The sequence below is a fragment of the Vreelandella nanhaiensis genome, from assembly GCF_003990185.1.
GTDB classification, from domain to species: Bacteria; Pseudomonadota; Gammaproteobacteria; order Pseudomonadales; family Halomonadaceae; genus Vreelandella; species Vreelandella nanhaiensis.
The window spans coordinates 1-56,174 of record NZ_RZHF01000015.1 but is presented as its reverse complement, the minus strand read 5'-3'; the positions used below and the strand labels follow the sequence as shown (position 1 = coordinate 56,174).

The 56,174-nt window shown below is 56.0% G+C and carries 52 protein-coding genes and 1 other RNA gene (1 of these 53 running past the window's edge); 30 read left to right on the top strand and 23 right to left on the bottom strand.

The window, feature by feature from the left end:
• Positions 1 to 163 carry the 3' end of a bifunctional hydroxymethylpyrimidine kinase/phosphomethylpyrimidine kinase gene (gene thiD / locus ELY38_RS10575; RefSeq protein ID WP_127062079.1) on the top strand. 647 nt of this gene lie to the left of the window's left edge, so the window shows 163 of its 810 coding nt (coding positions 648-810); its start codon lies beyond the left edge, outside the window; it ends in the stop codon at positions 161 to 163.
• Positions 164 to 199: 36 nt separating this feature from the next.
• Positions 200 to 1,480 carry a glutamate-1-semialdehyde 2,1-aminomutase gene (hemL, locus tag ELY38_RS10570; RefSeq protein ID WP_127062077.1) on the top strand — a complete coding sequence of 427 codons (1,281 nt, stop codon included), beginning with the start codon at positions 200 to 202 and terminating at the stop codon, positions 1,478 to 1,480.
• 312 nt (positions 1,481 to 1,792) lie between these two features.
• Here the strand turns inward: hemL and ELY38_RS10565 are convergent, their stop codons facing one another.
• Both ELY38_RS10565 and ELY38_RS10560 read right to left on the bottom strand, forming a co-directional pair.
• Positions 1,793 to 2,335 (bottom strand): CsgE family curli-type amyloid fiber assembly protein, encoded by a 543-nt coding sequence (locus tag ELY38_RS10565; protein WP_127062075.1) that lies wholly within the window; start codon positions 2,333 to 2,335, stop codon positions 1,793 to 1,795.
• Between the two features lie 26 nt (positions 2,336 to 2,361).
• Positions 2,362 to 3,048: a LuxR C-terminal-related transcriptional regulator gene (locus tag ELY38_RS10560; RefSeq protein WP_127062073.1), complete on the bottom strand. Its 687-nt coding sequence runs from the start codon at positions 3,046 to 3,048 to the stop codon at positions 2,362 to 2,364.
• 280 nt (positions 3,049 to 3,328) lie between these two features.
• Here ELY38_RS10560 and rdgB point away from each other — a divergent pair, with 280 nt between their 5' ends.
• The 5 genes from rdgB (at position 3,329) to ELY38_RS10535 (ending at position 8,053) form a co-directional block, all read left to right on the top strand.
• Complete coding sequence (gene rdgB, locus ELY38_RS10555; RefSeq protein ID WP_127062071.1) at positions 3,329 to 3,937, top strand: RdgB/HAM1 family non-canonical purine NTP pyrophosphatase; 609 nt, start codon at positions 3,329 to 3,331, stop codon at positions 3,935 to 3,937.
• Positions 3,930 to 5,099, top strand: coding sequence for a radical SAM family heme chaperone HemW (gene hemW / locus ELY38_RS10550; protein WP_127062069.1), 1,170 nt, complete (start codon positions 3,930 to 3,932; stop codon positions 5,097 to 5,099). Before rdgB ends, hemW begins: the two co-directional genes overlap by 8 nt.
• A gap of 31 nt (positions 5,100 to 5,130) precedes the next feature.
• Complete coding sequence (locus tag ELY38_RS10545) at positions 5,131 to 5,805, top strand: YiaD family glycine zipper/OmpA-like lipoprotein (RefSeq protein ID WP_127062067.1); 675 nt, start codon at positions 5,131 to 5,133, stop codon at positions 5,803 to 5,805.
• 84 nt (positions 5,806 to 5,889) lie between these two features.
• Entirely contained in the window at positions 5,890 to 6,735 is an 846-nt protein-coding gene (locus tag ELY38_RS10540; protein WP_127062065.1) for a 23S rRNA (adenine(2030)-N(6))-methyltransferase RlmJ, read from the top strand.
• A gap of 208 nt (positions 6,736 to 6,943) precedes the next feature.
• The gene (locus ELY38_RS10535) at positions 6,944 to 8,053 is read left to right on the top strand and encodes a cobalamin-independent methionine synthase II family protein (RefSeq protein ID WP_127062063.1); all 1,110 of its coding nucleotides are present in this window, start codon (positions 6,944 to 6,946) and stop codon (positions 8,051 to 8,053) included.
• 15 nt (positions 8,054 to 8,068) lie between these two features.
• Here ELY38_RS10535 and mnmE read toward each other — a convergent pair whose 3' ends face one another.
• The 4 genes from mnmE to rpmH form a co-directional block, all read right to left on the bottom strand.
• Positions 8,069 to 9,439: a tRNA uridine-5-carboxymethylaminomethyl(34) synthesis GTPase MnmE gene (gene mnmE / locus ELY38_RS10530; protein ID WP_127062061.1), complete on the bottom strand. Its 1,371-nt coding sequence runs from the start codon at positions 9,437 to 9,439 to the stop codon at positions 8,069 to 8,071.
• A gap of 98 nt (positions 9,440 to 9,537) precedes the next feature.
• On the bottom strand, positions 9,538 to 11,226 hold the full coding sequence (gene yidC, locus ELY38_RS10525) for a membrane protein insertase YidC (protein WP_127062059.1): 1,689 nt from the start codon (positions 11,224 to 11,226) through the stop codon (positions 9,538 to 9,540).
• Positions 11,227 to 11,341: 115 nt separating this feature from the next.
• On the bottom strand, positions 11,342 to 11,743 hold the full coding sequence (gene rnpA / locus ELY38_RS10520; RefSeq protein ID WP_127062057.1) for a ribonuclease P protein component: 402 nt from the start codon (positions 11,741 to 11,743) through the stop codon (positions 11,342 to 11,344).
• A 13-nt stretch (positions 11,744 to 11,756) separates the two neighbouring features.
• Positions 11,757 to 11,891, bottom strand: a complete 135-nt coding sequence (gene rpmH / locus ELY38_RS10515; RefSeq protein ID WP_087106981.1) for a 50S ribosomal protein L34 — start codon at positions 11,889 to 11,891, stop codon at positions 11,757 to 11,759.
• Positions 11,892 to 12,425: 534 nt separating this feature from the next.
• On the opposite strand from rpmH, the gene dnaA reads away from it, so the two are divergent.
• The 4 genes from dnaA to gyrB all read left to right on the top strand — a co-directional run bounded on the left by dnaA (position 12,426) and on the right by gyrB (position 18,711).
• On the top strand, positions 12,426 to 13,889 hold the full coding sequence (dnaA, locus tag ELY38_RS10510) for a chromosomal replication initiator protein DnaA (RefSeq protein ID WP_127062055.1): 1,464 nt from the start codon (positions 12,426 to 12,428) through the stop codon (positions 13,887 to 13,889).
• Between the two features lie 57 nt (positions 13,890 to 13,946).
• Positions 13,947 to 15,050, top strand: coding sequence for a DNA polymerase III subunit beta (gene dnaN / locus ELY38_RS10505; RefSeq protein ID WP_127062053.1), 1,104 nt, complete (start codon positions 13,947 to 13,949; stop codon positions 15,048 to 15,050).
• Positions 15,051 to 15,147: 97 nt separating this feature from the next.
• A complete protein-coding gene (gene recF / locus ELY38_RS10500) occupies positions 15,148 to 16,251 on the top strand; it encodes a DNA replication/repair protein RecF (RefSeq protein WP_127062051.1) in 1,104 nt (367 codons plus the stop codon).
• Between the two features lie 39 nt (positions 16,252 to 16,290).
• Positions 16,291 to 18,711 (top strand): DNA topoisomerase (ATP-hydrolyzing) subunit B, encoded by a 2,421-nt coding sequence (gene gyrB, locus ELY38_RS10495; protein WP_127062049.1) that lies wholly within the window; start codon positions 16,291 to 16,293, stop codon positions 18,709 to 18,711.
• A 109-nt stretch (positions 18,712 to 18,820) separates the two neighbouring features.
• On the opposite strand, the gene gmhB is transcribed toward gyrB, so the two are convergent.
• The 4 genes from gmhB to glyQ form a co-directional block, all read right to left on the bottom strand.
• Complete coding sequence (gmhB, locus tag ELY38_RS10490) at positions 18,821 to 19,384, bottom strand: D-glycero-beta-D-manno-heptose 1,7-bisphosphate 7-phosphatase (RefSeq protein WP_127062047.1); 564 nt, start codon at positions 19,382 to 19,384, stop codon at positions 18,821 to 18,823.
• An 11-nt stretch (positions 19,385 to 19,395) separates the two neighbouring features.
• Complete coding sequence (locus tag ELY38_RS10485; RefSeq protein ID WP_127062045.1) at positions 19,396 to 20,184, bottom strand: BUD32 family EKC/KEOPS complex subunit; 789 nt, start codon at positions 20,182 to 20,184, stop codon at positions 19,396 to 19,398.
• Positions 20,185 to 20,539: 355 nt separating this feature from the next.
• Positions 20,540 to 22,606, bottom strand: a complete 2,067-nt coding sequence (gene glyS / locus ELY38_RS10480) for a glycine--tRNA ligase subunit beta (RefSeq protein WP_127062043.1) — start codon at positions 22,604 to 22,606, stop codon at positions 20,540 to 20,542.
• Positions 22,606 to 23,565 (bottom strand): glycine--tRNA ligase subunit alpha, encoded by a 960-nt coding sequence (gene glyQ / locus ELY38_RS10475; protein WP_127062041.1) that lies wholly within the window; start codon positions 23,563 to 23,565, stop codon positions 22,606 to 22,608. Before glyQ ends, glyS begins: the two co-directional genes overlap by 1 nt.
• A 126-nt stretch (positions 23,566 to 23,691) precedes the next feature.
• Here glyQ and rfaD point away from each other — a divergent pair, with 126 nt between their 5' ends.
• Both rfaD and waaF read left to right on the top strand, forming a co-directional pair.
• Complete coding sequence (rfaD, locus tag ELY38_RS10470; protein WP_127062039.1) at positions 23,692 to 24,648, top strand: ADP-glyceromanno-heptose 6-epimerase; 957 nt, start codon at positions 23,692 to 23,694, stop codon at positions 24,646 to 24,648.
• The gene (gene waaF, locus ELY38_RS10465) at positions 24,641 to 25,687 is read left to right on the top strand and encodes a lipopolysaccharide heptosyltransferase II (RefSeq protein ID WP_127062038.1); all 1,047 of its coding nucleotides are present in this window, start codon (positions 24,641 to 24,643) and stop codon (positions 25,685 to 25,687) included. The genes rfaD and waaF overlap by 8 nt, the downstream gene beginning before the upstream one ends.
• On the opposite strand, the gene ELY38_RS10460 is transcribed toward waaF, so the two are convergent.
• Positions 25,677 to 27,329, bottom strand: a complete 1,653-nt coding sequence (locus ELY38_RS10460; protein ID WP_127062036.1) for a sulfatase-like hydrolase/transferase — start codon at positions 27,327 to 27,329, stop codon at positions 25,677 to 25,679. The two genes, waaF and ELY38_RS10460, sit on opposite strands and share 11 nt — an antisense overlap.
• A gap of 160 nt (positions 27,330 to 27,489) precedes the next feature.
• Here ELY38_RS10460 and ELY38_RS10455 point away from each other — a divergent pair, with 160 nt between their 5' ends.
• Positions 27,490 to 28,254, top strand: a complete 765-nt coding sequence (locus tag ELY38_RS10455; protein ID WP_127062034.1) for a glycosyltransferase family 2 protein — start codon at positions 27,490 to 27,492, stop codon at positions 28,252 to 28,254.
• Here the strand turns inward: ELY38_RS10455 and ELY38_RS10450 are convergent.
• On the bottom strand, positions 28,234 to 29,271 hold the full coding sequence (locus ELY38_RS10450) for a glycosyltransferase family 9 protein (protein WP_127062032.1): 1,038 nt from the start codon (positions 29,269 to 29,271) through the stop codon (positions 28,234 to 28,236). The genes ELY38_RS10455 and ELY38_RS10450 overlap by 21 nt on opposite strands.
• Before the next feature lie 81 nt (positions 29,272 to 29,352).
• On the opposite strand from ELY38_RS10450, the gene ELY38_RS10445 reads away from it, so the two are divergent.
• On the top strand, positions 29,353 to 30,468 hold the full coding sequence (locus ELY38_RS10445; protein ID WP_127062030.1) for a glycosyltransferase family 4 protein: 1,116 nt from the start codon (positions 29,353 to 29,355) through the stop codon (positions 30,466 to 30,468).
• On the opposite strand, the gene ELY38_RS10440 is transcribed toward ELY38_RS10445, so the two are convergent.
• Entirely contained in the window at positions 30,453 to 31,199 is a 747-nt protein-coding gene (locus ELY38_RS10440; RefSeq protein WP_127062029.1) for a 3-deoxy-D-manno-octulosonic acid kinase, read from the bottom strand. The two genes, ELY38_RS10445 and ELY38_RS10440, sit on opposite strands and share 16 nt — an antisense overlap.
• On the opposite strand from ELY38_RS10440, the gene ELY38_RS10435 reads away from it, so the two are divergent.
• The 3 genes from ELY38_RS10435 to waaA are packed head-to-tail and all read left to right on the top strand — an operon-like array spanning position 31,198 to position 34,992.
• A complete protein-coding gene (locus ELY38_RS10435) occupies positions 31,198 to 32,283 on the top strand; it encodes a glycosyltransferase family 9 protein (RefSeq protein ID WP_127062027.1) in 1,086 nt (361 codons plus the stop codon). The two genes, ELY38_RS10440 and ELY38_RS10435, sit on opposite strands and share 2 nt — an antisense overlap.
• Positions 32,273 to 33,703: a bifunctional D-glycero-beta-D-manno-heptose-7-phosphate kinase/D-glycero-beta-D-manno-heptose 1-phosphate adenylyltransferase HldE gene (hldE, locus tag ELY38_RS10430; protein ID WP_127062025.1), complete on the top strand. Its 1,431-nt coding sequence runs from the start codon at positions 32,273 to 32,275 to the stop codon at positions 33,701 to 33,703. Before ELY38_RS10435 ends, hldE begins: the two co-directional genes overlap by 11 nt.
• Entirely contained in the window at positions 33,703 to 34,992 is a 1,290-nt protein-coding gene (waaA, locus tag ELY38_RS10425) for a lipid IV(A) 3-deoxy-D-manno-octulosonic acid transferase (protein ID WP_127062023.1), read from the top strand. Before hldE ends, waaA begins: the two co-directional genes overlap by 1 nt.
• On the opposite strand, the gene rpiA is transcribed toward waaA, so the two are convergent.
• Positions 34,989 to 35,663, bottom strand: a complete 675-nt coding sequence (rpiA, locus tag ELY38_RS10420) for a ribose-5-phosphate isomerase RpiA (protein ID WP_127062021.1) — start codon at positions 35,661 to 35,663, stop codon at positions 34,989 to 34,991. The genes waaA and rpiA overlap by 4 nt on opposite strands.
• Positions 35,664 to 35,815: 152 nt before the next feature.
• On the opposite strand from rpiA, the gene ilvA reads away from it, so the two are divergent.
• Entirely contained in the window at positions 35,816 to 37,330 is a 1,515-nt protein-coding gene (gene ilvA, locus ELY38_RS10415; protein ID WP_127062019.1) for a threonine ammonia-lyase, biosynthetic, read from the top strand.
• A 376-nt stretch (positions 37,331 to 37,706) separates the two neighbouring features.
• Here ilvA and ELY38_RS10410 read toward each other — a convergent pair whose 3' ends face one another.
• The 3 genes from ELY38_RS10410 to ELY38_RS10400 form a co-directional block, all read right to left on the bottom strand.
• Positions 37,707 to 38,339, bottom strand: coding sequence for a 5-formyltetrahydrofolate cyclo-ligase (locus ELY38_RS10410; protein ID WP_127062017.1), 633 nt, complete (start codon positions 38,337 to 38,339; stop codon positions 37,707 to 37,709).
• A 7-nt stretch (positions 38,340 to 38,346) separates the two neighbouring features.
• Positions 38,347 to 38,530, bottom strand: a non-coding RNA gene (ssrS, locus tag ELY38_RS10405) — 6S RNA.
• A 53-nt stretch (positions 38,531 to 38,583) separates the two neighbouring features.
• Positions 38,584 to 38,883, bottom strand: a complete 300-nt coding sequence (locus tag ELY38_RS10400; protein WP_127062015.1) for a cell division protein ZapA — start codon at positions 38,881 to 38,883, stop codon at positions 38,584 to 38,586.
• Positions 38,884 to 39,042: 159 nt separating this feature from the next.
• Between ELY38_RS10400 and ELY38_RS10395 the strand changes: the two genes are divergently transcribed.
• The 4 genes from ELY38_RS10395 (at position 39,043) to ELY38_RS10380 (ending at position 43,575) form a co-directional block, all read left to right on the top strand.
• On the top strand, positions 39,043 to 39,621 hold the full coding sequence (locus ELY38_RS10395; protein ID WP_127062013.1) for a UPF0149 family protein: 579 nt from the start codon (positions 39,043 to 39,045) through the stop codon (positions 39,619 to 39,621).
• 15 nt (positions 39,622 to 39,636) lie between these two features.
• Positions 39,637 to 40,974, top strand: a complete 1,338-nt coding sequence (gene pepP / locus ELY38_RS10390; RefSeq protein ID WP_127062011.1) for a Xaa-Pro aminopeptidase — start codon at positions 39,637 to 39,639, stop codon at positions 40,972 to 40,974.
• An 88-nt stretch (positions 40,975 to 41,062) separates the two neighbouring features.
• Positions 41,063 to 42,292, top strand: a complete 1,230-nt coding sequence (gene ubiH, locus ELY38_RS10385) for a 2-octaprenyl-6-methoxyphenyl hydroxylase (RefSeq protein ID WP_127062009.1) — start codon at positions 41,063 to 41,065, stop codon at positions 42,290 to 42,292.
• Between the two features lie 29 nt (positions 42,293 to 42,321).
• A complete protein-coding gene (locus tag ELY38_RS10380) occupies positions 42,322 to 43,575 on the top strand; it encodes a UbiH/UbiF/VisC/COQ6 family ubiquinone biosynthesis hydroxylase (protein WP_127062007.1) in 1,254 nt (417 codons plus the stop codon).
• Here ELY38_RS10380 and ELY38_RS10375 read toward each other — a convergent pair.
• The 3 genes from ELY38_RS10375 to gpmI all read right to left on the bottom strand — a co-directional run bounded on the left by ELY38_RS10375 (position 43,572) and on the right by gpmI (position 47,656).
• Positions 43,572 to 44,876 (bottom strand): S41 family peptidase, encoded by a 1,305-nt coding sequence (locus tag ELY38_RS10375; RefSeq protein ID WP_127062005.1) that lies wholly within the window; start codon positions 44,874 to 44,876, stop codon positions 43,572 to 43,574. The genes ELY38_RS10380 and ELY38_RS10375 overlap by 4 nt on opposite strands.
• Before the next feature lie 75 nt (positions 44,877 to 44,951).
• Positions 44,952 to 46,094 (bottom strand): murein hydrolase activator EnvC family protein, encoded by a 1,143-nt coding sequence (locus ELY38_RS10370; protein ID WP_127062003.1) that lies wholly within the window; start codon positions 46,092 to 46,094, stop codon positions 44,952 to 44,954.
• Positions 46,094 to 47,656, bottom strand: a complete 1,563-nt coding sequence (gene gpmI / locus ELY38_RS10365) for a 2,3-bisphosphoglycerate-independent phosphoglycerate mutase (RefSeq protein WP_127062001.1) — start codon at positions 47,654 to 47,656, stop codon at positions 46,094 to 46,096. The genes ELY38_RS10370 and gpmI overlap by 1 nt, the downstream gene beginning before the upstream one ends.
• 271 nt (positions 47,657 to 47,927) lie before the next feature.
• On the opposite strand from gpmI, the gene ELY38_RS10360 reads away from it, so the two are divergent.
• Genes ELY38_RS10360 through ELY38_RS10350 form a run of 3 tightly spaced genes read left to right on the top strand, consistent with a single transcriptional unit; the run spans position 47,928 to position 49,661 of the window.
• Positions 47,928 to 48,350: a rhodanese-like domain-containing protein gene (locus tag ELY38_RS10360; protein ID WP_126952603.1), complete on the top strand. Its 423-nt coding sequence runs from the start codon at positions 47,928 to 47,930 to the stop codon at positions 48,348 to 48,350.
• A gap of 46 nt (positions 48,351 to 48,396) precedes the next feature.
• Positions 48,397 to 48,903 (top strand): protein-export chaperone SecB, encoded by a 507-nt coding sequence (gene secB / locus ELY38_RS10355; protein ID WP_127061999.1) that lies wholly within the window; start codon positions 48,397 to 48,399, stop codon positions 48,901 to 48,903.
• A gap of 2 nt (positions 48,904 to 48,905) precedes the next feature.
• Positions 48,906 to 49,661, top strand: coding sequence for a 16S rRNA (uracil(1498)-N(3))-methyltransferase (locus tag ELY38_RS10350; RefSeq protein WP_127061997.1), 756 nt, complete (start codon positions 48,906 to 48,908; stop codon positions 49,659 to 49,661).
• Positions 49,662 to 49,684: 23 nt separating this feature from the next.
• Here the strand turns inward: ELY38_RS10350 and ELY38_RS10345 are convergent, their stop codons facing one another.
• Complete coding sequence (locus tag ELY38_RS10345; protein ID WP_127061995.1) at positions 49,685 to 50,254, bottom strand: hypothetical protein; 570 nt, start codon at positions 50,252 to 50,254, stop codon at positions 49,685 to 49,687.
• Entirely contained in the window at positions 50,247 to 51,875 is a 1,629-nt protein-coding gene (locus ELY38_RS10340) for a sodium:solute symporter family protein (RefSeq protein ID WP_127061993.1), read from the bottom strand. Before ELY38_RS10340 ends, ELY38_RS10345 begins: the two co-directional genes overlap by 8 nt.
• Before the next feature lie 181 nt (positions 51,876 to 52,056).
• Here ELY38_RS10340 and ELY38_RS10335 point away from each other — a divergent pair, with 181 nt between their 5' ends.
• From ELY38_RS10335 to ruvX, 4 genes are all read left to right on the top strand, one after another.
• Entirely contained in the window at positions 52,057 to 52,749 is a 693-nt protein-coding gene (locus ELY38_RS10335) for a CvfB family protein (protein WP_127061991.1), read from the top strand.
• A gap of 75 nt (positions 52,750 to 52,824) precedes the next feature.
• Complete coding sequence (gshB, locus tag ELY38_RS10330; RefSeq protein ID WP_127061989.1) at positions 52,825 to 53,796, top strand: glutathione synthase; 972 nt, start codon at positions 52,825 to 52,827, stop codon at positions 53,794 to 53,796.
• A 54-nt stretch (positions 53,797 to 53,850) separates the two neighbouring features.
• On the top strand, positions 53,851 to 54,408 hold the full coding sequence (locus ELY38_RS10325; RefSeq protein ID WP_127061987.1) for a YqgE/AlgH family protein: 558 nt from the start codon (positions 53,851 to 53,853) through the stop codon (positions 54,406 to 54,408).
• Positions 54,408 to 54,863: a Holliday junction resolvase RuvX gene (ruvX, locus tag ELY38_RS10320; protein WP_127061985.1), complete on the top strand. Its 456-nt coding sequence runs from the start codon at positions 54,408 to 54,410 to the stop codon at positions 54,861 to 54,863. The genes ELY38_RS10325 and ruvX overlap by 1 nt, the downstream gene beginning before the upstream one ends.
• A gap of 3 nt (positions 54,864 to 54,866) precedes the next feature.
• Here the strand turns inward: ruvX and pyrB are convergent, their stop codons facing one another.
• Complete coding sequence (gene pyrB / locus ELY38_RS10315; RefSeq protein WP_127062563.1) at positions 54,867 to 55,892, bottom strand: aspartate carbamoyltransferase; 1,026 nt, start codon at positions 55,890 to 55,892, stop codon at positions 54,867 to 54,869.
• Positions 55,893 to 56,174: the final 282 nt, after the last annotated feature.

Genomic DNA, 56,174 nt, shown 5'->3' with positions numbered 1-56,174 from the left:
CACGTTAGCCTCTGCTATTGCAGCGCGCCTGGCAGTTGGGGAACGCTTACCCACTGCCTGTGAGCAGGCGCAGCACTTTACCTGGGAAAGCCTGTCTCACGGGTACCAACCTCCAAGTGGCCAGTGTTTGCCTAATCGCTTGCCACGACCGGTTCGCTTTTGATCTCATTAGCGCAAGGCCATTGATATTGAGGACGCCATGACCACATCTGCAGAACTGTTTGATCTTGCCAGTCGCCATATTCCGGGTGGCGTAAATTCGCCGGTCCGCGCTTTTAAAGGTCTGCATCGTCCGCCGGTGTTTATGGAGCGCGCTCAGGGAGCCTACCTGTTTGACGTGGAAGGCAACCGCTACGTGGATTATGTGGGTTCCTGGGGACCGATGATTACCGGCCATGCCGACCAGGATGTATTGGCTGCCGTGCGTGCGCGTCTGGATAACGGACTCTCCTTTGGTACCCCCACGGCCGTGGAAACCACCATGGCCGATCTGATCTGCGACATGATCCCTTCCATGGAAATGGTGCGCATGACAAGCTCGGGTACCGAGGCTACGATGTCCGCGATTCGTCTGGCGCGGGGGACTACTGGGCGCGATAAGATCGTCAAGTTTGAGGGCAACTACCACGGCCATTCCGATTCGCTGCTGGTGAAAGCAGGCTCTGGCGCGCTGACTCACGGCGAGCCCAGTTCGCCGGGCGTCCCCGCCTCGCTTGCCGAGCACACTATTACGCTCTCTTATAACGATATTGAGGGCGTTGAGGAGTGCTTCGCGGAAATTGGCGATCAAATTGCCTGCATCATTGTTGAACCTGTGGCAGGTAACATGAACTGTATTCCGCCGCAGCCGGGCTTTCTGGAGACGCTGCGCCGGGTGTGTAACGAACACGGCAGTATCCTAATTTTTGACGAAGTCATGACCGGGTTTCGTGTGGCGCTGGGCGGCGCCCAGGCGCATTACCATATCACTCCGGATTTAACTTGCCTGGGTAAAATTGTGGGTGGCGGCATGCCGGTGGGAGCGTTTGGTGGTAAGCGAGACATCATGCAGAACATTTCTCCCATGGGACCGGTCTATCAGGCGGGCACGCTTTCGGGTAACCCGCTGGCCATGGCTGCAGGTATCGCGCTTTTGACCAAGCTTCAAGTACCGGGCTTTCATGATGCGCTTTCTCAGCGTGTTGAAACGCTGTGTAATGGCTTGCAGGAGCGTGCCAACGCGGCTGGTGTGCCCATGATGACGCAGTCGGCCGGAGGCATGTTCGGTATCTTCTTCACGTCACAAAGTCGAGTAGACAACTTTGCTCAGGCAACGGCCTGTGACCCTGAAGCCTTCCGTCGCTTCTTCGGAGCAATGCTGGACCACGGGGTGTACCTGGCCCCTTCTGCGTTTGAAGCAGGTTTTATGTCGAGTGCCCACACGCCGGAGGATATTCAGTTCACGCTGGACGCGGCGGAAAAAGCCTTTAACGTCATGTAACAGAACATAAATTTTGCTGCACTCAAAAAGCCGTTCATACCGAGCGGCTGTTGTGGTTAGCAAGGGCGCCACCATGCCGATAAAAACCCCCATCCGATGGCTCTGATCGCTGAATTTGCCATCGGTTTCCCTTTTAGTACGGGGCGTTAACCATGGGGAATCGTTGACTGCCTAAATAGCAGGTATAAAAAACCGCCCTAAAAGGTGCGGCTTGGTGAAACCTTAAAGGGCGTATAACTTATTGGCCTTGGCTGACCGTATAGATTTGCCATTAACGTAGGCCAAAATGCTAGGGGTATGCTGGCTACATTATCATTGCTTCTTAGGAGTCATTAAGGTATCTCCTCCCAAGTCTTTATCGGAGTTTGGCGCTGACACTATTTGTTGGCGTAGCAATGCTTCTTCGACTATTTGTACCGCTTCTTCTGCCGCGCGTTCAGCTTCACTAACCCTGGGAGAAAGCTGCGTGCGAAAATATATTTGGCTTTCATCCATCACCCATATCTGGCTACCCCAACGCGCATCAGGCTGCTCTTGTATCGTGATGGCGGCATTGCCAATAATCGTGTTGCCCATGGCGTGCTGGCTAAATGCTCGGTAAAATGTCTTGCCCGCCATGGTACTGGTACGGTCTACCATGATCCCGCTTAGTTCGCTGTTAGCACTGTTAGTACTTTTAGCACTCCCCACTTTAGAATCATCAGAGCTCGATAGTTGATTAATCGAATCGATTTCCTTTTGTTCCTTTAATGGTGTTGCATTGGCCAGCGATTGCGCTTCACTGGCCAGTAATGACGATAATGTAGACAGAAAAAAAATATAGAGTGGAGTTAGACATCGAAGTAATCGCCTCACGATATAACCTCACACCAGTGGTATTATTAGTTCTTTAGGCCACGTGGCTTATCAATAGCGGGTAGAATAGGACCAAGATTTTGATGGATCCAATTCAAAGCTTGTATGCGGTTATGTACGTTTATTTTTCTAAATATATTATAGAGATGTGACTTAACTGTATGCTCGCTGACAAATAACCGCTCAGCAATTTGCTGATTGGAAGAACCTGCTTTCAATAATGAAATAATTTCAATTTCGCGATTTGTTAGCCCGCAGGTGGGTCTAAAGGCGTTGGTTTGTGATTTGCGATAAAAAAGAATCAGCCTAGCCATTAATTCACGCGACATCCACAGTTCCCCGTCTAATAAGGCGTGAATTCCTTTGCAAATAATATCCAAGCTCTGCTCGCGATAAAAAATGCCTTTTAAATGAGCGCAGGAAAGCGCTTCTAACGCATGGTTCATATTGCGAATATTAAACGCAGCAAGCGTTGCATTTGCTAACGCTTCGGGTAATTGATCCTGCCACTCGGGCAGAGCATCAATACTGATATGATCACTATCAATAAGAAGCAAAAGCTTTTCTGATGTATCCGTAGGCAGGGAAGAATGACGTGAGTGGATACTTACTTGAAAGCCGGTATGCTTATTTAAGTATTCAGCAAATAGCTGAGATTGAGGACTCTGCTCAGTAAGAATATACACCGAGTCGGTGGAGTGTTCCTTTTTCATGGTAAGGCCTCTGGTAAGAAGGAGTTAGCTAACAGCGGCACTAGTGTTACCTATAAGATCCATTTCGTAAAGTTTTGTTACCAACTTATTTTTAACATCAGATAGTCCTAATATTTATGCAAATCTAATATTTATTATAAGATACTGTTTTTAAATGATATTTTATTTTTATAATTGATGAAAATTTGACCAAAAAATTTACACATTTAGTAACAATTTGTTAGATATAGAACGATTTTGTTGGGCGTAGACTGACTCACTGACGTTTGGAGAAAATGCGATGACCATAATGAATACCTTGGTTCTAGCGAGCGGTAATGCAGGAAAGTTAAGAGAGTTCAATCAGTTGCTGGCCCCATTGGGGTTTGATGTCCGTCCCCAAGCAGATTTTGGCGTACACGATGTTGAAGAAACAGGGCTGACCTTTGTCGAAAATGCGCTGTTAAAAGCACGTGAGGCGAGCCGTGTTAGCGGGTTGCCCGCACTGGCGGACGATTCCGGGTTGGAAGTAGATGCTTTAGCAGGCCAACCGGGTATTTACTCGGCGCGCTATGCTGGTGAGCCGAAAAGTGATCAGCGCAATAATGAAAAGCTTTTGGCAGCCCTTAGCGACTGCGCGGAAGGCCAGCGCACCGGGCGTTACTGGTGCGTGCTGGTGTACTTACGCCATCCGGCTGATCCGGTACCCATCATTGTCCAGCGCAGCTGGGAAGGCGAGCTGCTTGCTCATCCGCGCGGTGAACAAGGCTTTGGCTATGACCCGCTTTTCTGGCTGCCTGAGCAGGGTATGAGCGTAGCCGAACTGCCCAGTGAAATGAAAAATCGACTAAGCCATCGCGGCCGGGCGCTACAGGGGTTGGTAGACATGCTCAAGGTGGCACATGGCTAAGCCATTGCCACCTTTGTCGCTGTACATCCACACCCCCTGGTGTGTTCGTAAGTGCCCTTATTGCGATTTCAACTCCCACGAGCCTCAATCGCAAACGCTGCCTGAAGCGGCCTATCTCGATGCACTATTGAAAGACCTCGATGGTGATTTTGCGCTTGCCGCCGGGCGCGAAATACACACTATCTTTATTGGTGGCGGTACGCCAAGCCTGCTTTCACCGGCGTTCTATCAGCGCCTCTTTAAAGAAATACAGCGGCGGCTGGCATTTTCCTCCGCGATAGAAATTACTTTGGAAGCGAACCCAGGCACCACCGAGCAGGAGCGTTTCATTGGCTATCGGGAAGCAGGCATCAATCGTTTATCGCTAGGTACACAAAGCTTTCAGCCCGCTCAGCTTGAAGCGCTGGGTCGCATTCATGGTGCCGGCGAGGCGATCAGTGCCGTGGGTCAAGCGCGTGCGGCCGGTTTTGACAATATTAATATTGATTTGATGCATGGCCTGCCTGACCAGACGCCTGAGCTTGCCTTGGCTGATATCGATCAGGCGCTTGCCCTTAAGCCTGATCATCTCTCCTGGTATCAACTGACCCTTGAACCCAATACGGCGTTTCATTCACAGCCGCCGGTGTTGCCGAAAGAAGAAGCGCTTTGGGATATCCAGGAAATGGGCCATCAGCGTCTCGAGCAGGCCGGTTTTACGCGCTATGAGATTTCCGCCTACGCCAAGCCTGGCACGCAGAGCCGCCACAATCTCAACTACTGGCAGTTTGGCGATTATCTGGGCATTGGTGCCGGTGCTCATGGCAAGTTGACGGCGATTGATTCTGACGGGCAGTGGCATATCGAGCGACGCTGGAAAACACGCCAGCCCGAGGCTTATCTACGGCGTGCTGATGATCCGCGAGGCTTTCTAGCCGGTAAGCAGCCCATCAGTATCGATGAACTGCCGCTCGAATTTGCCATGAATGCGCTGCGCTTGACCGAAGGTGTAAAGCTTTCGACCTGGTCTGCACATACCGGACAGGCGGAAGAGGTGCTGTTGGCTCGTTTACAAAGCGCTTTAAAAAAAGGACTTTTGATGGAAATGCCTGAAAAGCTGCGTGCCTCGCCTCAAGGTCTATTATTCTTGAATGAGTTGCTGGCCATGATCAGCGACGAGTAATTCAAGCGCTTTGACAAACAAGGAGTGAGTGATGCGTATTTCTCGACTACTGACCCCGTTAGCCGCCGCCATTTTGGTGGCGGGTTGTGCGACCTCCGATCCTTACGGTGGCCAGACACAACGTTCATCGACCGGTATGGGAACAGGGATTGGCGCTGCGGTAGGTGCTGCGGCGGGTGCGCTTTCTGGTAGCGGAAGCACCAGCCGTCGTGATCGTGCCTTAATTGGCGCCGCCGTTGGTGCTGCCGCCGGTGCGGGGATTGGTGCTTATATGGATCGCCAGGAGCAGGAGCTTCGTCAAAACCTGCAGGGCTCGCGTATTGAAATCGATCGTCGTGGCGATGATATCGTGCTGAATATGCCCAGCAGCGTCACTTTCGGTTTTGACTCGTCTGACCTGACCGGCGATGCGCGCAGTGCACTCAATGAAGTGGCCAGCATCCTTAACCAGTATACCGATACGCGGGTCAATATCGCTGGCCATACTGATAGCACCGGCGATGCCAGCTATAATCAGCGCCTTTCCGAGCGGCGCGCACAAGCGGTCGGCAGCTACTTAAGCCAGAACGGCGTAGCGTCTTCACGCCTTAATACCATGGGTTATGGTGCCAACCAGCCGGTCGCCAGCAATAATACTGACCAAGGCCGTGCGCAGAACCGTCGGGTAGAAATCACCCTGACACCTACCGGTAATGGTCAACGCTAAGTTTTCCACTAGCCGCGCATTGCCGTTCGAAGCCCGCTATGCTCTTATAGCGGGCTTTTTTCGTTTACCTGTTTACGAGCAACCATGCTGTCTTATCAACACGCCTACCATGCCGGTAATTTTGCCGATGTACACAAGCATCTGACACTTTACGCTGTTACGGATTACTTATTACGTAAAAAAACGGCCATTACATATATAGACACGCATGCAGGGAGAGGCCTATATCCATTGGCGACCAAAGAGACCCAGCGTCTCCAGGAGTATCGTGAGGGTATCTGGCCCCTCTGGCAGACGCGTGAACAGCTCTCCGACCCGCTGCTTAACGGCTGGCTAAATGCCGTTACGGCCGCGCAGCCCGAAGCGCAGGAATTGACGCTCTATCCAGGTTCGCCCTGGTGGTTAAGCCAGCCGTTGCGCGAGCATGACCGGCTACGCCTGTTTGAGCTTCACCCGGGTGAACATCAGCATTTGAATGCCCAGACGCTTCCGCCTCAGGCTCAGCGTATCTATGGCGATGGGCTGGCAGGCTTGGCCGCTATGCTGCCGGTGGCAACGCCACGGCTTTGTGTATTGATTGACCCAAGCTTTGAGCGCAAGGCGGAGTATCAGGAAGTGGCCGATACCGCCGCTTATACCTTGGAGAAAGCACGCCATGGCATAGTGTTGATCTGGTACCCGCTGCTGCCCGCCGGCCATCACCACACGCTTCTGGACACATTAAAGGCAAGCGGGGTGCGCAAAATATGGCGTAGCGAGCTTTTGCTGCGTGCGCCCGGTGAGCAGACCCACGGCATGTACGGCAGCGGTATGCTGGTGATCAATCCGCCTTGGGGGCTTGGTGAGCGCCTAGCAGCGGCCATGGCCGAAATAACCCCTTGCCTTGGCGAGAAAAGCCGCCATGTGGCGCAGTGGTGGGTGGAGGAGTAGCCAGGACCTTTAGCAATGCCATGCTCGCAGCGTGGGACTCATACACCACGACCAGCAATAAATTGATTAATCGCTAGCGATATTAAGTGGCCACTCTGCATTAAAATCGTTCATACACACTCAAGAAATGATCACTTTAATGCATCTTGGGTATGGAGGAGGATAGGGCGATAAAACGATACGCTCAATCTACCGGTGGAGATGCTAAATGAGCCTCAACCTTGCCCCTTTCCCCGCCGATGTGGTAGGCAGTCTTCTGCGCCCCACGTCTATCAAAAACGCTCGCTTGGCGCATCAAACCGGTGAGCTGGATGCCCGTGGTCTGCGTCGTGTCGAGGATGACGCCATTGCCCATGCGGTGAAAAGCCAGTGCCAGTGTGGCCTGAAAGTGGTGACTGACGGTGAGTTTCGCCGCGCCTGGTGGCATTTTGATTTTTTTGAAGGTCTTAAAGGCGTCGAAGGCTACGATGCCGAGCAGGGTATTCAATTTACCGGCGTGCAAACCAAATCTCGAAACGTACGTGTGACGGGTAAGTTAGGATTCGGCAATCATCCAATGCTTGAGGACTTTAAATTTCTTGCCAGCGTTGCCGAAGGCGCCATGCCCAAGATGACCATTCCGAGCCCTAGCGTATTGCATTTTCGAGGTGGCCGTGGCGTGGTCAGTAAAGAGGCTTATCCGAATATCAATGACTTCTTCGCCGACTTGGCGAACGTCTACAAAGAAGCGATCAGTGCGTTTTATGCCGCTGGCTGTCGCTATCTGCAGCTTGACGATACCGTGTGGGCTTATTTGTGCTCGCAAGAGCAGCGCGCCTTGGTGGTTGAACGCGGAGAGGACCCAGACCATCTGGCCCACGTGTACGCCCAGGTTATCAACCAAGCGCTTGAGGACAAGCCGCATGACCTAGTGGTGGGTATGCACGTATGTCGTGGCAACTTCCGTTCCACATGGATCTCCGAAGGCGGCTACGAGCCGGTTGCTGAGCTACTGTTTGGTTCAATCAATATCGACGCTTTCTTCCTGGAATATGACTCCGACCGCGCCGGTGACTTCGAGCCGCTGCGCTTTATCAAACCTGGCCATCAGAAAGTGGTGCTTGGTCTCGTGACCACCAAAACCGGTGAGCTTGAAGACCCTGATACGATCAAGACGCGCATTTTTGAAGCGGCCCGCTTTGTGCCGCTAGAGCAGCTTTGCTTAAGTACCCAGTGCGGCTTTGCCTCGACGGAAGAGGGCAACTCGCTGACTGAGGCGCAGCAGCAGGCCAAACTTGAGCTGGTCGTTCAAGTTGCCCGAGACGTATGGGGCGAATAACGCCCCTTGCAGGTTCTACTTCCCAATACAGAAGCTGCCGAAAATCTCGCCGAGCAGATCATCAGCGCTGAATTCTCCGGTGATCTCGCCGAGCGCCTGCTGGGCATCGCGCAGGTCTTCAGCCAAGAGCTCGCCAGCACCATAGCCATCCAACTGGGCGCGTCCTGCTTCAAGTGCTGCCATAGCACGGTCAAGCGCATCCAGGTGGCGTCGCCTAGCGGAGAAGCGGCCCTCGGTAGTGGCGGCAAAGCCCATTACGCTCTTCAGGTGGCTTTTTAAGTTATCCACACCGGCACCGGTCTTGGCTGACAGACGCAGTGTCGGGGTGGTTGTGGATAAATCAATTCCGGCGGGTTCGTCACTGGTATCGATCTTGTTGCGCACCAGTGTCAATCGGCTCTGGTCAGGAAGCCTCGCTACAAACTCGGGCCAAATCGCCATCGGATCCGTTGCTTCTGTAGTGGACGCATCGACCAAGAGCAGCACACGGTCAGCCTTTTCGATTTCATCCCAGGCGCGGGCAACGCCAATCTTCTCTACGGCATCTGGCGTATCACGAAGGCCTGCCGTATCGATGATATGCAGCGGCATTCCATCAATATGGATGTACTCTCGCAGTACGTCCCGGGTGGTGCCGGCGATATCGGTCACGATGGCCGTATCCTGCTCGGTAAGAGCATTCAAGAGGCTTGATTTACCCGCATTGGGGCGTCCGGCAATCACCACGCTCATGCCTTCACGCAAAAGCGCGCCTTGGCCCGCTGCCTTGCGTACCTCACTAAGCGCCTGTTGAACGCCCGTCAGGTGCTTTGCCACATGACCATCGGCGAGAAAGTCAATCTCCTCTTCCGGGAAGTCGATTGCGGCTTCGACATACACACGCAGTTCAATAAGCCTTGTGACCAGTGCCGATACACGACTTGAGAACTCGCCCTGAAGCGAGCGCACGGCGTTTTCCGCCGCCGAGCGCGAGGTCGCGTCGATCAGATCGGCAATCGCCTCGGCCTGAGCAAGATCGAGCTTGTCGTTGAGAAAGGCACGCTCGGAGAACTCGCCGGGGCGGGCGAGCCGTGCCCCTAGGGCCACACAGCGTTCCAGCAGCATGTCCATGATGATTGGGCCGCCGTGGCCCTGTAATTCCAGCACGTCTTCGCCGGTAAACGAATGGGGGCCGTTGAACAGCAGGGCTATGCCTTCATCAATAATGCCGTCAGCGCCCTTGAAAGGGCCGTGGTGAGCATGGCGAGGTGCTGGGCAATGGCCAAGTACGGCCTCAGCGATAGCGCGGCAGGCAGGCCCTGAGACACGAATGATGCCCACGCCGCCACGGCCGGGCGGTGTGGCCAGCGCGGTAATTGTATCCTGAGTATAAAGTCGTTCAGCCATGACGCGCCTCGTTGATAGATACATGCATTGTGAATTTGTCGTCTTTAAAACGCCAGACCCCCGCACGAAGGCGGGGGTCTGATTGCGTAAGCGGAGGATTACTTGGTTCGTAATCCCTTGCCGACGCTCGGGTCTTTCTCGATACGCTTGGTAATAAAGTACTGCTGCGCCACCGAGATGATGTTGTTGACCACCCAGTAGATAACCAGGCCAGCCGGGAACCACAGGAAGAAGAAGGTGAAGATGATCGGCAGCATCTTCATGATCTTCGCCTGCATGGGGTCCGGCGGTGTCGGGTTCAGCATTTGCTGAACAAACATGGATACACCCATCAGAATCGGCAGGATGAAGTACGGATCTTTGATCGATAGATCCTGAATCCAGAAGATAAACGGCGCGTGGCGCAGCTCAACGGATTCCAGCAGCATCCAGTACAGCGCGATAAAGACCGGCATCTGGATCACAATCGGTAAGCAGCCACCCAAAGGATTGATCTTCTCCTTCTGGTAGAACTTCATCATCTCTTGAGACATTTTCTGACGATCATCGCCATACATCTCTTTAAGACGCTGCATTTCCGGGCCCAACTTGCGCATGCGTGCCATGGACTTGTAAGCCTTGGCAGACAGCGGGAAGAGCACCAGTTTAACCACTACCGTCAGCAGAACGATCGACCAGCCCCAGTTACCCACGATGTCGTGGATCTTATCCAGCAGCCAGAACAGCGGGTTGGCAATAAACCACAGCCAGCCATAGTCAACGGTCAGGCGCAGGTTAGGGGCTACCTGTTCAAGGTAATCCTGAACCTTGGGGCCCATATAGAGCGTTGCGCCAAGCGTTGCTTCCCCTTCCGCCGCGATATTGCTGGTAGGGCCAGCAAAAGCGACAACGTTACGGCCACTTGAATCAGTGGTGACGTAGTAAAGGTTTTGCTGGTCTTGGGACGGCGCCCAGGCGGATACGAAGTAGTGCTGAATAATCGCAATCCAGCCGCCTTGCGCTTCACGGTTTTCAAAGTTGCGGTTTCGAATATCTTCGAAATCGATCTTTTCATAACGTGCGTCAGGCGTGGAGTAGGCCGCCCCAATATAGGAGTTCATGCCCAAGGCAACGCCGCTTGAAGGGTCGGGGCTGTTATCACGTGCCAACTGACCAATAAAGCGAGCGCTTACCGGCGCATCGGTATTATTGGCAATATAGTAATTGACGTCGACGGCGTAGTTGTCACGCTCAAACGTCAGACGCTTGATCACCTCAACACCATTAACGTCGGCACGCAGGTCAACATTCAGCTGATCTTGGTCATCGGCAAGGCTGTAGGCATTGCTTTCTGGGGTGAAGGCGATGCGGCTTGCCTGTCCGTCCAGCTGTAAGCCAGAGCGTGCCACGTAGCTGCGCGTGGCGTTGTCTGAGAGCAACACGTAGTTTCGCTCAGTATCCAGCGTCATCTTGTGCTGGGGCAGGGCGGCATAAACGATGTCACCGCCGTGCGGATCAATGCGCACGTCGAGTACATTGGTGGTAACCGCGATAAAGTCACGGCTTGAGGTTTCGCTTTCCGTGTCGCCAGCCAGTCCTTCGCCCACTGCATTGTTCGGTGCAGACGTTGACGGAACCGCCAGGTCGTTACCGCTTTCTGCATTGGCTAAGGGTGCATTGCTACTGCTTTGGGTAATTTCAGGCGTCGAGTCGTAATCTGTCGGCCCATAATCCTGATTCCACTGAATAACCAGTAGATAGGCAAGTACTGCCAGTGGAATCAGTAATAGAAGTCTTTTTACGTCCATGAGGGTTCTGCCCGCTGGGTGATGAACATGCTAATGGCGCAGTGTCATTTACTCGACCCATGACACACGAAAGCCTGCCAAGCGGCAGGCCGAGGTCGAGCGGCGAGATGTGTCGTCAAGTGTCACGTGTTACGCCATCAAGCGGCGGTGCAACTGATACCGTCTGGGCGTCACGCTGAAGGCGTTTCCACATGCCATGTAGCTGGCGGTTAAGCGTTTCGTTATCGATATCCTGCACACCGCGCTTGGCTAGTATCACAATATCCATAGAGGGAAGGTGATGCTGCCGAAGCCTGGCGGATTCTCGGACAAGACGCTTAAAGCGGTTGCGATCTACAGCGCGCTTTACATTTTTCTTGCTGACCACCAGTCCAATGCGGGGATAGCCCCGGGTACTCATGCGCGCTAGCGCCATCATACCTTTACCATGCACTTTGAGGTCGGCCTGTTCAAACACGTGACTAAAATCCCCGGCGTTTAAAAGACGTAAACACCGGGGAAAGCCTTGAGACGGCACACGCAATCTGAAATCAGGCGCTCAGACGCTTGCGGCCTTTCGCACGGCGGCGCGAGATAACGGCACGGCCGTTTTTGGTTGCCATGCGAGCACGGAAGCCATGCGTGCGCTTGCGTTTGAGAACGCTGGGTTGAAAAGTGCGTTTCATAACTCGTAATTCCCACGTGGTTTAGGACGGATGTGAATCCAAAAGACCCGGTCCAGTGAGGAAACTAGCCGGGGAGTTTCAATTCAAGACCGGAAATTGTAGAGACTTCCCGCGTCGGGTGCAATTTTTCCTTGCATAAAAACCAACAAAAAGGCAATGGGCATCGGCCCGGTTATATTTCATCGTTCATGGCTTAGACAACTACTATTACTAGTTAAGGTATTTAAATGATGTTGTTATTAATAGTGGGGATACTATTTGTGGATAAGTAGTTATTTCTTATGTTTATCAAATTGCTAAAATTATAAAAACAGTGTGCATAAGTATAGAATAAACGGCCGATAAGCTGTTAGTTTGGTGTGAGTAGCAATATGAAAAAACCCCAAAAATGGGTCTGTCCCCATGTCTTCAGAAGGTTGTCCCACGTGCTCATGGGAAGTTGTCCACAGGCACAAATTGATAGCCAAACCCATGTGGATAACCAAGCTCTAGAGCGCTACAATGGTCGGCCGTTTTCAACTGATGGTGAGATGAGTGTCACTCGCGCTTTGGCAACAGTGCCTGGACTACCTGCAGGACGAATTGAATTCACAACAATTCAATACCTGGATACGTCCCTTGCAGGCAGAAGAAGGAGAGTCCAATGAGCTGCGCTTACTGGCGCCTAACCGCTTTGTGCGCGACTGGGTGAGTGACAAGTACGCCAAGCGGATCAGTGAGCTGATTCGTGAGCTTGCGCCGTCTAAACCACCCAAGGTAAGTCTGACCGTTGGTAGCCGCCGCCCGGCGGCACCTGCGCCTCAACCACGTGATTTGGGCAATCCGGTTTCCGCCGCCACCTCTGCGCCTTCTGTGCATACACCTCCGCGTGGAGATATTGCCGATGAGCGTGAGATCGACCAGCTGCGTGAGCGTGAAGAAGCGCCACGTCGGCGTACCAATGAGCGTCAGGTGCAAGTCGAAGGTAGCCTCAAGCACGGCAGTGGACTTAATCCGAATTTTACGTTTGATACCTTTGTTGAAGGTAAATCCAACCAACTGGCCCGGGCGGCTTCTCGGCAGGTCTCGGAGAACCCGGGCGGTGCCTATAACCCCTTGTTTCTCTACGGCGGGGTAGGTCTGGGTAAAACGCACTTAATGCATGCGGTGGGTAATGCGCTGGCTGGCCGCCGGGAAAATGCCCGGGTGGTTTACCTGCATTCAGAGCGTTTTGTTGCGGATATGGTCAAGGCGCTTCAGCTTAACGCGATCAACGATTTCAAGCGCTTCTATCGAAGCGTTGATGCTTTACTTATTGATGATATTCAGTTTTTTGCTGGCAAGGAGCGCTCTCAAGAAGAGTTTTTCCACACGTTCAATGCATTATTGGAAGGTGGCCAGCAGATGATCCTTACCTCTGATCGTTATCCAAAGGAGATCAGTGGTGTCGAGGAGCGCCTGAAGTCGCGCTTTGGATGGGGTTTGACGGTGGCGATCGAGCCGCCGGAGCTTGAGACCCGAGTGGCCATCTTGATGAAGAAAGCCGACCAGGCCAAGGTCGATCTGCCCCATGATGCTGCTTTCTTTATTGCTCAGAAAATCCGCTCCAACGTGCGTGAACTCGAAGGCGCTCTGAAGAAGGTCATTGCCGACTCGCACTTTATGGGTAAGCCTATTAACCAGGACTTTATCCGTGAGTCGTTAAAGGACCTGCTTGCCCTTCAAGACAAGCAGGTGGGTGTGGATAATATTCAGCGCACGGTAGCCGAGTATTACAAGATTAAGGTCGCGGATTTACTATCGAAGCGGCGCTCACGTTCAGTGGCGCGTCCTCGGCAGGTGGCCATGGCCTTGGCCAAGGAACTGACCAACCACAGTTTGCCGGAAATCGGCGATGCATTTGGCGGTCGTGATCACACAACAGTGTTGCATGCCTGCCGCAAGGTAAAAGCCCTGCAAGAGGAAAGCGCGGATATTCGCGAAGATTATAAAAATCTGCTGCGCCTATTAACAAGCTAACCATCCAAGGGATAGGCCTGCCAGCGGCAGGTTTTCAGGATATAAACCGGAGTGTTGATGAAATTTTCAATTTCCCGAGAAGCGTTACTACGCCCGCTGACTCTGGTGGCGGGCGTGGTAGAGCGGCGCCAAACGCTGCCTGTACTCTCAAACGTACTGATACAAGTGGAAGGTGACCAGGTTGCATTGACCGGTACTGACCTTGAAGTCGAGCTTATTGGGCGAACAGTGGCAAGCCAGGTTGACCAGCCCGGCGCTGCCACTGTGCCTGCGCGCAAGCTGATGGATATTTGTAAATCACTGCCCGATCAATCTGAGATTCAGCTGGCGGTAGAGGATGGACGCGCGGTACTACGCAGCGGCCGTTCACGGTTTACGCTTTCCACCCTGCCGGTCGCCGAATTTCCCAATATTGAAGATGGCGACGGTAGTCAGGAGCTAAGCGTTCCGCGGGGGACGTTAAAACACCTGATTGAAGCCACCTCGTTTGCCATGGCTCAGCAGGATGTCCGTTATTACCTCAATGGCATGCTGCTGGAAATTCAAAGTAATCTGTTGCGGACGGTGGCCACCGACGGGCATCGCCTGGCGATGTGTTCACGCCCGGTAGAGGTGGCCGTTAGCCAGTCGCAAAAGCTGATTGTACCGCGCAAGGGGATTCTAGAGCTTTCAAGGCTACTTGATGACAGTGATGAGCCGGTCAGCCTGACGTTGGGTTCAACCCATGTGAGGGCGCATACAGGCGACTTTACTTTTACCTCCAAGCTGATCGACGGAAAGTTCCCCGATTATGAGCGCGTTGTGCCGCGTAATGGCGATAAGGTACTGATTGCCGAGCGAGCCGAGCTGCGTCAGGTGCTCTCGCGTACGGCGATTCTATCTAACGAGAAATATCGTGGTGTGAGGCTCTACCTGGAGGAAGGAAATCTCAAGGTAATGGCCAATAACCCCGAGCAGGAAGAGGCTGAAGAGAACATTGCCGTTGAGTACAACGGCTCTGCGATGGAAGTCGGCTTTAACGTGGGCTATCTGGTGGATGTGCTCTCGGTATTAAACGAAGACCGAGTACAGATGACGTTGGCCGACCCCAATAGCAGTGCGCTGCTTGAAGAGCCGGGCGGCGGCGATGCGCTTTACGTTGTTATGCCCATGCGCCTGTAATAGATCATTGGATTAATGCCGAACAGGGCGGCGCTTCTGGCAGCAGAAGCGCCGCTTTCTCTTATGGTTTGGCTGCGCCTTTAACCCGAGCGTTTATATGAGTCTGAAACAGCTTAACTTCCAGGGTTTGCGGAACTTGGCGCCACTTGATATGCAACCGTCTCCTGGTATTAATGTGATTAGTGGGCGCAATGGTAGTGGTAAAACCAGCCTGCTGGAAGGCATACATATTCTGGGCATGGGGCGCTCGTTTCGTACCCGTCAGTTAAAGCATGCCATTCAGGCTGATTTGCCACATATGACGCTTTACGGGCGCCTGGAAGGGGAGCCGGAGGTTTCCATAGGAGTACGCCGGTTAAGGGCTCAGCGCGAGCTGGAGTTGCGTTTACGCGGGGATAAGGATGTACGCCTGGCCGAATTGGTTGAGTCCATGCCGCTGCAGTTGATTAACCCCGATGCTTTCAGACTTCTGGAAGGCTCGCCGGCAGGAAGGCGTGAGTTTTTTGACTGGGGAGTGTTTCACGTGAAACATGACTTCCTGGAAGCTTGGAAGCGTACCCGGCGCGCAGTGAAACATCGGAACGCGCTTCTCAGGCGTGGTAGAATAGATCCACAGGAAATGACTGCCTGGGAGCAGGAACTGGCGCTATGGGGCGACGTGGTCGATAGGCTTCGAATGGAGTGGTTCAGCGAGTTTCTTCCTGTATTTGAAGAAACGCTTGAAGTACTACTTCCTTTGCCGGGATTGAAGCTTGGCTACGCCCGCGGATGGGATAAGCAGCGTAGCCTTGGTGAAGTGCTCCAAGATAGTCGAGCGACAGATCAGCAAATGGGCTTTACTCAATTGGGGCCTCAACGTGCCGATCTGCGCATCAGGCTTAATAAACAACCCGCAGTAGAAGTACTTTCCAGAGGCCAGCAAAAGCTGGTGGTAAGCGCCTTAAAGCTTGCCCAAGGGCGGTTTCTGGAAAGAACAGCACAGCGGCACTGTATCTATTTAATCGATGATCTGCCCGCTGAACTGGACGCGCAGCATCGACAGCGCTTTTGCCAGCTGCTTGAAAAGATGCAGTGCCAAGCATTTATTACCAGCGTCGAACCCGCCGCATTGCAGAATATGTGGCAATCTGAAACGGCCGTAAGCATGTTTCACGTGAAACATGGCGAACAGGGGCTTAGCCAGTTGGTGCAGGATGGGTAGACGACACGGAACGAGACAGACTTCACGACGGAGTGGTCAATGAGCGAGCAGGCTTACGATTCATCAAGCATCAAGGTGCTCAAAGGGCTGGATGCGGTACGTAAACGTCCCGGTATGTATATCGGTGATACGGATGACGGCACCGGGTTGCACCATATGGTTTTCGAGCTGGTGGATAACTCCATCGATGAAGCTCTGGCAGGCCATTGTAGTGAGATTCGGGTTGTCATTCATGCCGATGAGTCGGTCACCGTCAGCGATAACGGTCGCGGCATTCCTACTGAACTTCACGAAGGTGAGGGTGTTTCCGCTGCTGAAGTCATCATGACCGTGCTGCATGCGGGCGGCAAATTTGATGACAACTCCTATAAGGTGTCGGGCGGCCTCCACGGTGTCGGCGTATCCGTTGTCAACGCGCTCTCTGAAGAGCTGCGCCTGACCATCTGGCGCCAGGGCGAAGTGTTCGAGCAAATCTATCAGCACGGCGTGCCTCAGGCGCCGTTGAGCGTCGTGGGTAAAACGGAAAAGCACGGGACGCGTGTACATTTCCGCCCGTCACCCGCCACGTTTGCCAATATCGAATTTCATTACGATATTCTGGCAAAGCGTCTGCGCGAGCTGTCGTTTCTGAACTCAGGGGTGGCCATTCGTCTGATCGACGAGCGAAGTGGCAAAGAAGAGCTGTTTCACTATGAAGGCGGCCTCAGAGCGTTCGTTGATCACTTGAATTCCAACAAGACCGTGCTTAACCCGGTTTTTCACTTTAATGCTGTACGTGACGACGGCGTAGAAGTGGAAGTGGCCATGCAGTGGAGTGATGTCTTCACCGAAAGCATCTTCTGTTACACCAACAACATTCCCCAACGGGATGGCGGCACCCACTTGGCCGGCTTCCGGGCAGCGCTTACGCGAACGATGAATAACTACATCGAAGCTGAAGGCCTGCTGAAAAAAACCAAGGTGAGTACGGCAGGCGATGATGCCCGTGAAGGCCTGACGGCAATTATTTCCGTGAAGGTGCCTGACCCGAAATTCTCTTCACAGACCAAGGACAAGCTGGTATCCAGTGAAGTGAAGACCGCGGTTGAACAGGAAATGGGTCGCCTGTTCGCTGAATACCTGATTGAAAAGCCTAACGAAGCAAAAGCTATCGTAAACAAGATGTTGGACGCGGCCCGTGCCCGTGAAGCGGCGCGTAAAGCCCGTGACATGACACGGCGCAAAGGCGCTCTGGATATTGCGGGTCTTCCGGGTAAGCTTGCCGACTGTCAGGAAAAAGACCCCAGTCAGTCTGAACTCTACCTGGTGGAGGGTGATTCAGCGGGAGGCAGCGCCAAGCAGGGGCGTGACCGTCGCACTCAAGCCATTTTGCCGCTTAAGGGTAAGATCCTTAACGTTGAGAAGGCACGCTTTGATAAGATGCTGTCATCTGCCGAGGTAGGTACGCTGATTACTGCGCTAGGCTGCGGCATCGGCCGGGAAGAGTTTAACCCCGACAAGTTGCGTTATCACTCCATCATTATCATGACCGATGCGGATGTGGATGGCTCGCATATCCGTACGCTGCTGTTGACCTTCTTCTTCCGCCAGATGCCTGAGTTGATTGAACGCGGACACATATTCATTGCCCAGCCGCCACTTTACAAGATCAAGCGCGGCAAGCAGGAACTCTACTTAAAAGATGAGCAGGCCATGGTCGATTATCTGACCACCACGGCGCTGGATGGTGCGGGCCTATACGTTAATCCGGATGCGCCGGGTATTGCCGGTTCGCAGCTGGAAGCGCTGGTTAATCAGTATCGCAATGTGATGAAGCGTATAGATCGCTTGGCGCGAGTTTATCCGCTTGAAGTGCTTAAGCAAATTATTCATGTTTCTGGTTTACACGGTGAAACGAGCCTGAAAGATCGCATCACTATGCAAAACTGGATCGCCGAGCTGCAAAAAGCCATGGACGACCTGGTGGCTTATGAAGGTGGGCCGCGATATACCTTCTCTCTCAAGGAAGATGAAGAGCGTGGCTTGCTGCTTCCCACCGTGTCGTTGATTGCTCATGGGGTAACCACGGAGTATGACTGGGGCCTGGATTTCTTTGAGAGTGCGGATTACCGTGCTATCTCGGGGCTGGGTGACACGCTTAACGGGTTGTTGGAAGAAGGCGCGTTTATTTCCCGAGGTGAACGTCAAAAGCCGGTTTCCCATTTCTCCGAAGTGCTGGAATGGTTGATGCAGGAAGGCCAGCGTGGCCTATCGGTGCAGCGTTATAAAGGGCTGGGCGAGATGAATCCTGACCAGCTATGGGAGACAACCATGGACCCAGACAGCCGACGTATGCTGCGCGTTACCATTGAGGATGCGGTGGGCGCTGACAGAATGTTCAATACATTGATGGGTGATGATGTGGAGCCACGCCGTGACTTTATCGAGACCAATGCACTGGTAGCTAACCTTGATGTATAGAAACTCTGGTTACTGTTTCACGTGAAACATCCAAAAACAAAATGCCGCTGGGAAGCCAGCGGCATTTTTTTGCTTGAATAAACCTGGGAATCGAAGTGACAGGTGGGGATTAATAGGCTCTTAGCTTTAAAAGTTCATCCGCGAATTCGGCCAAATCGGTATGAATCAGCGCATTGCTTAAGCCTATGCCTTTTTCATTTGTTTTATCACCCTTGCCGGTTTTAACCAGCACAACCCGGCAGCCACAGGCTTCACCTGCTTGTAGATCACGTAGACTGTCACCCACCATCCAGCTTCCCGCTAGCGTAGAAAGGCCTAACTGCTTTTGAATCTCAATCAGTAAGCCAGGCAATGGTTTTCGACAGCTGCACGTATCATCAGGCCCATGGGGGCAATAAGCAATGTGAGCAATATGGCCGCCAGCGGCTTCCACCAGCGTGTTTAAGCGGGCGTGCATAGCGGCAAGTACCGCTTCATCATAGTAGCCACGGGCAATACCTGACTGGTTGGTTGCCACAGCCACCGTAAAGCCCGCCTGAGAAAGGCGGGCAATAGCCTCAATGGCAGAAGGGTAGGGGATCCACTCTTCAAGTGACTTGATGTAAGCATCCGAATCTTGGTTGATGACACCATCACGATCAAGAATCACCAGCTGTTGAGGGACTATCGGCATTGAAATCTCATTTAAAGTCGCTGGTTAAGAACCGCGAGCGCTTGCAAGGTAACACTTATTTTACGTCCATCGCTGCCCAGGTGTTTAAAGGGAAACCGCTGTAGGCGAAGTAGCTTAGGCAGTATTTCGCAAAAACGTTCGCGTACTTCCTGATTAGCATTGCGCAAGCCTTCCAATAGCGCTGGTGCCAAGCGCTCACACTGCATGGGCGATTTATATAGTTTGCCATACAGGGAAAAAATAAAGCAGTACCAATCACGCACCATACAATCCACAGGCGCGTGAACCTGACCTGGGTCGGTCTCAAAATCAATAAAGACGGTCTTCTCGTTAGTGACCAGAATATTACGGGCAAAGGCTTCACTTAAATAGCAGTTGCGGCTGTGAACGCTGTTAAGCGCTTCAATGCTGCGTGCCAACGTTTGGTCGACCTGCTCAGGGCTATTCAACCTTTTAAGCTTGTCGAGCAGGGTCTCGGCAGGCTCATCCGGAGTGCCTACATCGGCTAGAAGCAACGCCTGCGGCGTCTTGGCCAAAATCGTTGGCACGGTAATACCAGCACTGCGCAGTGTTTCAATGCGTGTGGCTTCAGTAATAATGCTCTGTTCGCCGCCTGTGTTGAGGACGGGTTTAAGTGCGTCCAGTTTTAGCCAGGCCGCCAGCAGTTTCAAAGGCGCATAGGCTAAACGGGAGTTGCGCTTGGCGGCGCGCTTCAACCATACCTTTTCTCCATTAAGCGTATGCGGCTCCATAGTTGCCTGCTGCCGAGGGAGAGTATCGAGTAAAAACATATCGTACATGGCTGATTGATGTCCTCACGGCTTTTATTCAAGTGACAATACATACTTGAATCGACAAAAACGACTTACGATTAAAAAATATTTGATTATATAAAATATCGATTATTTTACTCCTATGTTTCACGTGAAACAAAGAAAACCGATCTAATAGCATGCCTAATGGATGAAGGGGGTATCGCGTTAAGAGACTCTTTTATCGTGAGTCTTAAAATGCTGAGGTGTTAAACATGGCCACAAGTAGGGCGCGCGTTTGCACAAAATATGAATTGTTGAATGTGCTTTACGCCGCCCGATGTTTCACGTGAAACAAAAAAACCGATGGCGATCGCCATCGGTTGAAGAGGAAGGGTGGAATTTATTGCGGGAGTAACGAAATATCAGCGACCTTGAGGAAGAGCGCTTGAAGGCTTGCCAGCAGAGCGAGGCGGTTACGACGGACCGCTTCGTCATCGGCCATTACCATAACGTTATCAAAGAAGGCATCAACTGGCTCACGCAAGGTAGCTAGTGTATCCAGCGCCTGCTGGTAGTCACCTGCCTCAAATAGAGGTGTAACGCTTGCCTGGCTCTGGGTGACCGCTTCAAAGAGTGTCCGCTCGGCATCTTCCTGTAGAAGTTGTTTATCCACCTGGGTGCTGCCGTCATGCGCCTGCTTGCTAAGAATGTTGGAGACACGCTTGTTGGCCGCAGCCAGAGCAGCTGCTTCCTCACGCTGGGCGAAGGCCTTGACGGCGCGCAGGCGGCGGGCAAAATCGAGTGGATTAGTAACCGGACGAGCACGAACGGCCAGATACATCTCGGCGCTGATGCCTTCTTCCTGGCCCCAGGCGCGGAAGCGATCCAGCATGTAGGTCAATACATCGTTTACCAGTCCATCCGTTTTAGGCAGGCCCTGATGCTGCTCGGCGGCTACGCTCAACAGCTCGCGCAGGTCCAGGTCAAGGTCACCCTTCACCAGAATGTTTAAAACACCGATAGAAGCACGGCGCAGGGCGAAGGGGTCCTTGGCGCCGGTAGGCCGTTGGCCGATACCAAAAATACCTACCAGCGTGTCCAGACGGTCTGCCAGAGCCAGCGCCTGGCCAGTCAAGCTTTGCGGAATGGCGTCGCTTGCAAAGCGTGGCAGGTACTGCTCTTCAAGTGCCTGGGCAACTTCGGCAGGCTCACCGTCTTGCTCGGCGTAGTAGCGGCCCATGGTGCCCTGAAGTTCAGGGAATTCGAGCACCATTTCGGTGACCAGGTCACACTTGGCAAGTGCCACAGCGCGCTGTGCATTGGCCACATCGCCATTGATCTTCTCGGCGATGAAAGTAGCAATCAACGTACTGCGGCGCGCCTTATCGGCCAGCGTGCCCAGTTGCTGCTGGAACACCACGCTTTCCAGCTGCGGAATGCGCGAGGCGAGACTGCGTTTACGGTCAGTGTCGTAGAAGAAGGCTGCATCGGCCAGGCGTGGACGAATGACCTTCTCGTTACCTAAAATCACCTGCTGCGGATCAGTGCTGTCGATGTTTGAGATAGTGATAAACAGCGGCTTGAGCTTGCCCTGGTTATCCAACAGGTGAAAGTACTTCTGGTTAGCCTTCATGGAGGAAATCAAACACTCGGCTGGTACTTCCAGAAAGCGCTCGTCGAAGCTGCCCGTCAGTGCCACAGGCCATTCAACCAGGCCGCTCACTTCAACCAGCAGGTCTTCATCGATCACTGCATTGGCGTCCTGCACTTCAGCTTCGGCCAGTACCTGCTCGCGAATACGCTCACGGCGCATTGTCCGGTCTGCCAGTACGTAGGCGCTCTCAAGCTCGGCAAGGTAACTGTCGGCGTGCTCAAGCTGGATGGCATTGGGCGCATGGAAGCGATGCCCGTAAGTCGTACGGCTGGCCTGCAAACCCAGCGCTTCGGCGGCAATCACCTCAGAGCCATAAAGCGCTACCAGCCAGTGCACCGGACGGGAGAATTCGACCCGCGAGGCGCCCCAACGCATGTTCTTAGGTACCGGAAGGCCGTTAATCGCCTTGCGTAAAATCTCGGGCAGCAGCGCTTGAACATCGTCTCCCTGCTGCTGTTCACGAAAACCTAGCCAGGTGCCCTTGTCGGTTTCCAGATGAATCAGCTCATCTACGCTGACCCCGCAGGAACGGGCAAAGCCTTCGGCGGCTTTCGTTGGTGTGCCGTCCTTGAACGCGGCAGCAAGCGCCGGACCCCGGCGCTCTACTTCACGATCGGGCTGTTTATCTGCAAGCTCAGTGACCTGAACGGCCAGACGACGCGGTGTGGCATAGGCAGTGACGCTTTGAAAGGAAATCTCCGCTTCTAGCAGGCCTTTTTCGATACCGGCTGCAAACGCATCAGACAACGCGTCCAGTGCCGTGGGTGGGAGCTCTTCCGCGCCTAGTTCTAGTAAAAGCGTATCAACAGCCATTATACGTCTCCCTGGTCGGCTAACAGTTCACGGCGAAGGGCTTCAGGGGCCATTGGGAAACCTTCTGCTTTACGTGACTCAAAATAAGCGTGGGCAACATCCCGTGCCATGGTGCGCACGCGCAGAATAAAGCGCTGGCGTTCGGTCACTGAAATGGCGTGGCGGGCATCCAGCAGGTTGAAGGTATGTGAAGCCTTGAGTACCTGCTCATAGGCGGGCAGTGGCAGATTGGCGGCCAGTAGCTTGGCGCACTCGCGCTCTTGATGGTCGAACGCCGCAAACAGCTGATCGACATCGGCATGCTCAAAATTATAGGCTGACTGCTCGCGCTCGTTTTGCAGGTAAACATCGCCATAGGTGACCTTGCTACCGTCCGGGGCAATGGCCCAGATCAGGTCATAAACGCTGTCGACGTTCTGCAGGTACATGGCGATACGCTCAAGACCGTAGGTCAGCTCGCCGGTCACCGGATAGCACTCGATGCCGCCAGCCTGCTGGAAGTAGGTAAACTGGGTAACTTCCATGCCATTGAGCCATACTTCCCAGCCAAGGCCCCAGGCGCCCAGGGTCGGCGATTCCCAGTTGTCTTCGACAAAGCGGATATCGTGAACCAGTGGGTCCAGGCCCAGCCGCTTCAGCGAGCCCAGGTAGAGATCCTGCAGATTGCTGGGCGAGGGCTTCATTACCGTCTGGAACTGGTAGTAGTGCTGCAGGCGGTTGGGGTTCTCGCCGTAACGGCCGTCGGTTGGGCGGCGGGAGGGCTGGACGTAGGCGGCGTTCCAGCTTTCCGGGCCAATTGAGCGCAGGAACGTAGCGGGGTGGAAGGTGCCCGCACCGACTTCCATATCGAGGGGCTGAAGAATAACGCAACCTTGCTCTGCCCAGTACTGTTGCAGAGCAAGGATCAAGCCTTGAAAGGTCGACACATCAGGTGTCGATTGGTTTGTCGAGATACTCATCGCAGAAAGCACCGTTGGCCATGAATTCATAAGCCGTCAAGTATACAATCCCAGGCAGATGGGTTATAGGCACGTATGCGAATAGGCACGTAAGCCAACACAGCAGCTTTTGGGAAGGAGAACGAAATGATCGTTGTAACAGGCGGTGCCGGCTTCATTGGAGCCAACATTGTAAAAGCACTCAATGGCCGTGGTCGCCACGACGTCATGGTGGTCGACGACCTGCGTGATGGCACCAAGTTCATCAATCTGGCGGACTGCACGCTGGCCGATTATCTGGACAAGGACGACTTTCTTTCCCGAGTAAAGGCGGCACTGCGCGGCGAAACCGTGGACCTGCCCAGAATTGAGGCGATTTTCCATGAAGGCGCCTGCTCCGATACCACGGAGTGGGACGGCCACTACATGATGGAAAACAACTTTGAGTACTCCAAGGTACTACTCAACTACTGCGAGAAGTTCGGCATTCCGTTTCTGTACGCTTCCTCGGCCGCGACCTACGGTGGCAGCGAAGTGTTCAAGGAAGCCCCCGAGTACGAGAAGCCGCTTAACGTCTACGGTTACTCCAAGCTGCTGTTTGACCAGCACGTGCGCTCGCGCTGGGACAAGCTGACTACGCAGGTTGTAGGGTTTCGCTATTTCAACGTGTACGGCCCCCGCGAGCAGCATAAGGGCAAGATGGCAAGCGTTGCCTACCATAACCATTTGCAGATCCGTAACGGCGAAACGCTAAAGCTGTTTGGCGCCTATGGCGGCTATGAAGCGGGCATGCAGAGCCGTGACTTTGTATACGTGGGTGATGTGGTGGACGTCAACCTGTGGTTTCTGGATAACCCTCAGGCGTCAGGTATCTTCAACCTGGGTACCGGCCGGGCAGAACCCTTCAAGGCAATCGGCGAAGCGGTAATCAACTTTTACGGCAAAGGGCAGATCGACTATATCGACTTTCCCGAAGAGCTGAAGGGCCGCTACCAGAGCTATACCCGCGCCGATATCAGCAACCTACGTGATGCCGGGTGTGACGTTGAGTTCAAGACCGTAGCACAGGGCGTGACCGCCTATCTGGAGTGGCTGAATGGCTAGTTCAGCCAAGCGTTTGCTGGTGGTTGGCCCTTCCTGGGTGGGCGATATGGTGATGGCCCAAAGCCTTTTCATGACGCTCAAGGCCCGCGACCCTGAGGCGACCATCGGTGTGGTAGCACCCGCCTGGTCTCAGCCCATTCTGGAGCGTATGCCGGAGGTCGATGAAGTGCTGCCTTTGGCGGTAGGCCACGGCGAGTTTGGATTGGTTAACCGCCGTGAGCTTGCAGGGCGCCTGAAGGGGCGCTTTGATCGCGCCATCGTGTTGCCACGTTCTTGGAAAGCAGCGCTGGTGCCGTTTATGGCCCGTATTCCTGAGCGAGTGGGGTTCTTAGGTGAGCATCGTTATGGGTTACTCAAGGAACGCCGCAAGCTCGATAAGCAGGTGCTGGACCAAACCGTAAAGCGTTTTGTATCGCTTGGGCTACCCCAGAATGAGGCCATAAGCGGGGGCTTTGAAATACCCAAACCTCGCCTGACCATTGACCGGGATAACCTGGTGAACTTGCGCCTGGCCCACGCGTTATCGTCGCGCCCGGCGATTGGCATGATGCCGGGCGCCGAATATGGCCCGGCCAAGCAATGGCCGCTGGGCTATTTTCACGATTTGGCCAGGCGATTGATTGACGATGGTTTTGAAGTGCGGGTACTAGGTGGACCAAAGGACCATGAAGCAGGGAAGGTCATAGTGAAGGGGTTGCCCCATGCGCATAATCTGTGCGGCAAAACCCAGTTGGCCGATGCGGTAGACTTGCTTGCCGACTGCCGCCAGGTAGTGACCAACGATTCGGGCCTAATGCATGTGGCCGCAGCGGTCGGCGTGCGTATCCATGCGCTTTACGGCTCTTCATCACCGGCCTATACGCCGCCCTTGACCGATAATGCGGTGATTCATTATTTAGGGCTTTCCTGCTCGCCGTGCTTTTCACGCACCTGCCCGCTTGGGCATACCAACTGCTTGAATCAGCTAGGCGTCGAGCAGGTCTATCAGGCCATGCGCGCCGACCAGCAGCGCGCAAGTGGCGTTATTATCAACGTATGATGTGAACCTCGTCGGCCTGATCGGCCGGCGTTTCGGTAACCTGCGTAACCGGGTTCTCCTCCAATGCTCGGCGTTGGGGCGCAAGGCCTTCCCATAAACGGTGCTGCAGGGCGGTTTCCTCACGCAAGCGCTCGTTGAGTACCTCGATACCGTGAATTTCTACCAGCGTGGGTTTCTCGCTAAGAAGCGAGGCACCCAGCCCGGCACGATGTTCGTTAAGCGTAAAGCCCATAGCCTCCAGGATAGTGGGGAAAACATCCAGCATGGTGGCATCCCGGCGGATGCGCTGCGGGGCAATATGATCGCCCAGAATGATCAGCGTATTGTCGCGGTCCAGCGCGGTTAGCTGGTCCCAGACCGAAACCCGCATGGTGAGATGGTCACTAAGGACGACAACCAGCGTATTGTCCAGAAGACCTTCACGCTGTAGCCGCTCGATAAGCATTCTGGCTTCATGAGCCGAACATTCTACCGAGTAAAGAATGTTCTGGCCGTCGAATGGCCCTTGACGGTCCTGACAGGTTTGCGAGGGAAAACCGCTAGGAGCATGCCCCGCCAGGTTAAGATTAACCACCGCCCAGGGGCCATTATCTTCCTCGTCCAAACGGCGAATCTCATCAACGGTCAGGTCGTAAAGCGTATCATCGTAAAGCCCCCAGCTATTCAGGTACTCGGGGTCCTCCATGTCGGGAACAAAGTCTTCCTTACCCTTGACCGTATTGAACTGATGGCCGCGATAGAAAAGTCCCTTGCCCGCAAACTGCGTGCTGGCACCACCCAGATAGCTAAGCCGGTAGCCTTGGGCTGCAAGAATATCGCCCAGACAATCAACACCGGGTACTACCTTTTGAAGCGGCTCGAACTGCGTATCGTGTAAAAGCCCGGCGGGCATCAGGGGAACGCCACACTGGCTGGCGATCATGCCGGCCATGGTCCAGCCGGTATTGTCCATCTGCCGAATGCCTTCAAGCACCAGGCCTTGCTCGCCAAGTACGTTTAAATCAGCGTAAGCGTCGCCAAAAATATCGTTCCCGTAAGTCCGCTCCAAACTTTCCAGGTACATGATCAGAAGGTTGGGCGTCTGCTGCGGCTCCTCAATGAGCGGCGGCACGTAGCGGCGGTTAAGCCACTCGCCGTCGTCAGCCACAAGGGCCACACTACGCTGGCCCAAGCCGTAAAGCAGCGGGTTGGTCGCCAACAGGAGAATCGCAAAGTAGCGCTCGGCTAGGCGCCAGCGCTGGTCGTGTCGTGAGAGCCAGGTCACCGACCATAAAATAGCGGCCACAACCGCGATATACACCACGGCTGAAACCATTTTGCCTGCGCCGCCGTGTTCTGTCATGCCTGCCTGCAGGTGGAAAAATACCGCGCCGAGATCAACGTTACCAAAGCTGTCCGCTAAATAGACATATACACCCGCAAGGCTTAGCGGCACCAGTGACCAGGGCCATATCCTACGATAGCGAGCATTCAGTGGACGGCCCCAGGCGAGTTTGACGCCCACGCCAATCCACACCGCCGCGATAAACAGAAGCGTCCACCAAGGCAGGCGAGTCAGCACGGTAGTGGCATAACCTAGGCTAAGGCCAAGAATCACCAAAGGCAGCCAGGGCGTAAGCTTGAAGGATGTAAATGCGGGCATGCCGTATCCCTATAGGTAGTGCGATGAAAGCGCTTAGCTTACCAAATGTTGCCAGCGCAAGGGGCGATTCATCGTCAGGGCGTGCTAGCATGAATCTTGATGCCTGATGATAAAATACGCTTTCATACCCACCTACCAACTCTTCTGGCGAAGGTGATCTGTGCCAATTTCTGCCGTTTTGATCGTGAAAAATGAAGCACACCACTTGCGTGAGTGCCTGGATACACTTACCTGGGCAGATGAAATCGTGGTGCTGGATGCAGGGAGCCAGGATAACACCTGCGCCATTGCTCGCGAGTATACCGATAACGTAAGCGTTAACACGGACTGGCAAGGCTTTGGCATTCAGCGCCAGCGGGCGCAAGCGCGGGCAAGCCACGAGTGGATATTGATGGTAGATGCCGATGAGCGGGTCACCCCTGAGCTGCGCGACAGCATCCTGGAGGCCATTCAGCAAGCGCCAGCCATCTACAGCGCCAGCCGCCTTTCATGGTGTTTTGGGCGCTTTATCCGTCATTCCGGCTGGTACCCCGACCGGGTGTTGCGCCTCTACCCTAATGCCCAGACGGCTTATAACGCCGCGCTAGTACACGAAAAGCTGGTAGTACCCGAGGGCATGAACGTCAAACGTCTCTCCGGCGATCTGCTTCACTATACCTACCGCGACCTGCGCCACTATCTGGAAAAGTCCGCGCACTATGCCCAGGCGTGGTCGGAGCAACGGGCCGCGCAGGGCAAAACCGCCACGCTGGGAAGCGGTGTCACCCATGGAATCGCCTGCTTTTTAAAAATGTACGTGCTCAAGGCGGGCTTTAAAGATGGCAAGCAGGGCTTTCTGCTGGCCTTGCTGTCCGCGCATTCAACCTTCAACAAGTATGCCGATCTCTGGATACGTACGCGCACGTCAGCGGCTAAGAAGCGCTGAAATCTGCTGGGCCGCCGTCTCGATATCAATAGCAGACATATCCTGCTGATCCGCCGAGGCGGGCGGGCTGAATGCCAGACGCCTATCAGCGCTGTTGCAGGTTTGCCAGCGAAGCGGCGTTGCCGAGCGTTTGGCGGGATAGAACCCGGCGGTGGCAATGTTCAGGCACCCGGCAATATGCAGCGGGCCGGTCGAGCCGGCGATCAGCATATCGGCGCCGGCCAGTAGCTGGGCGAACTCGGCCACGCTGGTGCTGGCTGGCAGGCGTCTGGCTGCAATATCCATACCGGTTAGTTGTTCAACCAGCGCCTGGGCGGCCGATTCTTCACCGGGGCCTGCGCTAATTAGCCAGTCGGCAAATACTCCATTCAACTGCCGGTCAATATTACCTATCAACGCTGCATACTGATCAATCGAAAGATTCACCGCCGAGCCACCACTACCGGGGTGCACTACCACCAGCCGGGCGGCGGGGTGCGGTTCAATGCAGTTTGCCAGTAGTTTGCGCTGCTCGCTTCTTTGAATATTATCCATGGGCCAAAAGGGCGGGGCAGGCAGCGCGCTCAAGGTAAGCGACAGGCGGGCAAGCAGTTCACAGGCGAGATCAACGTTATATTGATACTCGGGCTTTTCTGATCGAGAGCGCCGCTGGCGTATCCGTGCGTTGTAGAACACCTGTGCCCATTTGGTGGCCGGTGCGACGCGCAGAGGAATGCCTGCTCGCCAGCCTAGCCAGCCAATACGTGGTGTTGAGAACAGGGTCAGCAGAGCATCAAACCGGGCAGATTTGACGCTTTCCATCAGAGCTTTCTGGGCCGATTTACCCGCTTGGTTGCCGGGATCGATCATGACGTCATCAACCCAGGGACAGGTGCTTGCCAATGGCGCGGTATAGGCGGGAACCAGTACCGTGATGTGGGGTGCAGGCGATGTGCTCTTCAAGCACGCCAATGCTGGCCAGGCCAGCATAAAGTCGCCAATTTTGTCGTTGCGGACAACGAGCAGTTTCTTCGCCATGGTTAAAGCCCTGTTAATTGCAGCCTGTATACTACAAGAGATTGTATTCATTGTTTAACGGTGCGTATGGGTGGTGTCGGGATGGCGGATAAAGTGCTGCAGCTGTGTATGTCGGACGGCAAAGGAGGCATGGAACTCTATGTCGACCGAGTCATCGAGGACTTAAAAGGGGAGGGCTGGGAGGTTATTGGTATCTGCCTTGAAAATACCAAGGTAGAAACGTACATGCAGCGCAATGGTGTGGTGTACAAGGCCTTTAAGAGCAACCCGGCAGCATTAACTAACTTATTGGGCATTCGCCGCTGGCTGATCGAGCAGAACGTGAAGGTCGCTCATTGCCATAAATCGAGCGATTTAAGGCTAAGTGCTCTATTGAAGTGCCTGATGCCGGATCTCAACGTACTGTATACCGATCATGTTGGTGGGCGCCGGCCCAAGAAAAACCCCTACCACCGGTTTGCCTATAAAAAGGTGGATCGCGTTCTGTCGATCAGCCAGGCTACCCACCAACGTAATATCAGCAACCTGCCCGTACCCCGTGAAAACGTTATCTGCCTACCCCATGGGGTAAATATCAATACGTATCGGCCGTGCCATGATACTGAAGCGATCCGGGCCAAGCGTGAAGTGTTAGGCGTGCCCAAAGGGGCGGTGGTGATAGGGCTACCGGGGCGCGTAACGCCGGGCAAGGGTCAGGATATATGGATCAAGGCGCTGCTTGAGCTTGACCCCGCGCTTGATTTCTATGCGCTCTCCATCGGCGGAACGGACTACGCCTCCGGCGGTACAGAAAACTTCTACACCGAGCTACAGGCAATGATTGCGGGCACGTCGCTTGCCGAGAAAATCACCTTTCTAGGCCACCGCAACGATCTGACCGAGATTCTGCCCGTGCTGGATATGGTATGCATTCCCTCGGAAAACGAAGCCTTTGGCCTGACGATTATCGAGTCCATGGCCTGCGGCATGCCGATTATCGGCTCCAATACCGGTTCGCTCCCGGAGCTGGTTGATAGCACTTCCGGCGTGCTGGTGGGACCTCGTGACATCAGCGCCTGGGCCGCAGCGATAGACGCCATGGTGCGCGATGATGCCAGGCGTGAGGCAATGGGCCGGGCCGCCAGGGCGCGGGTTGAGCAATACTTCAGCAACAAGCAGCATGTAAAACGCTTGATTGAGCTCTACCGGGGGGCGTAGTCCTGATGATAGCCCGCGTGAATACAGTCCATGACGGTGGCGACCCGGCTAGGGGCGCTGAACTTGGCTACCGAGCGGGAAAGACGCTTAAGGTTATTGGACTGCCACTTACCCGGTTCGCGTAGCCGGCAGCGGTCAAGGTCAATCAGCCAAGGCGTGGCGCTGGGATCGATTAAAATATTGCGGGCATTGAGATCGACATGATCAAGACCGGCCTCATGAAAACGTTTAATCATGGTGCCGACCTGGCGCAGCAGCGCATCGTCTGCTTCGCCAGCGGCGAGCAGGCTTGCCAGCGCCCGGGCACCGGGGATGCGCACGGTAAGAAGCGCCGCCTCATAGGTCATGCCATAGCGCGTCACGCAGCAGGCAACCGGTGCTGGGACCGGCAGACCTTTTTCAAAAAGCGCTGCGGTTAAACGCAGTTCCTGAAAGGCGCGGGTACGCTCGGCGCCCGTCCACCAATAGCGCTTTTCGCTGAGCTTCGCCATCAGGCCGCCGCGCCGATAGGGACGCAATACCCACTGTTGAGTAGGTGTTGCCTGCAGGAAAAGACTGCTGCCCCGACCTGGCGCTTCACCTACCACAAGGCCCTCGCGACGCCAGTAATCAGCACTAAATAGTTCAGACTCAATCGGGTGCGATAGTTGGTGTGTTCCCGACGCGTCACTTAAACTGTCTGCATCATGTAAAATCAGACTATTTTTCTGTCGGAGTGCCGTTAAGCGCATGAAGCCCTCGTTGCCTGCTGAACCCAATCACATTGCCATTTTGCGCCTCTCCGCTCTAGGAGATGTGTGCAATCTTGTGCCGACGGTACGCGCCCTACAACGTCAGTGGCCACAAGCGCGCATTACCTGGATTATCGGCAAAGGGGAGCACAGTCTACTGGCGGGGCTTTCCGGGGTCGAGTTTGTTGTGTATGACAAATCGACCGGTTTTGCCGGTATGCGTGCCCTGTGGCGTGAACTTTCCGACACGCGTTTTGACGTGCTCTTGCACATGCAGCAGGCAATTCGCGCCAGCGTGCTTTCTCTGGGTCTCAAGGCAGACGTGCGCATAGGCTATGATAAAGCCCGCGCCAAGGATGCCCAGCACTGGTTTACCCAGTACCAGCTGGCACCCCACGCCCAGGCCCATGTTCTGGAATCCTTCATGGATTTTGCCCGCCTATTGGGGGTTGGCGATACCCGCCTGGAGTGGGATATGCCAGTGCCGCAAACTGCCCTTGATGAGGCGCGAGCCATCAGCGGCGAGACGCCTTATCTGGTGATCAACCCATGCAGCAATACGCGCCTGCGCAACTTTCGCAACTGGTCGGTCGAGGGTTACGCCAGCGTTATTGAACACGCCTGGGTGCACCACGGTCTGAAAAGCGTACTCACCGGCGGGGGCAGCTCCCTTGAGCGCGAGATGGGCGAGCAGATCGAAAACCTGTGCCAGCCGGACAGCGTGATCAATGCAATTGGCGGTACCTCGCTCAAGGGTGTGCTGGCGTTGATTGGCCAGGCCCGCGCAGTGATTGCGCCGGATACTGGCCCGGCACATATGGCCAACGCCATGGGCACGCCGACACTTGGGCTATACGCCACGACCAACCCCCAGCGCGCCGCCCCCTATTGCTGGCGTGATTTCGCGGTGAATGCCTACCCCGAAGCGGTACGCGCTTATTTGCATAAATCGGTGGAAGAGGTGCCCTGGGGTCAGCGGGTGCGCCATCAGGATGCCATGGCGCTGATCAAAACCGATACTGTCATCGCCCAGCTCGACACGCTACTTGCCCATACTGCCTCAGGATCTCGTCATGAAAGTTGATTTAACCGCTCTTGAACATGCCCATGTATTGGTCGTAGGCGACGTTATGCTGGACCGTTACTGGCACGGCGGAACGTCGCGTATTTCACCGGAAGCGCCAGTACCGGTCGTGCGGGTAGAAGAGGCGGACGACCGCCCGGGCGGCGCAGCCAACGTGGCACTTAATGTCGCTTCACTGGGCGGGCATGCGGCCCTGGCAGGCGTGGTTGGTGACGACGAAAATGCCAACCTGCTGGAGGCTTGTCTGCATACCGCTGATGTAAGTACTTACTTTCAGCGCAGCGCCGATATACCTACGATAACCAAGCTGCGCGTCATGAGCCGTAACCAGCAGTTACTGCGTCTGGATTTTGAGCAGCACCTGGATAAGGTAGACACCTCCGGCTTGGTGGGTCAGGTAGAAAAGGCCTTGGTCGACTGCGATATCGTCATCCTTTCCGACTACGGTAAAGGCACGCTCAATCAGGTTGAACGGCTGATTGCTCAGGCACGCGCTCACGGTAAACGCGTTCTTATTGACCCTAAAGGGCAGGACTTCACCAAATACCGGGGGGCAAACCTGATTACCCCCAACCTTACCGAATTTGAAGCCGTAGTGGGCCATTGTGCGAGCGATGCTGAGCTTGCCAAACGCGGTGAAGCGCTGCGCGCCGAGCTTGAGCTGGAAGCGCTTCTAATCACACGTAGTGAAAAAGGCATGACCCTAATTTGCGCAGGCCAGCCACCCATCCATCTGCCCACGCGCGCCCAGGAAGTTTTCGATGTCACCGGGGCCGGTGATACGGTCATCGGTTTGATGGGCTTGGCGCTGGCCGCAGGTCACGCGCTGCCGGAAGCCATGATGCTAGCTAACCTGGGGGCTGGGCTGGTGGTCGCCAAGCCGGGTACCGCCACATTGTCAGTGGCCGAGCTGTACACCGCACTGCATGGCGACAAACTCGCCGAGTTCGGCGTGATTGAGCAGGCGCTGCTGGTTGACGCAGTGCGCGCCGCCCAGCTGCGTGGCGAGCGGGTGGTCATGACCAACGGCTGCTTTGATATCCTGCATGCCGGGCACGTGGCTTACCTGGAACAGGCCAAGCGTCTCGGCGACCGCCTGATCGTGGCGGTTAATGACGATGCATCGATCGGCCGCCTGAAAGGGCCCAAGCGGCCCATTAACCCGCTTAACCGGCGCATGCAGGTGCTGGCAGGCTTGGGTGCGGTAGACTGGGTGGTGCCGTTTAGTGATGACACACCCCAGGCGCTGATTGAAGCTGTGCTGCCGGATATCCTGGTCAAAGGAGGCGATTACCATCCTGACGATATCGCCGGGGGCGAGGCCGTACGAGCCAACGGCGGCGAGGTCAAGGTGCTGGGCTTTGAAGATGGCGTCTCCACGACCGCCATGATCAGCTCCATTCTGGACCGCGAAGGCTAATGGGGCGAATCAGTTGGCCGCGGCTTGGCTATTCGGCGGCGCTCTATGCGCTTGTACCGTTGATTGGCTGGCGCATCTGGCGTGAGCAAGTGCCCACTTACTCACGATGGCAGCGGTTAGGGACGCGCCTGGGGGAGCTGCCTGCCAGACCGCGCCTCTGGCTGCACTGTGCCTCGGTAGGCGAGGTGCATGCCGCTCGCCCACTGATTGAGGCGCTGTTGGCGCGTTACTCTCACCACAGCCTACTGCTTACCACCATGACTGCCACAGGCGCCCAGCAGGCTCAGGCGCTGATTAAGCAGCAGCCCTTCCATCAGGCGCGAATTGCCCACTGCTTTTTACCCCTGGATTTTCCCGGTGCGGCCAGGCGTTTTGTGCGTCGTGTAAAACCCGCGCTTGCGATCATGTTTGAAACCGAGCTTTGGCCCAACGTGCTTCACGCTTGCAGGCGCTTTGATATCCCGGTTGCCGTGGTTAACGGGCGGCTATCGCCCAGGGCGTTCAGTCGCTATCAGAAAATCGCCCCGCTAATGGCTGACGCGCTTGCCAACGTCAATTGGCTGGCGGCCAAATCGCAAGCCGATGCCGAGCGGTTTGTAGCACTTGGCTGCGCGCCGGAAAAAACCGCTGTAGTCGGGTCGCTGAAGTTCGAGTTTGCAAGCACACAGGGTACATTTTCTGAAAGTGGGCATTTGCGGGAGGCTTGGGGCGATCGACCCATATGGGTGGCGGGCTCAACACGGGATGGCGAAGAAGTCCTGTTGCTTGAAGCTCATCGCCAGTTGCTTTGCCGCTATCCGGATGCGCTGTTGATTATCGCACCACGCCACCCTCAACGCTTTGACGAGGTAGCCGCCCTTTGCCAGGCGCAGGGATGGGTGAGCAGCCGACGCAGCCAAGGAGAGCCCGTCACGCAAGCGACCCAGGTCTATCTAGGCGATACGCTGGGAGAGCTTGGTATACTGTATGGCGCTGGCCACGTAGCCTTCGTAGGCGGTAGCCTAGTGCCGTTAGGCGGGCACAATGTGCTTGAACCGGCGGCCCTTGGTAAACCCGTACTCAGCGGCCCCTTTGTCGAAAATTTTGCTGACGTGGTTGAACCACTACAAACTGCTGGGGCGCTAACGCTGGTAGAGAGTACCGATGCGCTCGTTCATGCCCTTGGCGCCCGTTTTGATGACCCGGAACGGGGGGTAGAAGAGGGGCTTGCTGGGATTGCCGTAATCAAGGCACACCAAGGGGCACTAGGCCGCACCCTTGATGGCCTTGAGGCACTGCTCAACGCTTAGCGCAGGGCCACACGTTCGACGCCATTCTCTTTACCTAGCAGCAATATATCCGCGCCGCGTGCGGCAAAAAGACCGTTGGTCACCACGCCGACAATGGCATTAATTCGAGCTTCCATGGCCACCGGATCGGTGATCATGAAGTCATAGCAATCGATAATATGATTGCCGTTGTCGGTTACTACGCCTTGGCGATAAACCGGATCAGCACCCATTTTCACCAGTTCACGCGCCACATAGGAGCGCGCCATGGGAATGACCTCGACCGGCAGGGGAAACTCACCCAGCGTGGTGACGTGCTTTGAGCCATCGGCAATACAGATGAAACGCTCGGCGCACGCAGCGACAATTTTCTCACGGGTAAGCGCAGCACCACCGCCCTTTATCATATGTAAGTGAGTATTCACTTCGTCTGCGCCATCGATGTAGAAAGGCACCGTGCCCACGCTGTTGAGCTCGAATACCTCAATACCCAGGCCCTCCAGACGCTTGGCGCTGGCTTCCGAGCTTGCCACCGCACCCTTGAAGCGGTCGCGCAGCGGCTCTAAGCGGTCAATAAACAGGTTGGCCGTTGAACCGGTGCCGATACCCAGTACGGTGTCTTTCTCAAGTTTTGATTCGATCTCTTTGATAGCCGCATCGGCCACGGCGGCCTTGAGTTCATCTTGCGTCATGGGGAAACCTTTATGGGTAAGCGTGGAGTTATGGCGTTAGTATACCGGGCAAAGCGGCGCCTGCCGATGGAAACACGGTAGACGTCGGTAGGCGTAATCTGCTACCAATACAGGCTTTGTTCGCGTCTTAACCACACGTTTTGGATACCCGCATGCTTGAAGCTACCGTCAAAAAGATTCTCCAGGCCAACGTTTATGAAGCCGCCTGTGAGACCCCGATTTCTCCCGCTCCCTTTTTGTCGCGTCGCTTTAACAATCAGATTTTGATTAAGCGTGAAGATCTGCAGCCCGTGTTCTCCTTCAAGATACGCGGCGCGTACAACAAGATGGCCCAGCTTACTGAGGAGCAGAAAGCCAAGGGCGTAATTGCCGCCTCGGCGGGTAATCATGCCCAAGGGCTTGCCATGGCGGCCAAATTGATGGGCGTAAAAGCGGTAATCGTCATGCCGCGTATTACGCCGGATATCAAGGTGCAGGCGGTGCGCGCGCGCGGGGCTAAAGTAGTGCTTAAAGGCGATGCGTTTGCCGCCGCCGCCGAGCATGCGCATGAACTGATGGAAGAACATGGCTATACCTATATCCCACCCTTTGACGATATTGACGTAATCGCGGGCCAGGGCACGATTGGGGTAGAAATTCTACGCCAGCACAGCGGACGGCTAGACGCCATTTTCGTGCCGGTAGGTGGTGGCGGGCTGATTGCGGGCGTAGCGGCTTATGTCAAGTATCTGCGCCCTGATATCCGTATCATTGGCGTTGAAGCCGAGGATAGTGCTTGTCTCAAGGCAGCCCTTGAAGCCAATGAGCGTGTGGTTCTGGAGCAGGTCGGCGTATTTGCCGAAGGTGTCGCGGTCGCCCAGATTGGTGAGGTGCCGTTCATGTTGGTGAAGGATCTGGTGGACGAGGTAATCACGGTCAATACCGATGAGATGTGCGCGGCCGTCAAGGACATCTTTGAAGATACCCGGGCAGTGGCCGAAACCTCGGGTGCTCTCTCGCTTGCCGGGTTGAAAAAGTATGTGCAGCAAACCGGCGTCGAGGGTGAAACGCTACTCTGCATCAACTCAGGCGCCAACACCAATTTTGACCGTTTACAGCATATTGCCGAGCGCACCGAGCTTGGCGAGCAGCGCGAAGCCATTCTAGCCGTCACTATTGCCGAAAAGCCCGGTAGCTTCAAAAAGTTTTGCCGAACGCTTGGCAAGCGCATGGTCACCGAGTTCAGCTACCGCTACGCGGACAGCACGGAGGCGCATATCTTTGTTGGCGTGCAGGTAAAACCAGGGGGCGAAGATCGTCAGGCCGTGATCGAAAAGCTGCGTGACGGTGGGTATCAGGTTGAAGATCTGACCGATAATGAGCTTGCCAAGCTGCATATTCGCCACTTGAGCGGTGGGCGACCCAGTGAGCGTTTCGAAGAGGCACTTTATCGTTTTGAGTTTCCTGAACGGCCAGGGGCGCTGATGAACTTTCTGACTCAATTGCCCCATGACTGGAATATTTCTCTGTTCCATTATCGCAACCATGGGGCTGCCTACGGGCGCGTCTTGGTGGGTATGCAGGTACCTAGCGGCGACCAGACCCATGTAGCCGATTATCTGAACGCCATTGGCTACCGTTATTGGCATGAAAGCGATAACCCGGCTTACCAGCTGTTCATGGCTTAATTGCTCAAAGAGATTAATGAGTGCTTACTAATGCCTCAGTGAAAGACATGCAGGCCTTTAAAAATTGTTAAACGTTTAAATAGGCCCAAAAAACATCTGTTTAGCAGTTTTCACTGATAGCCTTAAAGTCCTATAGTCGTCTGCGAATTAATGAGGTGCATCATCCTCTCTAGATGAAGGTGATGCATCAGTGCAAAGGCGCAAGGTGTTGGAGAGTCGGCATGCGGCGGAAAAAGCCTGATATGGTAATGGCATTAACAGTGGTGTTTTTATTAGGCGTACTTGCCACTGGCTATGCCCAGGCGTTATCGGGAAGTTAATCGAAACGTTACGGGCATCGCGGCTACTTACCGCAAGGCGATACGAGCCGACCCCATCAGGGCCGGCTCTTTTTTTTGTCTGCTCGCACCACGGCCCTGTCGCTCGCGACGGCGGTCAGCGGCACGTCCCAGGGTTCCACGGGCAGGGTGTCCACCTGCTGACAGGCGTGAGCCACACCAATCAAAGCAGGTGCCGGGCCTCCTCGGCGTATAAAGGCCAGGCTTCGGTCATAAAAGCCGCCGCCCATACCCATGCGGTTTGCCTGGGCATCAAAGCCCACCAGCGGTACGATCAGCGTATCCAGCGCCCAGGCAGGCAAGCGGTTGCGGCGGTGAGCGGCAAACCGGGTGTCAGGCTCAAGGATGCCAAAGCGGTTTTTCACCATGGGTGTGTGGGCGTGGTAGGCAACAAACCAGAGCGAGTTAGCGCTTAACGGGCGCAGCACGGGCAGGTAAACATCAACATTACGCTTTTGAAACCAGGGTAAAAGAGGCGTGGGGTCGATTTCACCGTTGACCGGCAGATACAAGCTGATACGTCGGGCGCGCTGAACTTCGGGGAGACGTTTGAGCTGCTGGCAAAGATTGAGCGCGGCTTGGCGCTGCTCATGCCTTGAAAGTATAGAGCGTTTACGGCGCAGTTGGCGACGCAGAGCGCGTTTGGCTTCAGGGTCGTGCAGGCTTTCCATAAATAAAGTGTTCCCCAGAGTGCCGCTGTCATTCTGGCCCTGAACCTACTGGTTCAGAGTGGGTGGCCGCAGCCAAACCGTCAGGCTTTCCGACGCACGGACATGCACACGGGTCTGGCTAGCATTTGGCCCCCTGGGTACTGCGCATAGGCTCGAGGGACTATAACGACTGGCGTACACCCCAGAGAACCCCGCTATCCTAACAGAGCCAGCGGCTATGCCAAAGTGTTGAGTAAAAGGTTAACTAAGATTGGCGCGTTTTGGCTAGCGCCCGCTCAAGACGGTCGTTCAGGCGATTCAAGCTAGCTTCGCTTGCACGGTGTTCATCGAGCGCTTCAAGCAGTTCATGAGTGATATTCAGCGCCGCCATCAGGGTGACACGCTCGCTGCCCAAGGTGCCGCTTTGGGCATTAATGCCGTTCATGGCGCGGTCAAGGTAGCGTGCTGCCCGCTCAAGCTTGGCTTCTTCCCCGGTATCACAGGCGATCATGTAGCTGCGCCCGAGAAGGGTAATTTCTTTCGTTGGCCGCTTGGCGTTACTCATTAAAAGCTCCGGGGCGGGCCAGCGAGGGGCCCAATGCGTTAACATCATGACATAGGAAAACTATCGTCGTTCACTATAAGAGAGGCGCTTGCACGGGGTCAACGCGCATGTGCCTGCGGCGTATTAACGTATCACCCCTTTATATAGCGAGTTATCACTATGTCATTGATCGATGAGCGGCAGGATTTTTCTGACGTTGCCGACGTTTTTCTACTTCATGGAAGCATGCAGTCGCCCGCTTTTCTAGATGGTCGACTATGCGCGCTTTTAGCGCTGCGCGATGTTAGTGCCGAAGCCTGGCTTGAAGAAGTCTGCATAAGCCTGGGCGTCGAGCAACCCCGCGACGAGGCTAATGCCGAACGTATTCTGGGCTGGCGTAAACAGACTCTTGAAGCGCTGAGCGCCAGCGATTTGAACTATGCGCCGCTACTGCCGGATGAGTTGTTTTCGCTGGGCGAACAGGCTCAGGGCCTCAAGGAGTGGACGCTGGGCTTCATCGAGGTTGTCGAGGAGGTGGCGGATAACGAGCTGCGTGAGCGCTGGTCGCAGGCGCTGCGCGAAGCCATTGACGACCTGGAAGGGCTGAGCCGGATCGATACCGATATTGATGACAGCCCGGAAAACGAAAACGATCTGTTTGCCCTGACCGAACATGCGCGGATGGCGGCCATGCTGCTGTATACCGAGCAGCACCCTGGCAAGCCCCAGGTCGAGCAAGCCGACGCTCCCGTTCACTAATTTTTCGGAGTCTGTATGTTGCCTGAGCTATTGCCAAGACCGCCGGCCATCGGCATGGAAGAGTACCGCACGCGTCGCGAGGCGCTAATGGCGCAGTTACCCCCCAACGCAGCAGTGGTGCTGCCCAGCGCCTCTCTGGTGACACGTTCTCACGATAGCGAGTACGCGTTTCGCCAGAACAGCGACTTCTATTATCTGACAGGTATTACCGAGCCCGATGCTTTACTGGTTCTCCTGCCGGATCGCGATACGGGTGAAAGCGTCGTGTTCTGTCAGGACCGTGACCCTACAATGGAAGCCTGGACGGGGCGTCGCCTGGGCGCGCAAGGCATTGAGCGCGAACATGGAATCGATCAAGCGTTTGAAAACGCCGACCGTGATGAGCAATTACCGATGCTTCTTGAAGGGCGTGAGCTCCTTTATGTGCCACTGGCTAATCCGGAAGCCCAAGGGGTTGCCGAAGAGGCCTTCTCTGCTGCGCAAGCCGGGCTACGCCGGGGGCGAGCGCCACTTAAAGGGTGGCTGGACGTCAGCGCACTGATTCATGCCATGCGGCTGATCAAGAGTGAAGCGGAAATTGCCCTGCTTCGCCATGCGGCAGCGATTTCTGCACGTGCCCATGTGCGTGCCATGCAAGCATCGCGCCCGGGACTTTATGAGTATCACCTGCAGGCCGAGCTTGAACACGAATTTGTTTGGCAGGGTGGCAGTGGCCCGGCCTACAGCACCATTGTGGGCAGCGGCGCGAACGCCTGCGTATTACACTATATCGAGAACGGTGCTGCGTTGAGCAGCGAGTCGCTGGTATTGATTGATGCTGGGGCGGAGTTCGATCTCTATGCTGGTGATATTACGCGTACCTTCCCGGTCGGAGGCCAGTTCAGCGACGCTCAGCGTGCGCTTTATCAAGTGGTGCTTGATGCTCAGGAGCGAGCGGTCAGCGCAGTCAAGCCCGGCGCCACCCTTGTCGATATTCATCAGAACGTGGTGAAAGATCTAACCGCCGGGTTGATTGCGCTGGGGCTACTTGAAGGTGATGTTCAAGCGCGAATCGATGATGAAAGCTACCGGCGTTTTTATCTGCACTCGACCTCCCACTGGCTGGGGCTGGATGTTCATGATGTGGGCACCTACCGCCTTGACGAGCAGACGCCTCGCCCGCTTGAACCGGGTATGGTCTTGACCATCGAGCCCGGGCTTTATATCCCCGATGAAGGCGATATTCCCGCTGCTTACCGCGGAATAGGAATCCGAATCGAAGATAATCTGTTGGTGACATCTGAAGGGCATGAAAATCTGACCGCCGATGCACCCAAGCAGGTAGCTGAAATTGAAACGTTAATGGCTAAATAGTAACCACATTTATTAAGCCTGAAAAATAAATATGTAATTACATTACACCGTTATGATATGGCGCTAAGCCAGGTAGCAGGAGATGCCAATGTCGCAGGCCAAGCATACGCCAACACAAGCAACCACTCACGATATTGTCATCGTAGGAGGCGGGTTAGTGGGCGCCAGCTTAGGCTGCGCGCTGGCACCGCTTATTGAGCGCTATGGGTGGAAAGTGGCGATTATTGAAGCATCATCCATTAATGAAGCCCCCCTTGAAGAGAGCTGGCAGCCAAGCTTTGATGCCCGGGCAAGTGCGATCGCTGAAGGGTCTGCCCAGCGTTTTCGTCAGTTGGGTGTCTGGGAGGCCATGCAGACGGAGGCCACTCCCATCCAGCATATTCATATCAGCGAGCGCGGGCGCCTGGGGAGCACTCGGCTAAGTGCTTCGGAAATGGGTGTCGACGCGCTAGGCCATGTGATCCCCAACGCCTGGATGGGGCGGGTGCTTCATCGCCACTTGAAAGCGTTGCCCATCGAGTGGCACTGCCCGGCCAAGGTGGAGCGACTGTCGCCGGAAGCCAGCGGCCATTACCTGCGTCTTTCTGACGGTAGCGAACTGCATGCGGCATTAACCGTGCTTGCGGATGGCGGCCGCTCGGGGCTTAAAGAGCAGTTAGGCATCCATAGCCGCCGCAACTCCTACGAGCAGACCGCGCTGATTGCCCACGTAGGGGTCAGCCAGCCCCATCAAGGCATTGCCTACGAGCGCTTTACCCAAGAAGGCCCCGTGGCGCTGTTGCCACTATCGGGTCAGGCTATGGAGTTGATCTGGACACATCCAAGTGGCCACGAGAAAGCGAGGATGGCGCTACCGGAGCGTGAGTTTCTCGCTCAGTTGCAGGTGGCCTTTGGGGACCGCGTGGGGCGTTTTACCCGGATGGGCAAGCGCTATAGCTATCCACTTTCGTTGGTAACTGCCGATGAGCCGGTACGCCCCGGGTTAGCGGTGCTGGGCAATGCGGCCCACGCGCTGCATCCAGTGGCCGGACAAGGTTTTAACCTGGCGCTGCGCGGTATCATGGACCTGGTTGAAGCGCTTGAGCAGGGCGAACAGGCAAAGCGTCCACTAGGCGAGATGGCCACGCTGCTGGCTTTTGAGAAAAAACGGGCTCGCGATCGTGGCAACGTGATTCGTTTTAGCGATGGGCTGGTGCGGCTGTTTGGCCACTCACTGCCGCTGCTGCCCCATGCCCGAGCGGCAGGGCTGATCGGCCTTAACCTGATCGGGCCGCTGCGTCGCGGCTTGGCGCGTCGGGCAATGGGCCTTGAGCGTTAGATAACCCAACCACATCACACAGGAACGCTATGGATACGCTTGCAAAAAAAACGGCTCCTGCCCAACGGTTTGACGCTGTTGTGGTAGGGGGCGGTGTGGTGGGAACGACCCTGGTAGCCCTCTTGGCCCAGGCAGGCATGCAGGTCGCATTGGTGGAGGCCCGAGCTGAATCGCTGCGTTGGCAAGGCATTGCCGGCAAGCTGCCGGGGGTTCGGGTTAGCGCACTGACGCCGGTGTCCCAGCGGCTGTTGACGCACTTAGGAGCGTGGCCTGCCATGGCGCGTGCCCGGGTAACACCGTATCGCTATATGCAGGTGTGGGATGCCGAAGGCAGCGGCGAGATCAATTTTTCTGCCGATGAGGCCGGAGTGCCGGCGCTTGGCCATATTGTGGAAAACGATATTACTCAAGCGGCGCTAAATGCATTGGTGATGGACCACCCCAAGGTGACATGCTTTTTTGGCGCCACGCTGCAGGCGCTGCAAACCTCTGCCTCTGGGCGCTGGCTTGAACTTGGCGATGGTCGCAAGCTGAATGCGTCGCTGCTGGTTGCAGCCGACGGCGCGCGCTCAACGCTGCGTGAAATGGCGGAAATAGACGTGGTGATTGATGATATGGGCCAGGAGGCCGTCGTCACCACGGTAAAGTGCACCCAAGGGCACGGTAGTACCGCGCGACAGGCGTTTATGGAGGGCGGGCCACTGGCTTTTTTACCGCTGACGGTTGATGGTGATGAGCGCTATTGCTCGATTGTCTGGTCGACCACGCCTGAACATGCGAGCACGCTGGTTAATCTGACGCCTGATGCATTGGGTGAAGCGCTTGGCAAGGCATTTGGCTATCGGCTGGGCGAGGTGGTCGCCTGTGATCGCGCTTATCGCTTTTCACTGATACAGCGCCATGCCAGGCAGTACGTGCAGCCACATCTGGCGCTGATAGGCGACGCGGCACATAGCATACATCCGTTGGCCGGGCAGGGCGTGAATTTGGGATTGATGGATGCGGCCGTGCTGGCCGAGGAAGTCATCAACGCCTGGAAACGTGGCGCGCCTTGGGGTGAGCTCAGCACGCTCAACCGCTATGAGCGTCGGAGACGGCTGGATAACAGCGCCATGCTAGGGCTGATGAAGGGGTTTAGGGAGCTGTTTGGCACACAAATGCCACTCTTTACGCTGGCGCGCAATCTCGGCATGAGCGGGATGAATCAGCTAAGCCCCGTAAAGCGTATGGTCATGCGGCAGGCGATCGGCGAACGGGGGCGCCTGCCGCTTAATTGCCGCTAACGGCGGCGGCGATCCACGACATTAAGGGCCTTGAGAAGATTAAGCGCTTCACTCATCTGGTAGTCGTCACGCAGCCGCTCAGAGGCCGATTGGCGCGCCTGATTGGTTGGCTGCTGGGCATTCAAATGGCCGTCAAGGTCGGATTCGCGAAGTTCCAGGCGGCTTTCCGCAAGCTCCAGGCGGCCGCGGACGACTTCCACATCCGGCTCGATGCCCTGGGCCTGAATGGAGCGCCCGTTGGGTGTGTAGTAAAGCGCTGTGGTCAGTTTTAGACCTTCTCCGTTGCCCAGCGGCATGATCTGCTGGACCGAGCCCTTGCCGAAGCTGTCTGTACCCATGATGACCCCGCGTCGCTGATCCTGTAGAGCACCAGCAACAATCTCAGCGGCCGAGGCGCTGCCGCTATTGATCAGCACCACCAGCGGCACATCGCTTGCCGGAGTGTCTGTTGATGCCGAGAATGACATTGCCGTGTCGGCAAGGCGCCCTTCGGTGTACACGATCAGGCCGCTATCCAGAAACAGGTCGGCCACGCCCGCCGCTGCCTGCAACACGCCGCCGGGGTTGTTACGCAGATCCAGAATCAGGCCTTCCAGCGGGGCATCGCGCTTCATACGCTCGATGGCCTGGCGTGCCTGCTCAGGCGTTCGCGACTGGAATTGGCTGATGCGAAGGTAGCCGTAGCCGGGTTCCAGCAGCTCATGCTTGACGCTTTCGCTGCGAATTACCTCGCGGGTCAGCGTAAAGCTGCGCGGGGTTTCTTCTCCTTTGCGCAGCACCGAGATACGCAGCTGGCTTCCCGGCTCACCGCGCATCATGGTAACGGCTTCCTGCAGTGACATGTTGTCGGTGGGCGTGCCGTCAATGGTGATGATCACGTCCCGGGAAAGTAGCCCTGCCCGGGAAGCCGGCGTATCGTCAATAGGCGTGACCACCACGAGCTGCCCATTTTCCATGCCCACTTCGATACCGATGCCGCCAAACTCACCCTGGGTGGATTCGTGCAGGCTCTGGTACTCCTCTTCATCCAGGTAGGCAGAGTGGGGGTCCAGCTCGTTGAGCATGCCGCGCATGGCGTTACGCAACAGGGTACGGTCGTCTACCTCTTCTACATAACCCCGCTTGATCCGCTCAAATACTTCGGCAAAGGTCTGGATCTCTTCAAGCGGCAGGTCGTCAGCAGGCCCCTGGCTTGCTGGCTGGGCAAGCAGCGGTAACGGGACCGACAGAAACGCAAGAGGAAGCAGGGCAGCCAAGAAGCGCTTGGCAGGGGCCGATACGTCGGTAACAAATGGCGTCATGCAGACTCCGCAAGGCGATAGGTAGGCGTAAGGCGCTACCCTAAGTTGGCTGTTAATATGGTTCAGCTTATCCCGTCAGCGGCGCGCAATCCAACGCTGAGGGTTGATGGGTTCACCACGCTGACGTACTTCAAAATAGAGCGCGGCGCGAGATTGTCCACCGCTGTCTCCCACACGGCCGATTTCATCTCCCCGATTGACCTGCTGACCGGGTCGGACGCTGAACTGTTGCAAGTGCGCATAGAGGGTCATGATCTGGTCGCCGTGATCAATAATCAAAAGGTTGCCAAACCCCCGCATCCAGTCGGCAAACACCACCCGGCCAGAGTGCACGGCGCTAACCTGGGTGCCGGCACCTGCCTGAATGACAATACCATTATAGTGAACCCCATCTCGACGGTTAAATGACGATGTGATATCACCCTGCACCGGCCATGGTAGATCTCCCTGCGTACGCACGATATTAGTGGTGAGCGTAGGCGAATCAAGGCGCGCCAGCTCCGCCTGAATTTCACGCAGCTTGCGCTCGGCCTGCTCGCGGTTGTCATTAAGATCCGCCAGGCGGTCGGCTTCGCTGCCATAGCGATCATCCAGGGTTTCCACAACGCTGCGCCGCTCGGCGGTACGCGCTACCAAGCGGGCGCGCTGGGTGTCCAGTTCGTCAGCCAGACTCGCCAGACGCGCCTGACGCTCATCAAGCGCCTGCTCGGTATCGGCAAGGGCAGTATCCAGGCGAGCAATATCGGCAAGGCGTCGGTTGCGTGCCTGGGTAAACCGGTTCAAATAGGCCTGCATGCGGTCAAGCTCGGCAGGGTCACCCTGGTTGAGCAGCAGCTTGAGCTGGGGTGTGGGCCCCAGCCGGTAAAGCGCGGCCAGCTGCTGGCCTAGCGCCGCGTACTGGCTGGCGCGCTCGACTTCCAGGCGGTCGCGATGCTGGCGTAGCTGGGACATTTCATCGTCCACCTGTCGCCGTTCGGCCTGCAGGGCGTCCAGGTGCTGATGCGTTTGGGCCAGCTCGGTTTCCACACTGCGCAGTTCACGCTCGGCACTGTCGCGCGCCTGGCCCGTGGCGCTTAGGCGCTCGGAAAGCGACTCGATCTCCTGGCCCAGTGCGTCCAGCTGTGCTCGGGCGGCGCTTTCATCGGGTTGGGCAAGGCTTGCAGACGAGCCGAGTAAGGCCAGTAGCGCGCCGAGCGCCAGTGCCAGTCGCCCTGACATCAGTTGAAGCGAATCAGCGACTTCCCGGTCATGACCTCGGGAACGGGTTGGTTCATCATGGTGAGAAGCGTGGGTGCCAAGTCGCACAGGCGGCCTTCTTCTAACGATCCTGCGCGCTCCCCAACGTAAACCAGCGGGACCACGAAGGTGGTGTGAGCCGTTTGCGGGGCGCCGGTTTCGGGGTGCACCATCTGTTCGGCGTTGCCGTGGTCGGCGGTGATCAAACAGGCGCCACCGGCACGCTCAATGGCCTCTACCACCCGGCCAACGCAGATATCCACGGTTTCAATGGCCTTTACCGCCGCGTCAAAATCACCGGTATGGCCGACCATATCGCCGTTGGCGTAATTGCACACGATCAGATCAAACTGCCCGGCATCAATGGCCTCAACCAGTTTCTCGGTAATCTCGTAGGCGCTCATCTCGGGCTTTTCATCGTAGGTGCGCACTTCCTGCGGCGAGGGCAGCAGGATGCGCGTCTCGCCGTCGAACTCCGCCTCGCGGCCACCAGAGAAGAAGAAAGTCACGTGAGGGTATTTTTCGGTTTCCGCAATGCGCAGCTGTTTAAGCCCGCGCTTGGCCACCACTTCGCCCAGGGTGTCGCTTAGATCAAACGGAGGGAAAGCGGCAGGCGCTGGAATGTCGGCAGCATACTGGGTAAGCATCACCAGGCCTTTTCCTGCAAGCGTCGGGCATGCCATGCGCGAAAAGCCGCTGAAGCCGGGCTCAACGAAGGCGCGGGTAAGCTCGCGGGCTCGGTCGGCACGGAAGTTCATGAAGAAGGCTGCGTCACCGTCTTGCAACGTAACGCATTTGTCATTAAGCAACACGCAGCTGGGGGCTACGAACTCGTCGGTCTCTCCACGCTCGTAGGCATCGCGAAGGGCCGACTCAGCGCTGGTCGCATACACCTCGGCCTGACCGTCGGTGAGCAGGCGGTAAGCTTTTTCAACGCGCTCCCAGCGGTTGTCACGGTCCATGGCGTAGAAACGGCCGATAACGGATGCGACAAAGCCATTGTCAGCGCCTACCAGCTCAGATAAACGGGCATTGGCGCGCTCGATGGAGGCCAGTGCGCTTTGCGGCGGCATGTCCCGGCCATCAAGGAAAGCGTGAATAAAAATACGCTGGGCGCCGCGCCGCGCCGCCAGCTCTGCCATGGCGATAAAATGATCTTCGTGGCTGTGCACGCCGCCAGGGGAAAGCAGCCCTAGCAGGTGAACGGCACGCCCGTTGGCAACAGCTTCATCAATGGGCTGGGTAAGGTTTTCATTTATGTCCAGGTCGCCATCTTCAATCGCCTTAGTGATCCGCGTGAAGTCCTGGTAAACAATGCGCCCTGCGCCGAGGTTCATGTGGCCAACTTCCGAGTTGCCCATCTGGCCATCCGGCAGGCCCACGTGGCGGCCATCGGTATGTACAAAGGTGTGCGGCCGGCTGGCCCATAAATCATCCATCACGGGTGTATTGGCACAGGCCACGGCATTATGGGCGTGATCAGGATTGTGGCCGTAACCGTCAAGAATGATCAGCGCGACGGGGCGCGGGGTAGAAGTAGCCATAAAAACCTCGTTAGGTTGAATAAACAAGCGGCGTAAAACGAAAGCGTGCTGGCGTCTAAAGCGTCATTTGAAAAGCCCGAGTGTGCTGCTCATCTCTTTCAGACAATGCCTTAGGGGTCGCGACTGGCACACGCTTGGGGCATCATAACGTAGGCAACTGCCGGGCGTCATGACCAAGGCCTGCGCGGGGCGCCTTGTGACGTGTATACTTGTCGCGTTTTGATGGCGGCTTGCCGCTTTTTTCTGCATATACCAAGAGATTGTGTTCGCGATGATCGATCAGCTGTTCGAATTCGTACAGAACCACCCCCTGTTAGTCGGGGCGTTTTTGCTGGTGCTGGTAGCGTGGCTTATTTATGAAACGCGCAGCGCCTCCACCAACGCTGTGACCTCAACACAGGCTACCCAGCTTATTAACCGCGAAGACGCGGTCATCCTGGATATTCGTGAGAGCAAAGACTTCAAGGCTGGGCATATTGCCGGGGCGCGCAACATCCCGCAAAGCAATATTGACAGCCGCATGAACGAGCTGAACAAAGTGAAAGGTCAGCCGATCATTGTAGTCTGCAAGCACGGCCAGGGCGCCGGTGTGGTTCAGGCCAAACTTGCCAAGGCAGGGTTTGAGCGTGTTTCCAAACTGAAAGGCGGCATGGCGCAGTGGCAGGCGGATAGCCTCCCGGTGGTTAAAAAGTAAGCGCAACTGCGCCTTAATTTATTGAATGAACAACGAGGAGTTTTCCATGGCGGAAGATAACAATACCCCGCAGGCGGGCGCAGCAGCGTCCGGTGACAAGCCCCAGCTGAAGTTCTCTTTGCAGCGTATCTATGTAAAGGATATCTCGTTTGAGGCGCCTAACTCGCCGTCTGTTTTCAAGCAGGCATTCAAGCCCAAGGTCAACCTGGACCTCAACACGACCAGCACCAAGATTGCTGACGACCAGTATGAAGTGGTCGTTAAGGTAACTGCGCAGGTCAACGACAGCGAAACCGGCACTACGTCGTTTCTGGCTGAAGTCGAGCAGGCGGGCCTGTTCCGTATTTCGGGTATCGAAGGTGCACAGCTGGAACAGACTCTGGGTGCGTTCTGCCCCAACCTGCTGTTCCCCTACGCGCGTGAGTGTGTGGACAACCTAGTCAACCGTGGCGGCTTCCCGCCGTTGATGCTGGCGCCAGTGAACTTCGAAGCCATGTACGCCCAGCGCAAGCAGCGTGAAGCGCAGCAACAAGCCGAAGCAAGTACTCACTAAGCATGCAGGCCGAGGAGTGGTACGCCCTGCACGGTAAGATGCCTCGCCTGTATGTGCCGGCACCGTTCACAATCGGTGAGGTGGTGGTATTGCCAGAAGGCCCGGCGCGCCACGTAACCCGCGTGCTGCGCATGGGCGAGGGGGCGCCGCTGGTGCTGTTCGATGGGCAGGGCCAGGAGGCGGGCGTCCACTTGGCGGAGGTGGGCCGCAAACACACCACGGCCACGGTGGATGCGGTATGGCCGGGGGCGAGTGAATCGCCCTTTGCCGTGCATCTGGGCCAGGCGATTTCCAAGGGCGATCGGATGGATTATGCCATCCAAAAGGCCGTCGAGCTGGGAGTTGCCGCCATTACACCGCTGTACACCGAGCGTGGTGATGTACGCCTGAAAGGGGACCGCGAAGCCAAGAAGCTTGCACATTGGCAGGCCGTGGCGGCCAGTGCCTGCGAGCAAAGCGGCCGAGCGGTGGTGCCGGTAGTGCATCCGCCGGTAGGGCTTGCTGAATGGTTGAGCGACCGTCAGGAGCCGCTTCGTTTGATGTTGCATCTGGCGACCGGTAATACGTTTGATCAACCCGAGCGCCCCGCCTCAGCGGCGCTTCTGATCGGCCCCGAAGGTGGGCTGACCGAAGCGGACATTGGCGCTGCCCAGGCGGCTGGCTTCACACCGCTGACCTTGGGGCCGCGCGTTCTACGCACCGAAACGGCACCGGTCGTGGCGCTAACTCTTCTACAGCACTATTTCGGCGATTTGTGAGCACTTACTAACTCAGGCGAAGGCTAGACTCGGGTGCCGATAGATTTCCTCTCTTCCTGAATAATATCTGATGGGCTGCAGGCCTTTTCGCCAGGCGTCTGAGCATGGCGATAAGCGTCTGCCAGCCCACCAAGTATTAAGGCCTTGAGCATGGAAAGCACCTCACCCGACAGGCCGCTGATTACCGTCAGCTGGTGCTGGCGCCCGGCGCGGTAGCCAAGCCAGCAGGGCAGCCATACGGGCGTGGGCGGGATATCCAGCGCTTGAATGCGCCACAGACGTGGCGTCGCTATTCTTTCCCATAGCCATAGGCGTCTGATGGCTTCGTAAGCGGGTGGCGTGGCGCCTGTTAACTGAATGCCTGGGCCGGGCCGTTCGGCCTGCGCGGGCAGCTCGGTGCCGGTTAATAGCAGCGCCCGTCGCATTTCTTCGGCACCCAGCAGCCAGGCGCCCGGCGGTTTGCCGGGCAGTCCTAGAGGCGCTGCCCACAGGGCTACCCAGGCAGGTTCAAGCGTATGTGCGCCCAGGCGGCCAAGCCGCTGTCTGGCGGCTTTTTCGTTAAGCTGCCGGGCAAGGGTGAGACGCTCAGCCATTGGCCCAGCCCTGCAGTAGTGCCAGCAACCCCAGCATTAATCCAAACCAGAGGAGCAGGCCGATACAGCGGCGCCGGGTCAGACGTGCTTCATGGCCTACTTCGGGGGCGCTGGCTCCCCGGGACGCAAGTATGGCCTGCATGTCGGGTGCCGTTTCCTCTATGATGACATCGGATAGCTGCTCAGGGCGTGGAGCGCTGGTTGTCAGGCTGACTAGATACCCAATCGACACCGAGACCACCACGCCGATGGTGTTGTTATAGAGCCATGAGATATCCATCAGGCTGGAAACCAACCAGACAGCCAGCATTCCTGCTATCAATCCGGCTACTGCCCCCCGCGCGTTGGAGCGATGGCTAAAAATCGCCAGCAGGAAGGTGCCGAGCAGCGCGCCGTAAAACCAGGAGCCAATCTGGTTGACCGCTTCAATTACCGGCCCCAAATTACCCGCAAAGAACGCGAACAGAGTGGCGTAAAGCCCCCAGAAGATCGTCGCCAGCCGAGAGGCTTTCAGGTAGTGCGCATCGCTGGCGTCTGGCTTGATATAGCGGCTGTAGAAGTCGCGCACGGTTACCGCCGACAGCGAGTTGAGCGCCGAATCAAGGCTCGACATGGCGGCGGCAAACACGCCTGCGATGACTAGACCCGCCATGCCCGAAGGAAAGGCGTTTACCACATAGCGGGGAAGCAGCTCGTTTAAGTCTTCAGGCGGGGTGAGACCATGCTGTTGGTAATAGGTGGCCAGGATGACGCCGATAAACAGAAACAGCAGCATCTGGGGAATCAGCAGGTAGCCGCCAATCAGCAGCGAGCGTTGGGCATCGAGTACCGAAGGGCTTGAGAGCACGCGTTGAATCTGGCTCTGGTCGGTGCCGAAGTACGCCACATGCAGAAAAAAGCCGCCCAATAGGCCCGCCCATAGCGAGTAGGTCACGCTCGGGTCAAGCGATAGGTCTATGGCGTTAAACATACCGCTCTGCGCACCGAACGTGAACACGTCGCTCCAGCCGCCGGGCAGGCTGGTAATCAGAAAGAAGATACTCAGTAGCGCGCCTAGCCATAGCACAAACATCTGTATGACATCGGTCCAGATGACCGCACTCATGCCGCCCAGCACTGTGTAGCTGATGGCCAGTACCGCCATGATGATGATGGTCAGGTTAACGCTCCAGCCGGTGACCACGGCGAGCACCAGCGCGGGCGCATATAACACTACACCGGTGGCAAGCCCGCGGGCGATCAGAAACAGCAGAGCACTTAATGTGCGTGTTGCCGGGCCAAAGCGCCGCTCAAGAAGCTCATAAATGCTGTAAATACCTGCCCGGTGAAATACCGGCACGAAGACCATGATCAGGACGATCATCGCCAGCGGCACGTTGATGAACGTGACTAGCCGTTCAAGCCCGCCCTCAAAGCCCCAGCCGGGCGCGCCGATGAAGGTGATGGCGCTTGCCTGGGTAGCCATGACAGAGAGGCCAATGGCCCAGCCGGGAATTTTGCGACCGCCTAGAAAGTAGTCCTCGGGACTATATTGATCCTTGCCGAATCGTGAGCCGATCCAGGCGATCAAACTGATATAAACGATCAATACCACCATGTCGACGAATGTAAAACCTTCCATGCGCCACCCCGAAACCCAATTTCGCTGATGTTTTGAGCGTAGCAGGTTGTCATAAGCCTGCTTAAGACAAGTGTTTAAATTAACCGGCGTCCATCACGGCATGCGGCTAAAACGCTGCTAGCGCTTTGCCCTATGACATCCAGGCGCCATAATGCAGGTTCATTTTTTAAGGACGGCATCCATGGTCCGTGAATCAACGAACCCTCCTCGCGCTGCAAGCGACGTAACTGCCCGAATAGGCGAAGTGGCATACCTGACCGTTACGGCCGTGAACAACACGGGCGCCTTCCTGCGCTGGGGGCAGCCCAAGGACGTTTTGCTACCCTATAGCGAGCAGCGCTTTCGCCCAGACCCAGGCAAGCGGGTGCTGGTGATGCTGTATGAAGATGACCAAGGGCGGCCAGTCGCCACCATGCGTCTCGATCGTTTTTTAACCGATGATGCCTGGGCGCTTGAGCAGGGCGATGAAGTAGCCGTCGTGGTCGCCGATCGTACTGACCTGGGCATGAAAGTGGTGGTCAACCATCGCTACTGGGGGCTGATCTATCAGGATGATATTAGCCAGCCGCTACGCCGTGGTCAGGCGTTGACCGGCTACGTAAAGCAACGCCGTGACGATGGACGCGTGGATATTTCGCTGTTGCCGCCGGGTGCTGCGCGTCTGGATGTAGTGGGCGACAAGATACTCAAGGCGCTGCGTGAAAGTGGTGGCTATCTGCCGCTGGGTGACAAGAGCTCGGCACACGATATCAAGGCGCGCCTGGGTGTCAGTAAAAGTGCGTTCAAACAAGCTATTGGGCGACTCTACAAGCAGCAGTTGATTACGCTGGAGCCTGATGCGATTCGGCTTGTTCCCGGCGCACTTGCCCCGTAAAAGTACCAACGGTTGGAGCTGGGCAGGCAGTACGGCATACTGCTTGTCTATTGTTCATGTATGGATTGTGCCCCGATGAGTCAATCAAATCTGCATCTCGGCGTCGTGATGGACCCCATCAGTGACATCGCCTACAAGAAAGATACCACTCTTGCCATGCTATGGGCGGCGCAGGAGCGCGGCTATACCCTGCACTATATGGAGCAGGAGGATCTTTTCTTGAACGCGGGGCAGGCCCATGCGCGCATACGGCCGCTGACGGTCCATCGTAACCCTGACCACTGGTACGACCTGGGCGAGGCATCTAACCGCCCGCTTGCCGAGCTGGACGTGGTGCTGATGCGCAAGGATCCGCCGGTGGATGCCGATTTCACCAATGCGGTACACCTTTTAGGCTTTGCCGAGCGCGAAGGCGTGCTGGTGGTGAACCCGACCGCCGCACTTTTGCAGTGTAACGAAAAGCTGTTTGCCCAGCAGTTCCCTGAGTGCTGTACACCCACGCTGGTGGCGAGCCGTGATGACGTGCTGCGCGCTTTCCACGCAGAGCATGGCGATGTGATCTTCAAGCCGCTGGATGGCATGGGTGGCACCGGTATTTTTCATATCGGTCCTGACGGTCGCAATATCGGTGCGGTCATCGAGCAACTGACACTGCGTGGTCAGCGCCAGATCATGGTTCAGCGTTACCTGCCCGAAATCAAGGATGGCGACACGCGTATTCTGCTGGTCGATGGGGAGCCGGTGCCTTTCGGACTTGCGCGTATCCCCTCGGCGGGTGAGACGCGCGGTAATCTGGCTGCTGGGGGCCGCGGGGTAGCACGTGAGCTTACCAAGCGCGATTACTGGCTGATTGAGCAGGTCCAGCCAATGATTCGCGAAAAGGGGCTGATGTTTGTCGGGCTGGACGTAATCGGTGACTACATCACCGAAATTAACGTGACGAGCCCTACCTGCGTGCGTGAAATTGATGATCAGCGTGGCACCGATATTGCCGGATTGCTGCTGGATGCGATTGAGCGCCGCCTGAGCGCTGCCCAGAACGCCTGATTAACTACTGATATAGAAGGTCTGCTGGCAGGGCTGGCAGACCGTAGGAGACGCATGCAAAGTCTGAAGCACCACTTTTTAATGGCGATGCCGCATCTGGATGACCCGAATTTTGAGGGCAGCCTGATCTATCTTTGCGAGCATGACCATAATGGCTGTATGGGTGTGATTACCAATCGCCCGCTGGATATTACCCTGGACGCGCTGTTTGACCAGCTTGAACTGGGCGGTGAAGAGAGCCCCCATCGTAATGCGCCCGTCTATTACGGCGGGCCAATGCACAAGGACCGCGGCTTTATTCTTCACTTGGGCGACAGTCAGGCGTGGGACTCCAGCATTCAGGTAGAAGACGACATCGCGCTGACCACGTCCATGGATATCCTCCAGGCGTTGGCTAACGGGGAGGGACCTGAGCACTTTCTGATCTGCCTGGGCTGTGCGGGCTGGGAAGTGGGCCAGTTGGAAGATGAGCTCAAAGAGAACACCTGGCTTACGGTTGAAGGTCAAGCCAAGGTGCTGTTTAGCACGCCTCCCGCTGAGCGCCTTACAGCAGCGGCCGGGCTGCTCGGGGTTGATCTCAATCTGATGACCCGAGATGCAGGGCACGCCTGATGGCAGAAACAGGCCAACGGTTAATTCTTGCCTTTGATTACGGCACGCGGCGCATTGGCGTCGCCGTAGGCAACGAGCTGCTCAAAAGTGCCCGGGAGCTTGCGCCACTGACCGCGCGTGATGGTATCCCTGACTGGAATAAGGTAGAGCAGCTCCTTAAAGAGTGGCAGCCTGACCTGCTGGTCGTGGGGTTACCGCTTAATATGGATGGCAGTGAATCGGACATGAGCAAGCGTGCGCGCAAGTTTGGTAACCGCTTGCACGGACGCTACGGCAAACCGTGTGTGATGGTTGATGAGCGTGGCTCTACCCGGGAGGCCAAGCTGATCGCCAGAGAAGCCGGGCACCGGGGCAACTACCGCCAGGAGAGCGTGGATGGTATTGCCGCCGTGCTGATTCTGGAGGGCTGGTTTGCCCACCAAGAAGGTCTTCCTGATGGGCGCGCTATCTATTAAGCCTTAACGGTCCAGCGTGCCAAGCTGGCTGGGCACGAACCAACGCACCGGACGAAGGTCCTTCTCGATCAGGTCGTCGACTTTCAACAGCGTGGCAAAAATGGCCATGCGCATGGGGATGCCGTTATCGGTCTGGCGGAATATCGCCAGGCGCGGGTCGCCATTAAGATCCACGTTCAAATCATTGGCACCGGGGCGACTGTCGCGCGGTAACGGGTGCATGACAATGGTCGAATCGCTGCAGCGCTGATCCAAAAATGCCTTGTTGACCATGAAGTCATCCGAGATGCCCTTGAAGCTCTCATTCATCTCTTCGGTAAAGCGCTCTTTCTGAATCCGCGTGGTGTACACCACGTCCAGATCACTGAAGTCAGTGGCCAGGTGATCGCGTACTTCTACCTGATGACCGCGGGCTGTGACCAGATCGATCAAGGATGTCGGCATTTCAAGCCCCGACGGCGACACCAGGGTAATACGCAACGGGTCGTATAAAGAGAGCAGCTTGATCAGGGAGTGTACGGTTCGCCCGTACTTGAGATCGCCGGTCAACAAAATATGCGCTCCGCCAAGCGACTTGCCTAACCGTTGGAACTCCTTGTCGATAGTGTAGAGATCCAGCAGCGCCTGGCTTGGATGTTCACCTGGGCCGTCGCCACCGTTAATTACCGGCACATTGGTGGCGGCGGCAAACTCGGCAACCGATCCTTGCTCAGGGTGACGCATTACGATGGCATCACAGTAGCCGCTCATTACTCGGCTAGTATCGTAAAGCGACTCGCCTTTCGCCATGGAAGAGAAGGTAAAGCCTGTCGTGTCACATACGCTGCCGCCCAATCGACAAAACGCTGTATGAAAACTTACCCGGGTACGGGTACTGGCTTCGAAAAAGAGATTGCCTAGCACCGCGCCTTCCAGCACCCGTGTTACTTGGCGACGGCTGGCTATGGGTTCCATACGCGCTGCCACGCGTAAAAGGTGGTCAACGCTATCGCGGTTTAATGAATCGACAGTTAACAGGTGCTGGCTCATCATGGACCTCATAATAAGTGGGCGGGGGCTCGCATGGCGCTAAGTGTAACCGCCAACAAGGTGGCGTCGAAGCGCTTTAAGCTACTAAATCGGAGCCGGCTGAAACTTTTTCAGCTAAATTTCAAAAAGGCCTTGCCAAGCCGGCAGYGAATCCGTAAAGTACGCATCCGCTGCCGGGGACGCCAAGCGTTACCAGCGGTGAATGAAGGTGAAAACCTTCGGGTTATCAAGTGGTTAGAGGTTTTGGATGTGGGTGGTTAAACATCGAAAACAACGCCCTTG

Excerpts from the sequence above, each read along its gene's own strand:
- yidC (WP_127062059.1), bottom strand. The coding sequence starts at position 11,226 with ATGGACGTAAAAAGACTTCTATTACTGATTCCACTGGCAGTACTTGCC.
- waaF (WP_127062038.1), top strand. The coding sequence starts at position 24,641 with ATGGCTAGTTCAGCCAAGCGTTTGCTGGTGGTTGGCCCTTCCTGGGTG.
- hemW (WP_127062069.1), top strand. The coding sequence starts at position 3,930 with ATGGCTAAGCCATTGCCACCTTTGTCGCTGTACATCCACACCCCCTGG.
- glyQ (WP_127062041.1), bottom strand. The coding sequence starts at position 23,565 with ATGAGTATCTCGACAAACCAATCGACACCTGATGTGTCGACCTTTCAA.
- ELY38_RS10400 (WP_127062015.1), bottom strand. The coding sequence starts at position 38,883 with ATGAGTAACGCCAAGCGGCCAACGAAAGAAATTACCCTTCTCGGGCGC.
- ELY38_RS10545 (WP_127062067.1), top strand. The coding sequence starts at position 5,131 with ATGCGTATTTCTCGACTACTGACCCCGTTAGCCGCCGCCATTTTGGTG.
- ELY38_RS10410 (WP_127062017.1), bottom strand. The coding sequence starts at position 38,339 with ATGGAAAGCCTGCACGACCCTGAAGCCAAACGCGCTCTGCGTCGCCAA.
- secB (WP_127061999.1), top strand. The coding sequence starts at position 48,397 with ATGGCGGAAGATAACAATACCCCGCAGGCGGGCGCAGCAGCGTCCGGT.
- gpmI (WP_127062001.1), bottom strand. The coding sequence starts at position 47,656 with ATGGCTACTTCTACCCCGCGCCCCGTCGCGCTGATCATTCTTGACGGT.
- rpiA (WP_127062021.1), bottom strand. The coding sequence starts at position 35,663 with ATGACGCAAGATGAACTCAAGGCCGCCGTGGCCGATGCGGCTATCAAA.
- ELY38_RS10460 (WP_127062036.1), bottom strand. The coding sequence starts at position 27,329 with ATGCCCGCATTTACATCCTTCAAGCTTACGCCCTGGCTGCCTTTGGTG.
- gmhB (WP_127062047.1), bottom strand. The coding sequence starts at position 19,384 with ATGCCGATAGTCCCTCAACAGCTGGTGATTCTTGATCGTGATGGTGTC.
- pepP (WP_127062011.1), top strand. The coding sequence starts at position 39,637 with ATGTTGCCTGAGCTATTGCCAAGACCGCCGGCCATCGGCATGGAAGAG.
- waaA (WP_127062023.1), top strand. The coding sequence starts at position 33,703 with ATGGGGCGAATCAGTTGGCCGCGGCTTGGCTATTCGGCGGCGCTCTAT.
- recF (WP_127062051.1), top strand. The coding sequence starts at position 15,148 with ATGAGTCTGAAACAGCTTAACTTCCAGGGTTTGCGGAACTTGGCGCCA.
- ELY38_RS10445 (WP_127062030.1), top strand. The coding sequence starts at position 29,353 with ATGGCGGATAAAGTGCTGCAGCTGTGTATGTCGGACGGCAAAGGAGGC.
- pyrB (WP_127062563.1), bottom strand. The coding sequence starts at position 55,892 with ATGAGCCAGCACCTGTTAACTGTCGATTCATTAAACCGCGATAGCGTT.
- ELY38_RS10395 (WP_127062013.1), top strand. The coding sequence starts at position 39,043 with ATGTCATTGATCGATGAGCGGCAGGATTTTTCTGACGTTGCCGACGTT.
- ilvA (WP_127062019.1), top strand. The coding sequence starts at position 35,816 with ATGCTTGAAGCTACCGTCAAAAAGATTCTCCAGGCCAACGTTTATGAA.
- ELY38_RS10485 (WP_127062045.1), bottom strand. The coding sequence starts at position 20,184 with ATGTACGATATGTTTTTACTCGATACTCTCCCTCGGCAGCAGGCAACT.
- ELY38_RS10440 (WP_127062029.1), bottom strand. The coding sequence starts at position 31,199 with ATGCGCTTAACGGCACTCCGACAGAAAAATAGTCTGATTTTACATGAT.
- ELY38_RS10380 (WP_127062007.1), top strand. The coding sequence starts at position 42,322 with ATGGATACGCTTGCAAAAAAAACGGCTCCTGCCCAACGGTTTGACGCT.
- ELY38_RS10450 (WP_127062032.1), bottom strand. The coding sequence starts at position 29,271 with ATGGCGAAGAAACTGCTCGTTGTCCGCAACGACAAAATTGGCGACTTT.
- dnaN (WP_127062053.1), top strand. The coding sequence starts at position 13,947 with ATGAAATTTTCAATTTCCCGAGAAGCGTTACTACGCCCGCTGACTCTG.
- gshB (WP_127061989.1), top strand. The coding sequence starts at position 52,825 with ATGAGTCAATCAAATCTGCATCTCGGCGTCGTGATGGACCCCATCAGT.
- hemL (WP_127062077.1), top strand. The coding sequence starts at position 200 with ATGACCACATCTGCAGAACTGTTTGATCTTGCCAGTCGCCATATTCCG.
- ELY38_RS10350 (WP_127061997.1), top strand. The coding sequence starts at position 48,906 with ATGCAGGCCGAGGAGTGGTACGCCCTGCACGGTAAGATGCCTCGCCTG.
- ELY38_RS10540 (WP_127062065.1), top strand. The coding sequence starts at position 5,890 with ATGCTGTCTTATCAACACGCCTACCATGCCGGTAATTTTGCCGATGTA.
- ELY38_RS10360 (WP_126952603.1), top strand. The coding sequence starts at position 47,928 with ATGATCGATCAGCTGTTCGAATTCGTACAGAACCACCCCCTGTTAGTC.
- gyrB (WP_127062049.1), top strand. The coding sequence starts at position 16,291 with ATGAGCGAGCAGGCTTACGATTCATCAAGCATCAAGGTGCTCAAAGGG.
- ELY38_RS10325 (WP_127061987.1), top strand. The coding sequence starts at position 53,851 with ATGCAAAGTCTGAAGCACCACTTTTTAATGGCGATGCCGCATCTGGAT.
- ELY38_RS10560 (WP_127062073.1), bottom strand. The coding sequence starts at position 3,048 with ATGAAAAAGGAACACTCCACCGACTCGGTGTATATTCTTACTGAGCAG.
- glyS (WP_127062043.1), bottom strand. The coding sequence starts at position 22,606 with ATGGCTGTTGATACGCTTTTACTAGAACTAGGCGCGGAAGAGCTCCCA.
- mnmE (WP_127062061.1), bottom strand. The coding sequence starts at position 9,439 with ATGGCTGAACGACTTTATACTCAGGATACAATTACCGCGCTGGCCACA.
- hldE (WP_127062025.1), top strand. The coding sequence starts at position 32,273 with ATGAAAGTTGATTTAACCGCTCTTGAACATGCCCATGTATTGGTCGTA.
- ELY38_RS10340 (WP_127061993.1), bottom strand. The coding sequence starts at position 51,875 with ATGGAAGGTTTTACATTCGTCGACATGGTGGTATTGATCGTTTATATC.
- rdgB (WP_127062071.1), top strand. The coding sequence starts at position 3,329 with ATGACCATAATGAATACCTTGGTTCTAGCGAGCGGTAATGCAGGAAAG.
- ELY38_RS10375 (WP_127062005.1), bottom strand. The coding sequence starts at position 44,876 with ATGACGCCATTTGTTACCGACGTATCGGCCCCTGCCAAGCGCTTCTTG.
- ELY38_RS10345 (WP_127061995.1), bottom strand. The coding sequence starts at position 50,254 with ATGGCTGAGCGTCTCACCCTTGCCCGGCAGCTTAACGAAAAAGCCGCC.
- ubiH (WP_127062009.1), top strand. The coding sequence starts at position 41,063 with ATGTCGCAGGCCAAGCATACGCCAACACAAGCAACCACTCACGATATT.
- ELY38_RS10435 (WP_127062027.1), top strand. The coding sequence starts at position 31,198 with ATGAAGCCCTCGTTGCCTGCTGAACCCAATCACATTGCCATTTTGCGC.
- ELY38_RS10535 (WP_127062063.1), top strand. The coding sequence starts at position 6,944 with ATGAGCCTCAACCTTGCCCCTTTCCCCGCCGATGTGGTAGGCAGTCTT.
- rfaD (WP_127062039.1), top strand. The coding sequence starts at position 23,692 with ATGATCGTTGTAACAGGCGGTGCCGGCTTCATTGGAGCCAACATTGTA.
- ELY38_RS10335 (WP_127061991.1), top strand. The coding sequence starts at position 52,057 with ATGGTCCGTGAATCAACGAACCCTCCTCGCGCTGCAAGCGACGTAACT.
- ruvX (WP_127061985.1), top strand. The coding sequence starts at position 54,408 with ATGGCAGAAACAGGCCAACGGTTAATTCTTGCCTTTGATTACGGCACG.
- ELY38_RS10370 (WP_127062003.1), bottom strand. The coding sequence starts at position 46,094 with ATGTCAGGGCGACTGGCACTGGCGCTCGGCGCGCTACTGGCCTTACTC.
- rpmH (WP_087106981.1), bottom strand. The coding sequence starts at position 11,891 with ATGAAACGCACTTTTCAACCCAGCGTTCTCAAACGCAAGCGCACGCAT.